This window comes from Proteus sp. PR00208, assembly GCF_016238545.1.
Lineage (GTDB): Bacteria > Pseudomonadota > Gammaproteobacteria > Enterobacterales > Enterobacteriaceae > Proteus.
Genome location: NZ_JAEHQE010000006.1, coordinates 1 through 57,671, shown reverse-complemented (window position 1 = coordinate 57,671; position 57,671 = coordinate 1). Strand labels below are relative to the sequence as shown.

Below are 57,671 nucleotides of genomic sequence, written 5' to 3'. Positions count from 1 at the left end.
ACGTTGAAGCACCTGCAAAATATGTTTATCTATCTTATCTAATTTTATTGACATCAAAGATTAACCTTAATTCTATTTATGGAATTTTATTGCCAATTAATTCTTTTTGTTAGCAACAAAGCAACCCGATTTTTTCGAAAACATCATATAATCTTTCCGCTAAATTTCACAGCAAAAACGATATTTCTCTTAAACTATCTCTATCAGGTGAAAAGATGGAATTTAACACTTTATTATTATTCGCATTAACGGTTCTACCGCTTATCTGCACACCTGGGCCCGATATTCTTTTTATCTCATCTCAAGGGCTATCAGGCGGTATGAAATCTGCATGGGTTGCCAACGCTGGCGTTATATCAGGCTATTTAACCCATGCATTACTAAGCGCATTAGGGCTTGCCGCCTTAGTGTCAGCATCACCCATTTTATTTCATTTACTCAAATGGGTTGGTGTGTTTTATATCAGTTATCTTGCAGTCAAAATGTTGATATCCGCCTGCAAAAAAGGTCAATTAGCCCTCGATGCCTCAAAAACCTCACACTTATTTCGTAAAGGTTTTTTAACCAGTTTTCTTAATCCTAAAGGACTATTAGTTTATCTCGCTATTTTACCAAACTTTATTGATAATCATAATGATATCGCAACACAATCATTACTGTTATCTGGGATATTTATCACGACTTGCTTAATTATTTATGGTTTGCTCGGCACCTTTTTTGCTTATATTGGCTTAAAAGGCGGTTTAAGTGAAAAACGTCGCCGCTATAACGATGGCATCGCGGGTGGATTACTCACATTTGCAGCAATTAATCTGGCTTTAAATTAGCCTTAATCCTAAGCACTATTTATTATTCTAATCAGAATTTGACCACAAGAATGCCCTCTATTTAAGTGGTCGAATATCTGCCCATAATAATTGACAGTTTGCGGTTAACGCTCTTATTTCACCTTCTCGAATATCAGGTAACCACCAAGCCCCCTGTCCTTTTGATAAATGCTGGCAAGTCGCGCCAATTAAAGTCCATTCACCTTGAGTGACATAAATTAATCCTGCATGAGAACTAGGTAAAATAAGCGGTTGTGTTATTAAGGTCGTCTCTGCTTTCCAACATGTCTGACGCACCATAATATTTAGACACTTTACGCTGCCTTTAATAAGTTCAGATTTAACAGGAATATCACCTGAAAAATCAAAAGGCTGATAAAAGTCAGTAACGGAATGATTAAGAAAACCAGGGCTATTTAAATTGATGCCATTACCTTCTAATAGCACTATTTGCCGTTCAATGTCAGGAAACTGTCCTAATGAGCTATTCTCTTCGATAGAGGTTAAACACGCTCGCCATGAAAAATCATTATTAACTGGCCAGCACACAATTTCTTGCGTTGTGCCTTTTTGATTATTCCATGATATAAACGGTAACTCTTGTTGATCAAAACAACGTAGCTTCATTGTATCCTCCTTCAATATCTGGCTATCAGTCTGATAATGAGGTTAGGGATCAATCATTGGAGATTACCGTCAATAAATCAATAGTTAACTTTTAAAAATGTGCGCTGGCGTCAGCTATTTACGTCGTAATTTTCTGCACCCTTCTCCAATAATTTCCATTCCTTTTTCAGTACGACTATTCCATTGAAAAGAAGAGTTTAAACGAAATGCATGATTAAATTGAGAGCTGGTGGAAAACATTGAACCTGGCGCAATACTGACACCTCTCTCTAATGCAAAATGATAGAGTTTATTCGCATCAAATGTTGATTCAAATTCTAACCAGAGAAAATATCCTCCTGATGGAATATTCACTTTTACATCTTCTGATAAATGCGTTTGTATCGCTTGTAACATACGATAACGCCTTTGTTCTAATAATAATCTTAATCGGCGAAGATGCGTATCATAGCCACCTTGTGACAAATAATCGGCAATAGCTTGTTGTGTTGGCATACTCGCAGATACTGTACTCATCATTTGCAACTGCTGTATTTTTGTTGCATGTTTTCCAGCTGCAACCCAACCCACACGAAATCCCGGTGCAAGGCATTTAGAAAAAGAAGCGCAATGTAAAACGCTATTTGTTTTATCAAAACCTTTTACTGGCATAGGTGCTTTCTGGCTGTTATAGAGTTCGCCATAGACATCGTCTTCGATTAGCGTTATCTGTTTCTTCGCTAATATATCCACCAGCTTTATTTTATTTTCATCAGGCATTGTTCCACCTAATGGATTTTGACAATGACTCATCAACCAACAGGCTTTAATATCGTATTGCTCAACCACTTTTTCGAGTTCATCTAAACAAATTCCTGTTACTGGATCTGTTCTAATGGCAATCGCTTTTAATCGTAAACGCTCAATGGCTTGTAATGCACCATAAAATGCAGGTGATTCAATCACGACCCAGTCACCCGGTTCGGTAACGGCTTGCAAACTAAAACTGAGTGATTCCATTGCACCAGCAGTAATCACAATTTCATCTGGAGAGACATGAATTCCTTGTAATGCATAGCGTTGCGCAATGTTACGGCGTAACTTTTCATTTCCTGGTGGTAGATTGATCACTGAACTTTGAGGCGCTAAATGCCTTGCAGCAGAAGCCAATGCGCTACTTAATTTAGGCTGAATAAATAGGCTGGGATCGGGGAAAGCGGAACCAAAAGGAATAATTTCAGGATCTTTACACGCTTGAAGTACATTGAAAATAGAGGTGCTAATTTCAACATTTTCACTCATGTGTAGCCCTTTGCTAGCGGTTACTTGACCGAAACGGTTATTACGATGTGCAACGTAATAACCTGATTGTGGTCGCGCTGTTATCCATCCTTGGCTTTCTAATAACTGGTACGATTGTAAAACAGTCATTAAACTTAAACCTGATTGTTTCACCGTATCCCGCAATGAAGGTAAACGGTCGCCAGATTGCCAGATATTATCTTCAATTTGTTGGCGTATTTGCGATGCAAGCTGTTCATATCGAGTCATATAAAACTGTTTACCTCAAAACTGTTATAGTCATTTTTAAACTTATTGTCACTATTATAGCTTACTGTCATATGGTCTACTAATCCACACGTTTTACCTGCAATTTACATTTTTATATCAATAAAACGAGGTTTTTATGCTTGGGTTAAGTGCCTTTGATTTGGCGCGTATCCAGTTTGCGTTCACAGTTTCTTTCCATATTATCTTTCCCGCAATTACGATCGGACTGGCTAGCTTTTTAGCCGTATTGGAAGGTTTATGGTTAAAAACTCGCAATAAGGATTATTTAGCGCTATTCCATTTTTGGTCAAAAATATTCGCTGTTAACTTTGCTATGGGCGTTGTCTCTGGTTTGGTTATGGCCTATCAATTTGGAACCAACTGGAGCTTTTTCTCTGATTTTGCTGGCTCAATTACAGGCCCTCTACTCACTTATGAAGTACTTACCGCTTTCTTCTTAGAAGCTGGTTTCTTAGGTGTGATGCTGTTTGGCTGGAATAAAGTAGGTGAAAAACTTCACTTTTTCGCAACCTGTATGGTGGCATTAGGTACATTAATGTCTACGTTTTGGATCTTGGCTTCAAATAGCTGGATGCAAACACCGCAAGGATTTGAAATTATAAATAATCAAGTCGTTCCAGTAGATTGGATCGCCGTTATTTTTAACCCATCGTTCCCTTATCGCCTTGCTCATATGGGTGTTGCAGCTTTCCTTGCTTCCGCCTTCTTTATTGCTGCATCTGCTTCATGGCATCTGCTCAAAGGCCATAAAACATCTGCAATGAAAAAAATGCTTTCAATGTCTTTATGGATGATTTTAATTTTAACACCAATTCAAGCACTCATTGGAGATGTTCATGGTTTAAACACCTTAAAACATCAACCCGCTAAAATCGCCGCTATTGAAGGTCACTGGGAAAATGAACTAGGAGAAGCAACACCGTTAATTCTCTTTGGTGTGCCTGATATGGATGCTGAAGAAACGAAATATAAGATAGAAATTCCTTATCTTGGCAGCATGATCTTAACTCACAGCTTAGAAAAACAAGTTCCGGCATTAAAAGAGTTTCCTAAAGAAGATCGACCAAACTCACTTATCGTCTTCTGGTCTTTCCGCATTATGGTTGGCCTTGGGATATTAATGATTTTAGTTGGTGTATGGGGAACTTGGCTGCGATATAAAAAGAAACTTTATGAATCTAAAGCTTTCTTACGCTTAACTTTCTTAATGGCGCCTTCGGGTCTTATCGCTATTCTTGCTGGTTGGTTTACAACAGAAGTAGGACGTCAACCTTGGGTTGTTTATGGCGTACAACGAACACGAGATGCCGTATCTGCACATGGCGAAATGCATATGAGTATAAGCCTGCTGATCTTCTTAGTTGTTTATGGGTCTGTATTCGGTATTGGATATGCCTATATGTTAAAACTAATCCGTAAAGGTACACCGGAGGTTCATCATGGGAATTGATTTACCAGTTATTTGGTTCATCATTATCGTATTTAGTACGTTAATGTATATCGTAATGGATGGTTTCGATCTTGGTATCGGTATGCTTTATCCATTTATTAAAAGTGACCAAGATCGTGACTTAATGATGAATACTGTTGCCCCTGTATGGGATGGTAACGAAACATGGTTAGTCCTAGGTGGAGCTTCATTATTTGGTGCCTTCCCATTAGCTTACGCGGTTATTCTTGATGCCTTGGCAATGCCTTTAACCTTAATGCTTGTCGCATTAATTTTCCGTGGTGTCGCTTTTGAATTTCGTTTTAAAGCAGATGACAGTCATAAAGGCTTTTGGAATAAAGCATTTATCTTTGGCTCTATCTTAGCCACCTTTATGCAAGGTGTTGTCGTGGGTAGCGTTGTTCAAGGTTTGCCAGTTGTTAATCGCGCCTTTGCGGGTAGCTATTTTGACTGGTTATCCCCTTTTGCACTCTTTTGTGGATTTGGATTAGTTATCGCCTATTCATTATTAGGATGTGGCTGGCTGATTATGAAAACCGAAGGTCATTTACAACAGAGTCTATATAAGGTCGCTAAACCTCTCACACTCATTATGCTTGCAGTCATTGCAGCCGTCAGTGCATGGACACCATTAGCGCAACCTGCAATTGCTGAACGTTGGTTCACATTACCAAATCTGTTCTTCTTTTTACCTGTTCCTCTTTTAGTGTTGTACAGCACTTGGTTAATTTTACGCTCAGTGAAAAAACAAGGACATTACCTTCCTTTCTTTGGTGCGCTGGCTTTAATTTTCTTAGGCTTTGCAGGATTAGGCATAAGCATTTGGCCTAACATTATTCCACCTGCAATTAGTTTTGTAGAAGCATCTGCACCACCAGAAAGTCAAGGGTTTATGCTAGTTGGCGCATTGTTTATTATTCCAATTATTCTCGTTTACACATTCTGGAGTTATTACGTTTTCAGAGGAAAAACAAATTATGAAGAAGGTTATCACTGATCCACAAATACAAAGTAAACCCTCATTATTAAAAAAATGGGGATGGTTGATTACAATTTGGTTTTGTAGTGTTTTAGCCTTATTTGCTGTGTCTTCCCTCTTCCGTTTCTTAATGACGTTAGCCGGAATGAAAGTCAAGTAAAGGCAAAGTACATACAGCAATATAATTAACTAGCGCCGAATATGGTAAGCTATAAAATAGAAGTGAAGTAAAGAAAGGGCTGAAGTTATCTTCAGCCCTTTTATCTTTATTTAAGATAGTGGGTTACCGTGTAATGTCATTAAAACTTAACCTATTCTTATTAGAATGCTCTTTTAACAGCTAATTTTATATAAATAATTTTTTTATAAAAGAAAATACAAAAACAAATATTTTTATTCTTCCATGATTAACTAAATTTAAATCAAACTCCTTGATAAAATCATTTTAAATACATCATTTTTGATTAACAATAAGAGATAAAATCTTTTTTATGCATGTATTACGATAAATAAAAATATAAATAATCCTATAAAAAGCCTTCTTCTCTAGAAATAAGATAGAATGAATGTTGAATTAGGCTTCCAAAGTAATTATGATATCGGCGCCTAGAGGATCCATATCTGTATTATTCTATAAAGACACGCTGAATGTGTCATTCAGGTATGCTCATATGATTAATTCAAAAATTAAATCCACACCCTATTAAAAGTGTGGATATGGATAATATCTGTTCAAAATACATATTTTGATAATTTAGATTTATCTTAATTGCTAAGAAAGATCTCTTACACTAGGCTTACGTATTGTTGCTACTAAATTAAGGATGAAGTCATGAATTGGTATTTGGAAGTCATTAAAAATAATTACGCTAACTTTTCAGGCCGAGCTCGCAGAAAAGAATATTGGATGTTTACTCTAGTAAATACCATTATTATTACTGTTCTATACGCTATTTTAATTTCATCAGTAGATATGAATACAGGTGAAATGAGTTCACTAGGTTCAATTGCAGGTATTATTATAGGTATTTATTCTTTAGCAATTATCATACCTAGTCTTGCAGTGACTATTCGTCGTTTCCACGATCAAGATAAATCAGGTTGGATGTTCTTACTTGCATTTATTCCTGCTGTTGGTGGATTAATTGTTTTTGTCTTTATGTGCCTTGAGGGTACTAAAGGTGACAACAGATTTGGTCCAGATCCAAAAGCTTAATCTAGTGCTGAATTAATATGACAATACAGTGAGTATACCTACTATTAAGTTTACTCACTGTATTAATTGATTTTCCTTCCTTTGTTACAACCATCTGAAAATATTCCTTCGTTAAAAAAAGAACACCAATTCACCTCCCTCTGTATTGTAATTTAGTATTTTTATTTATCTCTGACTTTTTAATTAATGCCTTAGAGTTATTACATTAAGCTTATTACATTGATTTTTAAGTTTTTTTCTTTATTGTTAATTTGAACCTAATCACTAGACATAAGTAAAAAATACGCATTCGTTTACTAAATCAACGTTAATTTTGATAATGACTATCATTATTAATTGAAAATGATAATATCTACGTCAATAAAACAATTAAATGAGTCAGGTAAAAAAACGTGAGTAACAAAAAAACACCTCAAGAAAAGAGTATTTATAAACCAGCGCCTCCTCGCCTAGTTCAAGTAAAGCGCATTACTGATGTTACACCGGGAATGCGTTGTATCACCTTTACGAGTGATGATTTAAATACTTACCCAACAGATACTGCGGGGGCACATTTAAAAATATTCTTACCTTTAGAAGGCCAAGTTAAACCAACAGTCCCAGGCTTTTCTGAAAAAGGCCCTAAATGGCCTGAAGGTGAACCAAGATCGATTGTACGTACTTATAGTGTTCGCGCTATTCGCCCTGAACAAAAAGAGTTAGATATTGAATTTGCAGTACATAACGATGCAGGCCCCGCTATTCATTTTGCGCTAAATGCTAAGCAAGGCGACTATATTGGGATCACTAATCCAGGTGGCCCTGAGCCTTTATTAGCACCAGCGTCACATTACTATATGGCAGCAGATCCAAGTTCATTACCTGCTTTAATGGCTTTAATTGAAGCCATGCAGCCTAATGTTCAAGGGAAAGTCGTTATACGAGTAGAAGACGAAACGCATCGCCAAGAAATTAAACGTCCTAGTGGCTTAGAGATAATCTGGTTAATCGGTTCTGTTGAAGAACAAACTCAAAACTTAATTAATGAATTTATGTCGTGGGAATTACCTGCTGAAGATGTGGCATTTTGGATTGCAGGTGAAGACAAAATTATTCGTGCATTAAGACGCCATATTCGTCGTGATAATGGTTACGATCGTAGCTTGATTTATGCCGTTCCTTATTGGCGTTTTGGTTATGACGAAGAAGGCTATCATGCTGAACGTCACCATGTTATGGATAACGAAGATGTAAGCTAAGCGATAAATTAAAGGCTAATCGTTGGCTGTACAGGCTGCATATTAATTTCATTAATAATATGCGGCCTTTTTTATTATACAAATATAATTAATGTATATTCTTCTTATCTTGCTGATAGTTTCCATCATCATCGATATAGATAACAGTAATTACTTGGTTCATATCAGTTTGCTTTTGATATTGAATGTGCTGTTTTGCAAAAGGAGCAACCATAATGGCATTTGTTAATAGTGCTTCTTTATCATTAAAATACATCTTCGAAATTGTAAAGTAATAAGCTGTAGGGTTATTTATTTCTAAATATTCTCCATTATGAGTTATCCCTATTTTTTTAAAAACATCCTCGGTGGTTAACTTAAGTTGTGCTGGACGATAAAAAAGTTTAATTCGTGTTTGCAATGCTAATTGTAATGTACTGAGGTTTTCTTTATTTTCTGGTTTAGGTGCAATATCTAATACATTTAAATAAAAAACAGATTCTCTATCTTTGGGTAACCTGTTTTCTAATTGTTGTATTTTTAATTGTAATCCACCATTTGCAGTTATTTTTGCCATAGGTGGAATAACAATAAAAGGTGCTGTTGTCGTTTCTGGTGTGGACGCAATATTCCCTTCATCTACCCAACTCTGTATTAATGTCGGCTGTTCACTTCGATTAAAAACTTGCAACGATATTATCGATTTATCGGCAGAAAGTATTAAACGAGTGCGCTCAAGCACCACACTTGCATAAGTAAAATGTGTTATCAACATGAATAATAGAATTAAAACACCTTTCATTTTCGCTTCCATTTTTTATGGCTTATTAATCGTAAGACATCACAAGTGTTGCCGCACTTGTCATTTTTCCTTGAGTGACTGAATTAATATTATAAGGATAATAATAAGCGCCCATATTTATCGAAAATGCAGAGGATATGGTGCCACCTTGATTAACACTAAAAATACTAGTCGCACTACCTTGTGTATTAATATTGTCAGATAAAATAAGCGGGCTTGCGGTGTTATCACTTTTTACGACACGGAATCCAACACCACCTGCACCTTGTGCTGTTGTGTTGGTTAATACGGTTTTATCCGTTGCCAATAAATTCTGGCTTGATAAAAACATATTAATATTACGTGATGCTTTTGAACCGCTCAAAAAATCTTGGCATGTAAAATTTAATGTAAAAGGGGTATATCCTGCTTTATCTACCGTTTTTGCATTTTTTACGCTAATTAACGGCAATGAAACAATTAAACCTGCATTAGAAAAATTACATGTTGTCATTACAGGATTATATGTAATTTGCATTGGTTGTAAGAAAATATCGTTTTGATCAACCGGCCACTGCCACGTTAATAAAAATTGAACTAATTTAGTGACAATATTCAATAACCATTGAACAAGCCCCAAACTTGATGCATCAGAGGCTAAAATAACGGGTGTAACAATTGCTGTACTGCCACTGACTTCAGTGTAGTTGGTCGAAGGTTTACTACTTAATAACGTAAATTTCAATGTAAAGTTAGTATCTAAATCTGAAGCAGGATGTGTTCCCGCTGGAATATTCGTTACGTTATCTTTTTCTAATGACGTTAACGTAATAGAAACAAACTGCTTACCACCATTAAAACCAATTGTTCCCGTCCGTCCATCATTAAAAGGTGAAGCGATACCTACTGTATTAGGAAATAATAATCCTCTTGCTGTACATTTATATGTACCTGGAAATGTTGTTCTACTCGATTTTGTGATCGTTGTTGAAGTACTATTTAAATCCGCAGATAAATCAAAATTAACGTTGGGTGCAGTAATAGTGCTATCGGGTTTACAGTTAGCGATTGCCTGCTGGCTTATTGTTCCTAATAGCATTAAAAATATAAAGGCAGATGATTTCATAAGACTTTCCTTTATCGACAGATATTACTATTTTTATCCATCGTATTAACTAAATGATTAATCACACACTCTGTTTTTCCTGCCTCATTTAATTTAATCGAGACAGAAGAAGGTAACGCATCACTTTTTAAATAAAGTACACTCGATTGCCCAACATAACCGATACTCTGTTTCTTATTATTTAAAACTTCAGTACCAAAAGGTAAGCTTTCATCATTTTCTAAAGAAGCTCTGATAATGAACGTTTTGCGCTGATCCGTGGTTAATGTGAGATGATTAACAGCACCTAAATAAGGCGTAACATGCGTTATATTTCCTAAAACTTCTGCATTCGATGGGTATTCTGTATTTGTTAATATATAAGTATTCGTTCGATAAGGGATCGTATTCGCGACTAAAACAACACCTTGATTATTGGTTAATGTCGCTTTATTCCCATTAACCATCATATTATTCGCCATAGGCGCTTCAATAATAGTATAAGTTTTTCCAGTATCCCCAGAAAACGCAATATGACTAGGTATAGCAACAATAGTTCCTCGGGTTCCCAGTCCACCTTGACGATAATTATTTGCTTCAGTATAAGAGGCAGATAAAGTGCTATAAGGATGGCGATAGCTCACATTAGCACCGACTAAATTATTCCCACCCGTCTGATTAGAGCCTGTTAAGGTATAATTAACCAAGTCATCTTTACCTGCTGTTCCGCTCATACTCAATGTAGATTGCTGATAGCGTGAATCAGTGGCATAAACCGAAGTATTAATATTTGCTCTTTTATCAAAGAATGAAATGGGCACACTGACGTTTAAATAATAACGAGTTTCTTCTTTATTATCGTAATTTCTTAATTTTGATACCGAAAGATTATAAGCAATATCTTTATAGTTATTTGAATAACCTAATTGATACTCTCGATTACTCTCATCAGTATTCCAATAATTTCGATGCGTTCCTGAAAGGAAAATAACACCTCGCTGGCCGCCTAAATATTGATTAAGGTTTATGGTAAACGTATTTTTTGCTCTAGAGCCGCGTAGTGCATCAAATGTTGTGAGATCTAAATCAGATGCAGCATTATTATTTCCCTGCTGTTGAGCAAGATCATTTTGATAATCTTTCCAAGCTTGGTAATTATCATGAGAGTAAATTGAGTCCACAAAGCTATAATAATCACGGGTAGAGTAACGATAAGCCGCCAGTGTTAAATTAGTTAGTGTGGCATCCATATATTTGCTATATGCAAGACGAAAACTTTGCCCTGTTTTTTTGCCTGTTTGTAGATCTGCACTTGCATGAGTTATATCGGCAGAAATCGCCCCAAATTTGAAATTCCAACCACTACCAATCAATGCCGAATAATAGTCTTCACTGGCAATTCCTCCTGCATAAAGCGTAACAAGGTTATTTAGTCCATAATGAAATTCACCTTGCGCAAATTTAGGTCGGTAATCGGTATTATTAATACGTGATTCCCCCACCATCACGTTATAGCGATATACACCTTCTTTTAGCATATCGGGAACGGCTGAAAATGGCACTGTGAATGACTCTCTTCTGCCATCCGCTTCTTGAATAACCACTAACAGATCACCACCACCAGCTGTTGGCTGAATATCACGAAAAGAAAATTCACCAGGGGGCACATTCTCTTGAAAAACTAAGTTTTCGTTTTGATAAACACTCACTAATGCGTTTGTTTGTGCAACGCCACGAATAATAGGTGCAAACCCTTGACTTGAATTAGGTAGCATTCCCATTTCGGTCGCCAATGAAGCGCCTCTAAATGAAATACTGGTAAAGAGTGCGGCTGGTGTATAAAAATCACCTATCGTTAATCCTGCTGTTATCTGGCTTAATGCTTTATAGATATAGCGAGTATTATTTTTCCATTGGCTTTTACCATGAGAATAATAAGTATAGTTAGACTCGTCTCTAAACTGCCATGCCCCTAAGTTAATTCCTGAATTAATATTGGCAAAAAAGCTCTCGTTATTACTTTTATTTCCTTTTTTTTCTTTGTAATTATAGTAATTTAAGTTGTAAGACAAAATCAGAGCTGAAATACCCTGTTCCCAATAACTGGGATCAACATATCCCACTTCTGATTGTTTAACAGAAATCTGAGGTGCTGTGATATCCAGTCTTAATTTATTAATATCTAATGTTGAAGCAACTCCCGTCGCCAATTCATTAGATAAAATTGTTTTTTGCTGTGCTATTTTTTGCTTTGCCGACAAAGATAGATTTAAACCTAACTTATTTACATCATCCGACTCAAAACTAATCCCTGTATTATTTCCTAGCACATTGACTTCAAATTGCCCTTTCCACACCTGATTGACATACACATCAACAAGTTGCTTTCCTTCAGGTACTTTATCATCAATATAAAATCGTGAAATATCGCCATGCTTTGATTTTCCAACTAATAAAGATGTGTCAAATCCCTCTGCATACAGATTTTGAGTATAATTTTGTATTCCTAAAAAAATAAGAACTGAGAGGTATTTTGAATTATTCACGATGTTATCTCTATTAGAGTTTAATATTCTGTGATTTATAAACACCAAAATCATCAACATAAATAACAACAGCGGAATTACTTTTTAATTTATTAATTAAAGGTAACTCACGAGAAGATAACGGCGGGATCATTTCAGAATCTACAAGCGTAACACGGGGTGTCTCTTGTGTAGAAATCGAGGCTATCGTGAAATGATACTGTGAGTTATTTTTAACTAAAACTTTATCACCATTTAATTGATAAGTTATTTTCTCATTAACAAGTTCTGGCTTATCAGTTAAATCTTTAGGACGATAAAAAACTTTAATTCGTGTTTTCATCGCTAATTGCAAATAGCTTTTTCCTTTTAATGCTTCGGCATTTTCTGGAATATCGAGAATATTTAAATAGTATACCCGTTCAACATTTCCTGATAATTTTTCATTAGAATTTTTTATTCTTAATGTCTGACCTTGCCTACCTGCTATTTTTACAATTGGTGGATATAAATAAAAAGGAGAGTTTGCATCTTCAGGTGTGGAGTTTATATCACCATCATCTATCCAACTTTGCACAAGTGAAGCTAAATCACCATTGTTGGTTAACTGAAGATTAACACTATCGGTTCCTTCATAATAAATAACTCGTGTACCATTAATAATAATATTAGCAAATACACTCGTTGGTAATATCAATGCCATTAAAAAAACGATTAACTTTTTCATTATAAACATCCTAAAAAACCAGACCCAATATTGAGTCTGGTTTTTTTATATTATAAATAAGAAACAGTATAGATAACGTTAGAGTGTACTGGCCCTGTTTTAGCGGCTGTCGCATTTGTTTTATAGTAACTGGCAATTAAACGCAGAGTATCTGAATCTGGCGCTGTTTTATCGCCTTTAATACCTGTATCAAAGGTTGCGTTCAGTGGTATAGCAACTGTTGGAGCCGCAGGTGTTGATAAACTAAAGCCAACATTCTTTGCCACTAATGGATCATTTTCATTAGCGGTATCATTGACTAAATATAATCCACTGGTGGAAATGGTATTTGCAGATGAGAAATGTATCTTTAAATTACTTCCACTTGGCGTAGATGCAGGAGCACAATCAGAGAATGTCAAAGCAAACTCTTTTTGGTTTTTGGCAATAACAGTACTCGCCGTTGTTCCAGCATCCGTTACGGTAATAGGATCTAATAAAATAGAAAAGTCCGCACTATTTCCTCCATTAATTGTACAGGTGGTATCACTAATAGCACCAGAGAAAGAGATTATTCCACCAGCGCTGTTGGTTGCAGCAAATGCCGACGTCGACAATATAGCCACTGATAATAATGACAGTGGGAGTTTATTTTTAAGCATATATAACCCCAAGAATAGACAAATATTTAATTAGCAAAAATAAGCTACTATTATTGCCATCATTAACTAAAGGTGATGAAATTAGACCCTAGTCAATTTGATATTAGCCATAATTTAAAAAACCAACAAATGAATTTATCCGCTTTTTTAAATTTGTGACTTAAGTCAAATTAGATTCATAACCATACTTAGTTAATATGTAAATGTATTAATATTTAGCATTACTATCTAATTAAAAAATCATAAACAAAAGAACAATAACAATTAATTTATTAATAACAAGTCATAAAAAGAATATCTATAAATGAATTGATTTATTTTGGAATTTTTTATTCAAATTAAATATTCCACAATTAATAAAAAAGATAAATCACATCAAGGAAAATCAACAAATAAAAAGGCCACATTAGTATGCAGCCTTTTTAAATGTATACAAAAATTCCCATGCTCTATTTAATCATTATAAGCAGCTAATACATGTTGGCATAATGTAGAGCGTACACAATCTTCTTGCATAAATTTAATCACGCCTACACGATTATTGGCTTCAAATCGAATAAGAGCATCTGCTAATCCTGAATTTACATTTGAGGGTAAATCACACTGGGTAATATCTCCATTGACAATCACGGTAACATTTTCACCCATACGAGTTAGAAATAACTTCATTTGATTTACCGTCACATTTTGCGCTTCATCTAAAATAACAAATGCATTTTCAAAAGTACGGCCTCGCATATAAGCGAAAGGCGCAATTTCGACTTTACCGATTTCAGGTCTTAAACAGTATTGTAAAAATGAAGCGCCTAAACGTTTGACTAATACGTCGTAGACAGGACGAAAATAGGGTGCAAACTTTTCAGCAATATCACCAGGTAAGAAACCAAGATCCTCATCAGCTTGCAACACAGGTCGAGTAACAATGATACGTTCTATTTCTTTATTAATTAAAGCATCGGCAGCCATTGCAGCGCTGAGAAAGGTTTTACCACAGCCCGCTTCCCCTGTGGCAAAAATAAGATTCTGATGTTTAATTGCATTTATATATTGGCGTTGCGCTTCGTTGCGAGGAGATAACACCCTCTCATCACGCTTTTCTCTGGCCATACCAATTGTATTGATATCCCCAAATCCTGGTAAGACCATAACATTATCTCGATGTGCCCCATTACGTTGCTCTTTACGTGAGGTGCGTTTATTTTCTCGGCGTAAACGTGTTGCTGCTTTTTGTCTACTCATAGTGGAATTTATCCTTGTTAGTCTTCAAAAAGTCATCGACATCTCTGTTTATATTCCATTCACTTACCGATGAGTCCCCTTCAGACCCTGTTTAGTCGCAAAAAACAAAAAAACCGGTCACAATCCTGAACATTAAACATCAATGAACGGTTGTTGCCGGTTTTCTGTGAGTAACGAGATATTTCCATTGCTTCTGTCATTCATATTCCCCATCATGGAGTTAGAGTGAAAATTAACGAAGCTTTATGACAGTATAATGACAAAAGAAAAATATTTTCAATACTGAAATGATTTATAACGAGATGGACTTAACATAAAAATAACAATTAAGTGTTATTTTAGGGGGAAGTAAATGAGTTTCTTGCGATTACCTTTTGTTTATTGGTTATTACTTAACCTAATTCCATTTATTGGTTTTGAACTTCACTCTGGCTCTCTCAAAATGGGCTTCTTTTTTTACCTCGGTTTGCTCACCATTACGACTTCAGGGATCTGGCTTTTTTATTGCCTCTCATTTTTTATTAAACAAAAAACCTCTCCTAACCCCAATCACACCCCTCGACAATTAGTAATAAGTGGCCCTTATAAAATAAGTCGCAATCCTATGTATCTCGGTTTCTTAGATATTAGTATTGGGTTATTTTTTATTTTTGGTAATTGGGGATTTTTGGGCGCGGCAATTGCGTTTTACTTTATTACTGATCGCTATACGATAGTGCGTGAAGAGAAAATCTTAAGTGAATTATTTCCACAAGCGTGGCAACAATATTGTCGCCACGTTCGTCGTTGGATGTAATCTAAATAATTACGATTAAGGCTGTTTACAGTTATTAGCTAAACGGTAACCTGCCTTAATCGCCTCACTCTCTGTTTTAAATAAAACCGCATTTTTATCTGACATTGTTTTATAACCTGAGCAATGTGCAAAATGGTAGATCTTGCTATTTACATTACCCTTAATGTCTCCCGATTGTGGTGTACTGGCTTGTTTCGGTGTTTCCACTTTGGCTCTAGTCACTGGCGTACTATTTGTTGCAGATAATCCTGCACCACTATTTTTATGCCCTAATTGCCATTTCATTTCACCCGTTACAAAAGGATTATGATATCCAACAATACGAGCAATACGGCTATCACGCTCTTTTTCCCATGCGGTTGGTGGATAAGCATTATCCCAAGCCATTAATAACTGTTGTTGCTGACGTGACATTGAGAGGTTATAACGGTCGTGTAAATAGAAATAAACTCTTGCCACTTGGCCTTTGACTTCATTACGAGGTTCAAAAGTGCGAGAAGCAAAGTCAACACGACTACGGCATTGCCCATATTGATAAGGTGCTTGAGCGGGTAATTGTCCAAAACTAAAATTGCTACGATCACCGTTAACTTCACCAATAGATGGCGCTAAGTTATGTAAATCGGCTTCGATTTTGCCAAAAACAGGATCGTTTTTCACACAGTTAGTTCGACCTCCATTTTGCCAACATTGACGTTGATGCCCAAAAACCCATGCTGGAACAATATGTTCCCACTCAATACGAGCCGCTCTTGTTTGCTGTGTTCTCACTTGATAACCACAACTGGCTAAATCAACGCGACCTCCCGATTTCCCTACCCATTCCCAATCACAACCACAATAAATCGTTCCTTGCGATTTTTGATTTTGATCATAATAAATACGTTCTTTTGCTATCTCTTTCGCTTTGGTGAAATTTTCAGGGGCTTGTGCTTGAACATTTAGCGCAATAACAAATAAACCCAACACAACCGCGGTATAGTGTAATATTTTTCTCAAAGTGGTATCTGCCTTACTCTTTATTTTATTAAACCCAATAAGAATTATCTTTAATAACCAACTGATAATCTTATTTTTATTTTGCCTAATATTACCTTTTTTTGATTTATTTTGGGCAATCTTTCTTGCTATTTTTTGTATAAAAAATAAAACAATAAGCGTGAAAGGTGATAGAAAAAGCCGTTATTCTCGACATTAACGCAAAAGGGATTTGCTATGGTTTACTCCATCAATGATTTGGAGAAATTTAAAAATGAATGAGAATATGCTGAATTTGATGGACGAATTAGTCGAGATAACAAAAAAGCATGCGAATAACGAAGATGTTAAAGCGCATGCCAGTTTAGAATCTGAGAATAAATTACGAATTCAAATTATTATTTCCGACAAAAATGAGCTAGATATTACATTAAATTCGCTACAACACGCCGTATAAGCTTTTATACACTCGGACGCTTGCGATACAACCATAATCCCGGCAAGGATAGCCCGATAGAGAGCGCACCGACAATAAATGAAGCTTTAAGGAAATTAGTAACTAAAGCTTCAAAAATTTCCGCGCTATAACCAATTTGCGTTAACTTCACCACTGAGATCATCGCTATATATGCATTTATTCCAGGGAACATAGGAATAACCGCTGCAACAGTAAAGACTTTAGGGTGTGCAAGCCACCAGCGTGACCATTGAATACCTATGCACCCCACTAAAATAGCAGCACAAAAACTTGACCACTCAATGTTCATACCACTCATCACTAAAATAGTACGAGAGCCGTGGCCTATTGCACCTAATAATGCGCAATATTTTAATGCCCTTGAAGGTACATTAAATACCATTGCAAAACCGACCGCAGGAATAGCAGCTAAAATCATATCTTCAATCAGGGTAAGAATTATCGTTATTATGCCCAATCTCTTAACCCCCATACTGCCATGGCTAAAATAACACCTAGACAGGTTGCCAATGTTAACATTGTTGCCATTGCCCAACGCGCTAAGCCAGTATTAACATGCCCTTTAAACATATCAGCGACAGCATTAATTAAAGGAAATCCGGGAACCAACAATAAGACGCTGGCAGCCATTGAAATAGTCGCTGTAGTTTGAAAATAAGAGAGCTTTAATAATAGACCTGAAACTGAAGTTGCTACAAATGCCGTAATACAGAAATTAATTAATGGATTCATTTGGCGATGTGTTAATGCTTGGCGTACAAACATACCAAAACCACCACCAATGGCAGAAACTAAAAAGCCATCCCAATTACCACCATTCAATTTAGAGAAACAACCACAAGATAAGGCAACCATAAAAATAATCGCCCAACGAGGATAACGTAATGGTTTTATATGCTCAAAGCGTTTTCTGGCTTCATGAATATCTGCAAGATGATGTTCAACCAAAATAACAATATGCTGAACTTCTGTCACAACATGCATATTAATGCCACGGTCGACTATCTTTCGTGTTGATGTTTGGCAATGCCCGTTAACAATCGTGGTTAATACAACTGCATTAGCAGAAATTGCGCTTTCGACTTGATGTACACCTAAAGCTAAACCTAGACGGGTTGAAAGCTGTTCAACCAGCATACTTTCTGCGCCATGTTGCAATAGCAACAACGCAGTTTGAATACATAACTTGGTAATTTCACGCTGTTTATCTTGTGAAATGGCTGTACACTCCGCCATTATCTCATTATCCATACTATGCCTTAGTTTTAATCAAAAACGAGCCATTGCTAATATAAAGTTTATCAGCATAGCTCATTTCTCGCTCTATTATCTTTCAATACTATTATGAACAAATAAAATATTTTAGGCAGTAAGTAGATCAATTTTATCGATGGATAGCCATAAATATTGGCATAGGAAAGTACAATACAATGATAAATATCCATTCTTGTTTTTAAATCGCATCATCAAATAGCTATCACTATTTTAATAAGCAATCACACGCACAAATCAATTTAAAATGGCAATGCTTAAATGCAAAAATAAAAAACCCCTAAATAAAAAATCTAGGGGTTTTAGGCTATTTTTTAACTTTTATAAAAAATCTTAGCGAACAACTAAAACAGATTGTTTAGCATAAGCGACAATACCTGATGCATTGGAGCCTAATAGGTGTGTCGAAATACTTGGGCGGCGTGAGCCAATCACGATTAAATCAGCATTAATTTTTTCAGCCAGCTCTAAAACTTTATCTCTTGCAGAACCAAATACAGCTGAAAATTCAACTTGTTCATTTGGCAAATCAATACCATTAGCTAATTCTTGCAGTTGTTCTTGTACACGCTCAAGTGCTTTATTTGCAAAAGAACTGAGCATGTCATAATGGTAACTATAACTAATAGAGAAACGTGAAATATCAGGAATAGCATGGAAAAGATGCAGTTTTGCGCCTTCTAATTTAGCAATATAAACAGCGTGTTGTAAGGCTTTAGTCGTTAACTCATCTTCTGAAATATCAACAGGTACTAGAATTGTCTTGTACATAGCAACTCCTCATTATCAGATTATTGTCTGTTTATTATTGTAGCGTTAAACCCACAGCTTGCTTATTTAATCTTCCTCAAGATGCCATTTATGCAATTGTCGATGAATAAAAGGTGTCACTACAAGCCCAATCGATAAAATAAAAACACACTGAAGAAATAAACCATAGATTGCAATAAAAAAGCGCCCTGTTGGGGTTGCAGGTGCTGGCTCTACTGGCTGACCACTTAACATAGAGATTGCATTTAATGAAGATTCCATAAAGGTATGCCCTTCAATTAAATAAAACCCTAATACACCAGGTAATAATCCTAAGAAAAAGAAAATAGAGCCTATTACATAATAGCGTAAGATGCGTAGAATAAAATGATCGAGCCTTAAAAGTTCTTCGGTAAATTTTTCCATTCTTATCCACTTTCTAGACTGTTTATTCAATAAACTGCTTATTGAATAAATAAGATAAGCTACGCAAAAAAACTAAAATATATGCTATGAGGGATGCTCATAGCATATTAGTAATATATTAACGAACAACTAACACTGAAATTTCAGCATAGCGAACAACACCCGCTGCCGTTGAACCTAATAAATGAGTACTAATATTAGGTCTACGTGAACCAATCACAATTAAGTCTGCTTGAATATCTTTTGCTGTGACCAAAATTTCATCACGAGGTGAGCCAAAAGTAACCGTATAAGCGACCTTTTCAGCAGGCAAATCCACCGAATCTACCAACATTTGCATATCATTCTCTGCTTTCACTGTCGCTTTATCTTTAATTTCTGGATAACCCAATGAATAAGCATTAATGATTGCTGAAGAGATAGGAAGAACATGAATTAAATGTAAATTAGCTCCTGTTTCTTTGGCTAAATACACAGCATGTCGTACCGCTTTACTGGTTAACTCTTCTTCCACAATATCAATAGGCACTAAAATCGTTTTATACATAATAACTCCTCTTAACTCTCCATTTGCCTTAATCCTATCGCAATAACCCAAAGATTACTGTGAGTGAATTAACTAAAAACAACCTAATCTTAATATAAACCTACTTTAATTATTAATACGTTAAGCTAAAAAATAAAAGCGATTATTCAAAATAGTTTGCATTATGTTGCTGTGATAATGTCCATATTTGATTGCGAATATTCCGGATAGTATCAATCAATTCTGATGCAGTTAATCCGATTGGTCCAATACCTTTTTTAACTAAAATATCCGCCGACATTCCATGTATCCAAACAGCACTTCTCACCGCATCCGCCATTGTCATTCCTTGTGCTAAAAAACTTCCCATAACGCCTGTTAGCACATCACCACTCCCCGCGGTTGATAATCCACTATTACCAGTTGTATTAATTGTGATTTCCCCTTTCGGAGAAGTCACTACGGTATGTTGACCTTTGATAATTGCCCAGCAATGATAAATCTTCGCAATTTCTTTCGCCGCTTCTTCTCTATTATTTTGAATATCATTTAGCGTGCAATTAAGCAAAATAGACGCTTCTTTAGGGTGTGGTGTTAATACACAGTGCTGATTAAGTGAGAGTTCTGATTTAAGATTAGCCATTAACACTAATGCATCCGCATCAAAAACATAAGGTCTATTTTCATTACGCTGTGCTAAAGCTATTGATAAGATTTCTTCAGAATTTGCAGATAATCCTAATCCACACCCAATCGCCCAAGCAGAAATATCTTGCTGATTTATCAACGCTTGGGCTGTTTTAAGCATAAGCTCTGGTGCACTATCAATAAAAGGGATAGGAAGTTGCGATTGAGCAAAACCAAGAAATACCTTTCCACACCCTGCTTTCAATGCACTTTTGCCTGCTAACACAATAGCACCGCTCATTCCTTCTGAGCTGCCTACAATACCTAATGTGCCGAATGTTCCTTTATGTGTATTTCCTGATTTGCGCTGATAAAGTGCGGGATAATGAGTGATAGCCTGTAATAATTGTTCTTCATTCATATTATTTTCCCTTTTTCTGCATTTTTCTTATTGCTCGCAATGGTTGCTCTACCACATTTTGTTTGTATTAACGTTAAAAGCATAACGTTCAAAGTATAGCCTGATTTCGACTAATAAATGGGATCACTGGCTATTTTGTCTTTTTATCATGCTAACAAATTCAATATGATAAAATGCTTTTATTATCGCTATTCATACCTTGCTGAGACTTTGCTATTCTAATGACCTAGCCTGATATGATTTATAAATTAAAGACAAAGGAACGTAGATAATGAACGAGAAGTTTAAAACACAAGCAGATGTAGAAACATTAGCAGAAGAAGTGGCTTGCTTAAAAACACTAGTCACCTATATGTTAAAAGCATTAGGTCAAGCAGATGCTGGGCGTGTTATTTTAAACATTGAACGTGCTATTGCAGAAGTTGATGATGAAAAACAAGCAGAAACATTCCGTAATACGATTAGCCAAATTAAGACAGCCTATCGTCAATAATACATTTATTTTCGAATTGAGTACTCGCACATATTTTTATTCTATTTTCTAATCTTTTTGTGCTGCACAAATAAACAAATTTTGATTTCAAATTTCCTATATACTCAATCTCGAAATAAACCATTCTTTATTCATTTAGCTACCCCTCTATCTTTATAGAGGGGATTTTTTTCTTTTACCCGCCTCAATATTTCTATTCAAATTCTTTTCATATCATCCAAATGATAATGAGTTTGTTTTCTTTTGGTGTATTTAACCAATAGTCACTATCAAAACTTATTTTTGTTTAAAAATTTTAATGTTATTTGGATTAAATAATAGAATTAGAAATCTTGCCATCATTGCCAACACGAGCATAAATTAACTTATTAAATACAATGTATTAAAATTATCTCAATGATAACTGATAATCACTTAACTTTTTTATTCTGTTTTTTATATTTAAAGCGCACATTTTGTTATTTTTAACACAAATAAAAATTAATCGTATAAAATGTAAATAAAGATAAATCCTAATATTATTGTATTTTGAGTTATTTTATATATTGTAAATTGTAAGTTTTTATTATGTCAAAATTTGCTAGCTTATTGTCCCTAAACACAATTATAGCGAAAGCAACTAAAACCAATAGGATTAAAAATATTAACTATTTATATTTTTACACTTTTTCTGATTTATCGTCACTCCTGTTTATATGTTACACTCAATAAATATGTACTAAAAAATAAACATGAGGCTAAAATGAAACCACTTCTCTTATCTCTGCTATTATTACCTGCTGTTGCTTTTGCAAACCCAACAAAAATGGCTGATGATTACTGCGATACTTTTAAAGATATCTCAATTAAAGCTTATGATACAAAAGAGCCAGCAGAGAAAATTGCTAAAGATGCAATGGCCTCTCTGAGTGCAAAGAAATTTGATTTTGCAAAACTGGAAGCAACTGAAGCACAATTCACTGAAGGTGCTATTGAGGTTGTTAATTCTTTACGTGAAGCCAAATCTGAAATTGGTTCTCGCGCAGAGTTCCAAGATGGTTTAACTCAAATTGTTGCGGCTTGTAAAGTTCAAATGGTTGCAGCATTAGAAGAGCCAAAAAAATAATCTTCTCATTAAAGAATGGGTAAAAATCAATATAAAGAGTAGAAATTATCCTGCTCTTTTTTATTTTCCCCTCACCTATCACTTATTCCTCTCCTCTTTTCTCTTTTCTCTTTTCTCTTTTCTCTTTTCTCTTTTCTCTTTTCTCTTTTCTCTTTTCTCTTTTCTCTTTTCTCTATAATTAACGTTCTATACTCTAAATAATTCAAGATGTAGCTAGGCGACAAGTGAATGAGTCGCTAGGAGCATACATAAGTAGTGACTACGCAGCCAACAACGCTACAGCTTGAAGTATGGCGAGTATGAATTATAGAGTATCTATGTATCAATATTAAGGTTTATAATACCTCGGTAAATACTTGTTAGTACTGGCCATAAAAAGGAGATATTGTGAGCAACGAACAATCCATCCAGCGTTTAAGAAGACTACGCCAGTCAGAAAACCTGCGCGCGCTCTTTCAAGAAACAACTCTGACTAAAAATGATCTCGCTCTGCCTATCTTTGTAGAAGAAGGGCTTGATGATTACCAACCGATTAAAAGCATGCCAGGTGTCGTTCGTATTCCTGAAAAACGCCTTGCTTATGAAATTGAACGCATTGCAAAAGCAGGCATTAAAACTGTTATGACTTTTGGCGTATCACATCACCTTGATGAAACAGGAAGTGATGCTTGGAAAAGTGGCGGTTTAGTTTCTCGCATGTCTCGTATTTGTAAAGATGCCGTACCAGAAATGATTGTCATGTCTGATACCTGTTTTTGTGAATACACATCACATGGTCACTGTGGTGTTTTACATGGTGAACATGTTGATAATGATGAAACTATCTATAATTTAGGGCTTCAAGCTGTTGCTGCCGCACAAGCGGGTGCTGATTTTATCGCGCCATCAGCGGCAATGGACGGCCAAGTTGCTGCTATTCGTGCCGCACTTGATAAAGCAGGATTTAGCGGCACAGGTATTGTTTCTTACTCGACTAAATTTGCTTCTGCCTTATATGGTCCTTTCCGCGATGCAGCAGGCTCTCGCTTAATTGGTGATCGTAAAACTTATCAAATGAATCCAATGAACCGCCGTGAAGCGATCCGTGAATCATTAATTGATGAGCAAGAAGGCGCTGATATGCTGATGGTAAAACCAGCGGGTGCTTATTTAGATATTATTCGCGATGTGCGTGAACGTACTTTATTACCTTTAGCGGCTTATCAAATCAGCGGTGAATATGCGCAAATTAAATTTGCGGCATTAGCGGGTGCAATCGATGAAGATCGTGTGGTAATGGAGACTTTAGGCTCAATTAAACGTGCAGGTGCAGATTTAATTCTATCTTACTTCGCACTTGATTTAGCAGAAAGAAATCTACTTTAATCACCTTATACGCTAAATAATTCAATAAGTTGAAGTATGTAGAATATAGATATGAGGCTACGACTATGGATAACTGTATTTTCTGCCAAATCGTTGCGGGTAAAGCGCCTTGCCATAAAATTTGGGAGGATGATCATCATCTTGCTTTCCTCTCTATTTTTCCCAATACCAAAGGTTTTACCGTTGTTATTCCCAAAAAGCACTACCCGAGTTATGCGTTTGATTTAAACGATGAAGCTTTAGCATTATTGGTTATCGCGACAAAAAAGGTAGCAAAAATCTTAGATAAAACATTCCCCGATGTTTCACGCTCAGGAATGTTTTTTGAAGGGTTTGGGGTTGATCATGTTCATAGTAAACTTAGCCCGATGCACGGCACAGGTGATATGACAAAATGGGCGCCTATTGAAAATAAACAAAAGATTTTCTTTGAGAAATACCCCGGATATCTTTCATCGCATGATTTTGAACGTGCGAGTGATGAAGAACTTGCACAATTAGCAGCGTTGATCAGAAAAAATAGCCGATAATAAAAAGAAAACAGGTATTAAATCTTTATAAAAAAATAACGGATAAGTGATTAATCGACTTATCCGTTTTATCTGTTATTCAAAAATCCAACTTGTTAGATTATTTATAATTAATCGCTGTTGGCTTATCTAACATAATTTCTGTTTTCGCTGGCTCTGTTTGTGCAATCACTTTACCGTGGCGAATTGAATAACGTACAGGTACTTGACGGCGTAAGGCATCAAATCCATTATCTGCGGGCAAAATAATAAAGTTTGCACTATTTCCTATTTCAACACCGTAATCCGTTAAGACCAATGTTTTCGCACTATTATGACTAATTAACTGTAACCCATTATCAATTTGACCATAGCCCATTAATTGGCAAACATGCAGTCCCATATGTAAGACTTGAAGCATATTTGCTGTGCCTAATGGATACCAAGGATCAAAAACATCATCATGACCAAAGCAAACATTAATATTACTTTCTAGCATCTCTTTTACGCGAGTAATACCGCGACGCTTTGGATAAGTATCAAAACGACCTTGCAAGTGAATATTAACTAAAGGATTCGCCACAAAGTTAATACCAGACATTCTTAATAAACGGAATAAACGCGAAGTATAAGCCCCATTATAAGAATGCATTGCGGTTGTATGACTTGCTGTTACTCTTGAGCCCATATTTTCTTTATGTGCTAAAGCGGCAACAGTTTCAACAAAGCGAGATTGTTCATCATCAATTTCATCACAATGAACATCAATTAAGCGATCATATTTTTGTGCTAATGCAAAGGTTTTATGCAGTGATTCAACACCATATTCACGCGTAAATTCAAAGTGAGGAATAGCACCGACAACATCAGCGCCTAATTTTAATGCTTCTTCTAATAAAGCTTCACCATCAGGGTAAGACAAAATACCTTCTTGTGGAAAAGCAACAATTTGCAAATCAATCCAAGGTTTAATTTCTTCTTTCACTTCCAGCATGGCTTTTAATGCTGTCAGCGATGGATCCGAAACATCAACATGGGTTCTAACATGTTGAATACCATTAGCAATTTGCCATTGAAGCGTTTGCCATGCACGTTGTTTAACATCATCATGAGTTAACAGCGCTTTTCTTTCAGCCCAACGCTCGATACCCTCAAATAATGTTCCCGATTGATTCCAATTCGGTTGTCCTGCTGTTTGTGTTGTATCTAAATGAATATGAGGCTCAACAAAAGGAGCATGAACTAAACCACCTTGCGCATCTAATGCTTCAGGATGAAAGTTATTCTCAGGTTGTGGCTCTATCGCTTCAATTTTATTGTTTTTAAGCGTAATGCGCCACAAACCCTCTTTTCCAACGAGACGAGCATGATTAATTTGTTCGATATTCTTACCCAGCATGACTTATCTCCGCTTGTCGAGCTGTACGACGATTTAATATTGGATTTAACACAGCGTAACTAATTGCACCACCTAATACTGCGTTAACAGGTACGATACCTGGTAACCAGTGCCCCGCGGCAATACCAATTGCAACAGCCAGTAATGCGACCCAGTTAACTGATTGCATTTTATCTGCATTGAAGGTGCTATAACGATCTTTATTCATCAGATAATCTGCAATGATAACACCACCTACTGGTGGAATTGCGGCAGATAAAAAGGTTAACCAGCCAACAAAGTTATTATAGAGCCATAATGCACACAGTGTACCGACAATGCCATTTATCACTGAAAGCTTTTTGCTTGATAAACCTGTAATATTGGCAAATCCTAATCCTGAGGCATATAACGCATTATCATTGGTTGTCCAAATATTTAAGCCTAATACGACAATCGCTGGAAGTAATAATCCTTGCGCAATCATCACATCAGAAATATCTGCCATTCCCAATGAAGCGGCACCTGCTGCACCAAAGACAAACATCAATGTATTGCCTAAAAAGAACGCAACAATTGCGACAACCACTGCAACTTTAGGGTTTCGTCCAAAACGGACAAAGTCAGCTGTAAGCGTTCCCGCACTAATAAACGATCCGACAACCATCGCCAGCGCTAAATTGAAATCTAATGGCTGAGTTGGTTTAACACCCATTAACGTTGAAAGCCCGCCCATATCATGTATGGCAAGATAAACAGAGTAACTGCCTAGGATGGCGATTGCTGGAACAGCAATGATAGAGAGAACGGTGAGAGCGGAAATACCGAAGAATACAGTGATGGTCATTAAAATGCCGGAAACGGCGATGAGGAGATTAATATCAATACCAGTGGCTTTTCCTACCGGGATGGCAAACATTGCCACACCCACACCAAACCAACCAACTTGAGTACCACCGAGTAAAAATGAGGGAAGCCAAGAACCTTTAATACCGAAAGAGTAACGCGCGAGGAGATGAGTAGTAAGACCTGTTTTTGAACCAATAAAACCAAGAAATGCGGTGTAGATACCAAGAAGAAGATTACCAATTAGAACTGCGAGGAAGAAATCATTGAAGGAAAGACCAGTACCAAGAGCGCCGCCAGTCCACATACTGGCTGAAAAAAACGTTAATCCCAACATCACAAAGGTTAACGCCAATCCACCCTTTCTTGCGGATATGGGCACAGGGCCCTGACTATAATTGTTGTCCTGAGACACTTTAACCTCCTATTCATTTCACCTAGCCAAAAAAATCTGACGAATTCTATCTACATAAAAATATTATGCAAACGTTTTCGTTGTCTGTTTATTATAATTAATGGAACGCTTCATTTAAGGAGAGTTGATGTTCATCACAAAAATAGGAGAAAAATCGTTATTGTATTTGAAGTTATCTAATTTTATAGAATGGATTTTTAAGAAAGAATTTCTTTAGAGAAATTAATGATAATATTCTTTATCTTTTAAACCATGTTCATTTTTAAATCATAACGTTTATTTTAGTCATATTTTAATTACGCCAAAAGGAAGCAGATAATAAAACAAGTAGCGTATAAATTTCTAATCGACCAAGTAACATAGCAAGACACATTAAATATTTTGCACTGTCGGTAATTTCACCAAAACCAGCAACTGTTTCACCAAATCCCAATCCCATATTATTTAAACATGCTGCCACCGTAGCAAAAGCTGTAATTAAATCGTAGCCCATCATGCTTAAACACCAAATAAAAAAACAAGCGCAGAGTGTATAAAGAAAAAAGAAACTCCAAACGGAATTAAGGAGTCGAGAAGTTATAATACTGTCGCCGACACGAACGGAACTCACTGATTTTGGATGAATTAATTGATGAATTTCTTGGCGACTCTGTTTATAGAGAATTAAAAATCGAATAGCTTTAATTCCACCACACGTCGAACCAACACAACCACCAAAAAAACTAGAAAATAGTAAGAGAACAATAATATGTTGTGGCCATTGAGCATAATCTGCTGTTGCAAGCCCGTTGTCAGTGATCATCGAACTGGTTAGAAAAAAAGAATGAATAAAAGCATCTGGGAATGAATACATATTACTGCGCCATGTTTCAAATGTGATCAAACCGATAACTAGCAATGCCACTGTAATAAAAAAACGAAACTCTGGATTGGTTAATAATGGTCGTAAACTAAATTTAGCTAAGGATGCAAAATAGAGGGTAAAATTGACTGCTGAAAGGAGTGAAAATAGCCCTGCAACAAATTCAATTTTTGCGCTATTAAAATAGCCAATGCTTTCGCTATATGTTGAAAATCCGCCTAAAGACACAGTCGATAAACCATGACAAAGCGCATCAAAAAAAGACATTCCCGCTATTTTAAACGCGATAATACATAAACTACCTAGCAGAATATAAGTAAACCATAAATTACGAGCTGTACTTGCTAAGCGAGGCGTTAACTTTTCTTCTTTAAATGGCCCAGGCATTTCAGATTGATATAATTTCATGCCCCCAATGCCTAATAAGGGAAGAACGGCAACAGCCAGTACAATAACACCTAATCCTCCAACAAAATTTAACTGTGCGCGATAGTAAAGAATAGATTTAGGTAAATCAGTCACATTGTGAAAAACAGAAGCGCCTGTGGTTGTTATCCCTGACACCCCTTCAAAAAGCGCATCAACAAAGCGCATATTAAGTTGCTCATTCAGCCATAAAGGTAATGTGCTAATTAAAGAAAATAACAACCAAAACAAGGCAATAATAATAAATCCATCTCGTGTTTTCAGCTGAATATCTTTTATTTTTGTTTTCAGCCAAATAAATAAACCTCCACAAAAAAAGATAAAAAAACACAATGCAAAAGAAAATAGACTTTGCTCTTTTTCATATAGCGCAACCAACATAGGCGGTATCATTGTTAAGCTATAAAGAACAATGAGAAAGCTACAAAGATGCACAATGATTTTAAAATGATTAGATACACGCATAAATGATGATGCCCATATTCGCGATTTAGTCCGCTACATTAAATGTTCAGAATTGACATAATTCAGTATGGCTTATCATTATCAATAATTTTTCTTTTTATTTTAAATTGATAACTGACAAGTTTACTCCCTACTCATTCTTTTTTTCAATGACAGAACTTTTCCCTAACCCCCAAAAAATGAATTTATAGTCACAAATACAACATAATTATTTACTTCTATCTTTTTTTTAGTAATCTATAAGAACTAATAAAACATAGAATAATTTACTTGGGAAACATAACATGAATCGTCGGTCATTTTTAACTTCATCCAGCTTAGTGATTGGTGGTCTTTCATTAAGTTCATTTGTTAGCTCTGCCTATGCCAATGAAACACTAAAAAATAAATTGGTATTTAATGCAGAAAATCCGTTACTGCTAAATTTTAATGAAAATTCACTTGGTATGTCGCAAAAAGCGAAACAGGCTATTATTGATGCTTTACCTAATGCCTTTAGATATCCAGACGATGCGCGTAGCTCATTAATTAGCGAATTAGGGAAAGAATTTAAACTTTCAGATAAGCACATCACCTTGGGAAATGGCTCATCTGAGACAATTCAAGCAGCCGTACAGTTTGTGGCAAATAAAGCACAAAAAGAAGGTAAAGCGGTTCAACTTATTGTTCCTGATCCAACATTTAACTATGCCGAACTTTATGCAGAACCTTTAGGCGTAAAAATCGTTAAAGTACCCGTTGATAAAACACTGGCGTTTGATTTAGCAACCATGCAGAAAAAAGCGCAAGAGTTTGATGGTATTAGCATGGTATATTTATGCAATCCGAATAACCCAACAGCGATGTTAACGCCGACGGCTTCATTGACGAATTGGATAAAATCAGCCAAAGAAAATGTCTTTTTTATTATTGATGAAGCTTATGCGGAATTCGCTTCAACGCCTGAATTTACCAGTGCGATTACATTAGTTGAAGCGGGTTATAAAAACCTAATTGTTGCACGTACTTTCTCAAAAATTTACGCATTAGCAGGGCTTCGTGTGGGTTATGGTGTTGCTGTACCTGAGGTTATTGCCAATGTTGATGTGTTTGTTTCCATTGATAATACCAACACTGCGGGTGCTGTTGCTGCATTAGCCTCATTAAAAGATAAAGCTTATGTGGAATATAGCCGTAAATCGATTGATGTTTCTCGTCAAATGGTTGTTGATGTCTTAAAAGAGCTGGATATTGAATATGCACCCTCTTATGCAAACTTTATATTCCATAAAGTGAAAGGTGATGTAAAAACCTATCAAAACAGAATGAAAGAAGCGAATATTATGGTTGGTCGTGAGTTTCCACCTGCTTTAGGTTGGAGCCGTTTAACTTTAGGCACACCAGAAGAGATGAGCTATTTTGTTTCTACATTAAAAGCCTTTAGAACTAAAGGTTGGATTTAATCTGATTTGGTGATCTTTCGATCCGTTAATAAATAGAATGCCCTTGAAAATAAAACTTCAAGGGCATTTTTTCTACTTTACTTAATCATTCAATCGCCTTAAAGCGGATCAACTTTTAAGCAAGAGACTGCATGGCGAAAGCTCCCTTCTAATAAAGGGCGTGTTTTGGCACATTCTTCATCTGCCATCGGACAACGTGTACGGAATATACAGCCTGATGGTGGATTAATCGGAGAAGGCAATTCTCCTTCCAATAAATCAATATGCTTATTGCGCTCTTTATCAGGATCAGGAATAGGCACCGCTGACATCAACGCTTTGGTATAAGGGTGTAATGGATGATGATAAACTTCATCATACGTTCCTAACTCCACTGCATGCCCTAAATACATCACCAATACACGATCTGAAATATGTTTTACCACCGCTAGGTCATGGGCAATAAAGATTAAAGATAATCCCATCTCTTTTTGAATATCTTTCAGCAAGTTAACCACTTGAGCCTGAATTGATACGTCTAATGCTGAAACGGGTTCGTCACAAATCACTAATTTAGGTTCTAAAATTAACGCGCGAGCAATACCGATACGTTGGCATTGTCCACCTGAGAATTCATGTGGGTAACGGTTGATTAAGTTTGGCAATAATCCGACTCGCATCATCATTGCTTTCACTTTTTCAACAACTTCAGCCTGTTTCATTTTAGGGTGATAGGTTTTAAGCGGCTCCGCAATAATATCACCAATGGTCATTCTTGGGTTTAAGGAAGCCAGCGGATCTTGGAAAATCATCTGGATATCTTGGCGAATATCGCGCCATTGTTTATTTCCCATTCCCAATAAATCATTGCCTAACCAAGAGACTGTACCACCAGAGGCTTTAACTAAACCAATAATGGCGCGAGCAAAAGTCGATTTACCACAACCAGATTCACCAACAACCCCTAATGTTTCACCTTCATATAAGCGTAGTGTGACACCATCAACGGCTTTTAGGCTTTTTTTCGCTTTCCAAAACCACTGTTTATTATCTTGAACATCGAAATAAACTTTTAAGTCATTCACTTCAAGAATAACTTTTCTATCTTGTAACATGGCTTGAGTCATACCAATTCCTCCACCGCTTTAAAACAGGCACGTAGTCGGCCTTGTGCGAATTGCTCTAATTGAGGTTCACTCGTTAAGCATTGCTCTGTTGCATACTGGCAACGAGGTTGGAATGGGCAGCCTTTTGGTAAACGTAATAAATTAGGCGGATTTCCCGGAATGGTTGCGAGTCGTTCATCTTCACCGTCTAAGCGAGGAACAGCCTGTAACAATCCGATAGAATATGGATGTGATGGTTGATAGAAGATATCACGCGCTTTACCGTACTCCATGGTACGTCCTGCGTACATCACCAACACTTTATCGCAGATACCCGCAACAACCCCCAAGTCATGGGTGATCATAATAATCGCAGTATTTAAATCATTCTTAAGCTCATTGAGTAAGGTCATGATTTGCGCTTGAACCGTCACATCAAGTGCGGTTGTCGGTTCATCAGCAATTAAAAGTTTAGGCTTACACAGCAATGCCATTGCAATCATGACTCGTTGGCGCATACCGCCTGAAAACTCATGAGGATACATACTCATTCGTTTATGAGCTTCTGGCATTTTTACTGCATCTAACATGCGTACTGATTCTGCATAAGCATCATTCTTACTCATGCCTTTATGAAGCATTAATACTTCAATAAGCTGCGAACCAACTTTCATATACGGGTTTAATGAAGTCATTGGATCTTGAAATATCATAGATATTTCTTCAGCGCGCATTTTATTTAATTCACTTTGGCGAAGGTTTAAGATCTCACGACCATTAAAGTTTGCGCTACCCGCTGTGCGACCATTTTTCGCTAATAATCCCATTAATGCGAATGCCGTTTGGGATTTACCTGAGCCAGATTCACCAACGATCCCGAGGGTTTCACCTGCGGATAATTCAAAGTTGAGCTTATTAACTGCGGTAACATCACCATCCGGTGTACCGAAAGTCACACAGAGATCTTTAACACTTAATAACGACTTGTTTGTTGTATTTGTCATTTTGTTCTCCTTAACGATCTTTCGGGTCTAATGCGTCACGTAAGCCATCACCGATAAAGTTAAAGCAAAACAGTGTGACAACTAAGAACGAAGCCGGGAAAAGTAACAACCAAGGAGAAACTTCCATTGAGTTTGCACCATCACTTAATAGTGCTCCCCAACTACTTAATGGTTCTTGTGTTCCTAAACCTAAGAAGCTTAAGAAGGATTCAAATAAAATCATACTAGGGACTAATAAAGAGGCATAAACCACAACGACACCCAGTACGTTAGGTACGATATGTCTTAACACGATATTGCGTGATGACACACCACAAACTAATGCAGCTTCAATAAACTCTTTACGTTTTAAACTTAAGGTTTGTCCTCTTACAATACGTGCCATATCGAGCCAAGATACCATCCCGATAGCAACGAAAATCAGTAAGATATTTTGACCAAAGAATGTCACTAATAAGATAACAAAGAACATAAATGGAAATGAGTTTAGGATTTCCAGTAAACGCATCATCACAGAGTCAACACGTCCACCAATATAGCCCGCCATTGCGCCATACAGTGTACCAACAATAACGGCAACAAAAGCAGCCGCTATACCGACCATTAATGAAATACGTCCACCAATCGCAACACGGACTAATAAGTCACGCCCAGATGAGTCAGTACCAAAATAGTGAGAAGAGGCAAAATCAGGTGCCATTGACATCATCTCCCAATCGGTATCGTCATAGACAAAAGGCGATAACATTGGGGCAAAAATGACAAATAATAAAATAAAGAAAAGTAATATAAGGCTCGTAATTGCCGCTTTATTGTGCATAAAACGACGACGAGCGTCTTGCCATAAACTACGGCCTTCAATATCTAGCTGCTCCGAGAAATTCCCCAGAGCTTCGCTGTTTTCCTTCAGTGATAACATAACGCGCTCCAGTATCTATTAGTAACGAATTTTCGGATCAATAACGGCATATAAAATATCGACAATCGCATTAAAGAAAATTGTTAATGCACCTACGATAATGGTTAAGCTTAATACCAATGAGTAATCTCGGTTTAAAGCACCATTAACGAATAATTGTCCGATACCTGGCAATCCAAAGATGGTTTCAATAACCATTGAGCCCGTAATAATACCGACGAATGCAGGCCCCATATAAGAGATAACAGGTAGCAACGCAGGTTTTAAAGCATGACGCAGCACAATTCTTTTCATCGGCAAGCCTTTCGCTTTTGCCGTTCTGATAAAGTTTGAGTGTAATACTTCAATCATTGAACTACGGGTAATACGCGAGATACTGGCAATATAAGAAAGCGACAGTGCAATCATTGGTAGCAACATATATTGCACCGCACCGCCATTCCAGCCACCAGCTGGTAGCCACCTTAAGGTAATGGCAAAAATAAGTACAAGCAGTGGTGCAACAACGAAACTCGGTATTACAACCCCCGTCATGGCAAAAGTCATGACGGTATAATCCCATTTGGTGTTTTGATTCAGTGCGGCTATCACGCCTGCCCCCACACCTAAAATCACGGCAAAAATAAATGCCGACAGCCCTAATTTAGCTGAAACAGGGAATGCTTTACCGACTAAGGTGTTTACACTGTAGTCTTTATATTTAAAAGAAGGCCCTAAATCCCCTTTCGACAATTGAATTAAATAATCGAAGTATTGTTTATAAATGGGATCATTTAAGTGATATTTCGCTTCAATATTTGCCATGACCTCTGGTGGAAGTTTCCTTTCCCCTGTAAAAGGGCTACCAGGTGCTAAGCGCATCATAAAAAACGAAATTGTTATTAGAATAAATAGAGTCGGTATCGCTTCTAAAAAGCGACGAAAAATAAATTTGAGCATTGCCCGTTCCTATAACACAAACCTATTCAGGCGTGACGATAAAAAGACCTTGCCTTAAAAAAGACAAGGTCTCGCCCGATTACTTAGCAATAATGTACAAGTCTTTAGTATGTAAATTATCTAATGGATCTTTACCTGAATAACCACCCACATAAGGTTTAACTAAACGGGTGTTTACATAGTAGTAAAGTGGAACAATGGCCGAATCTTTATCTAATACGCCTTCAGCTTTTTGATAAATAGCGGCACGTTCGTCATCAGATTTCACACGTAAAGATTCTTTGATCAATGCGTCAAACTCTGTGTTTTTATAGTGAACAGTATTATTACTGCTGTAAGACAGCATCATGTTCAGGAATGAAGAAGGTTCGTTATAATCTGCACACCAGCCCGCACGCGCAACATCATAAGTTCCTTGGTGACGTGTATCTAAGAACGTTTTCCACTCTTGGTTTTCAAGAGACACATCTGCACCTAAGTTTTTCTTCCAAATTGAAGAAGCAGCAATTGCCACTTTTTTATGAAGATCTGAAGTATTGTACAGAAGTTTAAATTTCAGTGGGTTTGCTTTGTTATAGCCCGCCTCTTCTAACAATTGACGTGCTTTTTCATTGCGCTGTTCTTGTGTCCAAGTCGCAAACCATTCTGGTTTACTCTCTTTAATTCCGTCTGTAAATGGCGGAGTAAAACCGTAAGCGGGAATATCACCTTGGTTTTTCACTTTATAAGTGATGATATCTCTGTCCATTGACAGTTTCAGCGCTTCACGAACACGAGGATCATTAAACGGTGCTTTCTCATTATTAATTTCATAATAATAAGTACATAAATATGGGCTTATACGCAATTCATCTGGGATCTCTTTTTTCAGTTTTTGGAAAAGTTCGATCGGTAAATTGCTATATGTCATGTCGATTTCACCCGCACGATAGCGGTTTACGTCAGTGACTTCTGATGAGATAGGTAAGAACGTAACTTTATCAATAACAGTATTTTTGTTATCCCAATAAGTTGGGCTACGTTCTAAAACAATACGTTCGTTGACGGTCCAGTCTTTTAAATTATAAGCGCCGTTGCCGACGAAGTTAGCAGGTTGTGTCCATTTTTCACCAAATTTTTCAATTACTTTTTGGTTAACTGGCGACATGGAGGAGTGAGCTAATAATTTTGGTAAATAAGGCACTGCTTCAGATAAAGTGATTTCTAATGTGTTGTTATCTAATGCCTTAACACCTAATTCTGTGGCTTTTTTCTTACCTGCAATAATATCGTCAATATTCACGATATGCGCATATTGCAGATAGCTTTCATAAGGAGATGCAGTATTAGGATCCGCTAAACGTTGCCAGCTATAAACGAAATCTTGTGCTGTAACAGGTTCACCATTTGACCATTTAGCGCCTTCACGAATTTTGAATGTCCAAACAGTAAAATCTTTATTTTCCCAGCTGGTTGCAGAGCCAGGTAAAATTTCCCCATTTGGACCAACAATAGTCACGCCTTCGAAAAGATCACGCGCTAATGCAGACTCAGGTACACCTTCGATTTTATGAGGATCAAGTGATTGTGGTTCAGAGCCATTATTACGTACGAGCACTTGTTTTTCAGCTAATTTTACCCCGTCTGGAACAACAGCGGCATTAGCCGTTAGCGCTGACAATCCAAAGATTGCGCTTATTGCAATCGCCAACGCACTCTTTTTAGTTAAATTACTCATCTTATAAAATACTCCCAGTTAGTGAGCTGGTTGTTAGACAACCATTCTGTGATGTTCAGTTGTGTTTTAGAACGGTTTACACAACTTATTGTTTTTACAAAAAAATAAATCAATCTTGCTTATTTGCTATCAGTGCTTAATTGCCTGATAGCATTATAATTTTTTATGCCGCTATCTTTTTTGTGTAGCTTTTTATTGGTTAACTACTTTTTAAGTCACTTTTAATAATTCAAATCACACATAACTATAGAATATCGATAATTTACCAGTTTTAGTTATCTGCCTTTATAAAATAGCGCTTTAAGTCCGTATAATCAAAGGGGTCTTTGCCTGTAAATCCACCTACTTTTGGACTAACTAATCTAACACTGACTCGATAATAGACAGGTACTATCGCGGAGTCCTTGTCTAGCAAGGCTTCAGCGCGCTGATAGAGTTGATGGCGAGCCCCTTTATCAACAGCAATTGAGGCATTATTTAATGCATCATCGTAATCATTATTTTCATAAAAAACGGTATTCAGGCTACTTGTGGAAAGAAACGAGTTTAAAAACGAGGTTGGTTCATTGTAATCTGCACACCATGTTGCTCTCGCGACTTGGTAATTTCCTTGGTTACGGTTTTCTAATGCCGTTTTCCACTCTTGGTTTTGCAACGTCACATTGGCACCAATACTTTTTTTCCACATTGATGCGGCCGCTATTGCCTGCTGTTTATTTTGATCTGACGTATTGTAGAGCAAGGTAAAAGTCAGAGGATTTTGACCATCAAACCCCGCTTCTTTTAATAATTCACGCGCCCTTTCATTACGTTGCTGTTGTGTCCAATAAGCCCATTTAGGCGGTTTAAAATTACCATTGCCAATAAAAGAGGGAGTAAAAGAATAAGCCGGTATTTGTCCTTGTCCCATTATTTTTTCAGCAATGACTTCTCTATCAAGAGTCAATTTCACGGCTTCTCGAACACGAGGATCATCAAAAGGGGCTTTTTTATTATTTAATTCATAATAGAAAGTACATAAATATGGTGTGACATGTAAATTCTCTGGCTGCTCTTGCTTCATTTTTCTATAAAGAACAGGAGGAATAGCGCTATTAGTGATATCTATTTCACCGCTACGGTAGCGATTTATATCACTGGTTTCTGAACTAATTGGTAAAAATGTGGCTTGCTCAATAATGGTGTTTTTATTATCCCAATAAAGTGGATTTCGTTTTAAAGTCACCTTTTCATTCACCACCCAATTTTCAATAACATAAGCACCATTACCGACAAAGTTTTCAGGACGAGTCCAATTCACGCCATATTTTTCAACAATCTCTTTTTTAACTGGCTTTAACGGAGTGTGGCTGACCATATCGACTAAATAAGGGATTGGCTTGGTTAAATTGACTTGCAAAGTGTGAGCGTCTATCGCTTTCACACCTAATGTTTCAGGGGATTTTTTGCCACTAAGAATATCTGCAACATTTTCAACATAAGCATATTCGAGATAACTGGCATAAGGCGATCCTGTTTTAGGATCTACTACTCGACGCCAGCTATAAACAAAGTCTTCAGCTGTAACTGGTGTGCCATCACTCCACTTTGCGTCTTCTCGCAAATAGAATGTCCACACCTTGTTATCATTAGTTTCCCAGCGTTGTGCAACGCCAGGCATGCTTTCACCATTAGGTCCAACGTAGGTCAGTCCCTCTAATAAATTTAAAATAATATTAGTTTCTGGTGCGCCTTCTACTTTGTGCGGATCAAGTGATGAAACTTCAGTACCGTTATTAATCACAATATTCTGTTGTTTTGCCAGAATAGTACCTTCAGGAAGAGTGACGGCATGAGAAAAAAAGGAGGTTAATACAAGTGACATAATACTGAGTGGAAACACTATTTTTAACGTAACTTTATTTTTCATGGGTACCTCTCCTAATAAACAATAATTTATAGCGGGGTCGCTCAATTAACGATATGTATCGTTGTTAAATTTTGATTGTAATATTTGTGGCTCTCAAACGTTTAAAGATATTAATAAGATAAAAATGATACCAACACTCTTCTTTTTTACACTTATCGTAAATTTTGTCAATTAATGCGGTATTCTTATCACTTAACTTTATTGAGCCCTCTAGAGTTCTATCCTGAGAAAATAAAAAATATATATCGAGAGAAGCAAAACAACAAATAAACATTAAATTAACATCATGCAAGTTTTATAGATAGAAAACCTACTTAGCTCACAAAATTAATATAATTAGGATGGGTTTTATCCGACTTGCAGAACTTTATGATGCTTTGTTTGTAAAGAGTTTCTCTTTGAAATTAATTAAAAATAACAATAAATTCATCTTTAGACTGAATAACGATTCTAGTCTAAACATATTTATAGATTATTAAATATTCAATTTTATTATTTGTTTTTAATTTTTAATCTAAATGTTTAATTGAAATGTAATTAAACAATTTTTCATTTATATTTCTATGTGTTAGATAAAAAAACCTCTTTAATATACATATCGAATATTAAAGAGGTTTTTAATTTTAAAATGATATCATCAATTCTTTTCAGCTATTTAGCCGATTTGGATTGAAACCATTGTAGCTTCTCATTCAGTGTGACAACCTCCCCCACAATAATCAGTGCAGGGCTTTCCATTGTTTCTGCCATCTCTGCCAGTTGGCGTAATTGACCAACAATCACTTTTTGTGTGGTTAAAGTGCCCTTTTCAATAATCGCAATCGGCATGGTTGCGCGCATATTTTGGCTAAGTAGCATTTGCTGAATATAACGGGCTTTACTTAATCCCATATAAAAGACTAACGTTTGGTTTTCTTGTGCAATACATTGCCATTCAGCCTCGTTTAATCCTTTGCCATGCCCAGTAATAAAGCGGACACTTTGTGCATAATCTCGATGCGTTAAAGGAATACCCGCATATGTTGTACAGCCTGAAGCCGCGGTAATACCGGGGATCACTGAAAAGGGAATATGATGTTCAATCAAGGCTTCTAGCTCTTCGCTACCTCGACCAAAAATAAAGGGATCACCTCCTTTTAATCTCACCACCCGTTTTCCTGCTACGGCTTCTTTGATTAAAATTTGATTGATTTCATCTTGAGGAACACAATGAAAACCCGCTTGCTTACCAACATAAATACGCTGTGCATCTCTGCGGACTAATGCCATTACCTCATCAGATACTAATCTATCGTAAACCACCACATCAGCTTGTTGATACTGCTGTAACCCTTTAATAGTCATTAGCCCAGCATCACCCGGCCCTGCTCCGACTAAAACAACACTGCCTTGAGGTTGCTGATTTTCAGATAATAGCGCGCTAATACGTTGCTCAATATCGCCGTCTCTTTGTGCTTCAATTTCAGCTTGTAATGATTTATCTGCAAAAAATTGCTCCCAGAAATAACGTCTTGCACTTATGGATGAAAAACGTTGTTTTACTTCTTCTCTTAATTTTCCCGCAAGTTTCGCTAATGCACCGAGATAATTTGGGAGTAGTTGCTCAATTTTTTCTCGCAAAATACGCGCTAGCACAGGGGCTTTTCCGCCCGATGAAATAGCCACCACAATAGGAGAACGATCGATAACAGAAGGCATAATAAAGCTGGCTTGTTCTGGTGAATCAACCACATTACAAAATATCTGTTTCTCTGTCGCGGATTGAAAAACCTGTTGATTCACTTGCTCACTATCTGTTGCCGCAATAACAAGCCACTTACTTGATAGATGATCCGCAGTAAATACACCAGTGATGCAGTTTAATTTTTGCTCAGAATGCCACTGTATAAACTGCTCTGTAAACGAAGGTGCGATAACAGAAATAATAGCACCCGCCTCCATAAGCAATCGGGCTTTACGTTCAGCTATCTCACCCCCTCCCACTAATAAACAAGGTTTATCTTTAAGCTGACAGAATATTGGAAAGTAATCCATATTCATTCCCCTATTTATTGAGATGATTCATTACGGCTACGTACGCTGACAGTATTGCCTTCAACCTTGACGTCAAAATGGGTGATCGAGAAACTCTCATCTTCAAGGCAAAAACCATCCGTTAAACGAAAATGCTGTTTTTTCAGCGGACTGACGATATACAACTCATTTTCATGTTCAGCGATCAGCCCTCGAGATAAAACACTCGAATGTGCAAAGGGATCTATATTGCTTAACGCATATAAACGTGCATCAGAATAAGGGCGAAATATGGCAACGTGATCTTGTTCCACCAGCGCACAAACACCTGTTCCTGGCGTAATGTCATCTAATTGGCAAACAGCTATCCATTGGCTCATGATTGCGCCTCCTCAGTGATCATTTTGATATCAATACGTTCATGTAAACGTGCGGGACGGTGTTGAAAACGTTCTTTTACCGTTTGTACAGTCGGATCAGGCATTGGATTATTAATAAAGTGGGCAAAACGTTTTAATGCTTTTGGAGAATCAACTGTTTCTTTCCATTCACAAGCGACACGTTCTTGTAAGGCTTTCAGTTCTTTTTCTAACTGTGCATTTAAGCCTAATTTGTCGTTAATAATGACATCACGTAAATATTCAATACCGCCTTCTAAATTATCTAGCCACACTGAAGTGCGTTGCAGTTTATCGGCGGTGCGAATATAAAACATCATAAAACGGTCGATATAATGTACTAAAGTTTCTTCATCGAGATCAGATGCAAAGAGATCACCATGGCGTGGTTTCATACCGCCATTTCCACCAAAATAGAGGTTCCAACCTTTATCTGTGGCGATAATCCCCACATCTTTTCCTTGCGCTTCAGAACATTCACGGGTGCAACCTGAGACACCAAATTTCATCTTATGAGGTGTTCTAATGCCTTTATAGCGATGCTCTAACGCAACCCCCAAACCGACACTATCACCGACGCCAAAACGACACCAACTGCTACCCACACACGTTTTTACCATGCGCAGTGCTTTCGCATAGGCATGACCTGTTTCAAAACCCGCAGCAATCAGTTTTTCCCAAATAGCGGGTAAATCCTGTTTATGCGCACCGAACATCGCCATGCGTTGCGAGCCAGTAATTTTGGTATATAGATTATATTCTTGAGCAATTTGCCCAATAGCAATAATGCCTGCGGGTGTAATTTCACCACCTGGAGAGCGAGGAATAATGGAATAAGTCCCATCTTTTTGCATATTCGCAAGGAAGTTATCATTAGTATCTTGCAGAGCAACTAAATCATCACGCAAGATATAATCGTTCCAACATGAAGCAAGCAATGAACCCACTGTTGGTTTACATATTTCACAGCCATAACCTTGACCATGTTTTTTCAACAATTCATCAAAACTTTTCAGCCCTTCTACGCGAATAAGATGATAAAGCTCTTGGCGAGAATAGTGAAAATGCTCACAAAGATGGTGATTAACTTCGATACCTTGTTTTGCTAATTCTGCATTTAAAACTTGAGTCACCAATGGAATACAGCCACCACACCCTGTGCCCGCTTTGGTTTCTGCCTTAATAGCAGCGACTGTATGACATCCTCGTTCAATTGCTTGAATAATGTCGCCTTTTGTCACATCAAAACAAGAGCAGATTTGTGCAGTTTCAGGCAAGGAATCAACACCAATTGCTGGCTTACTTCCTGCATGTGCAGGCAAAATTAAGGAGTCTGGATGCTCTGGTAATTCAATAGTGTTCAGTGATAGTTGCAAAAGATTGCCATAATCTTCTGTATCGCCTACTAATACTGCGCCTAGTAGGTATTTGTTATCTTCACTGACAATCAGGCGCTTATAAATTTCTTTGCCTTCATCGAGATAAATATAACTACGACACCCTTCTTGACGACCGTGAGCATCACCGATACCGCCCACATCAACACCAAGAAGTTTTAATTTTGCGCTTAAATCGGCGCCTTGGAATACAGAGTGATGACCTAATAAATTATCAACCGCTACTTGCGCCATTTTGTAGCCCGGTGCAACTAAGCCGAACGTTTTATTTTGCCAAGATGCACATTCACCAATGGCGTAAATATCAGGATCGGTTGTTTGGCAATAATCATTAATAACAATGCCACCTCTTGGTGCGATATCTAAATCACATTGGCGAGCTAATTTATCTTTTGGGCGAATACCTGTGGAGAACACAATAAAGTCAACTTCAAGAGAAGTACCATCTGCAAATTGCAGTGTCTTACGTGCGCTTTCTCCCGTCGATAATATTTCTTGTGTATTTTTAGACGTATGCACTTTTACACCCATACGCTCTATTTTTCGCTTAAGTTGCTCACCACCTAATGCATCAAGCTGTTCTGCCATTAATGTTGGTGCAAACTCGATAACGTGAGTTTCAATACCCAAACTTTTTAGCGCACCAGCGGCTTCTAAACCTAAAAGTCCTCCACCAATCACCGCCCCTTTACGACTAATACGTGCGCAAGATTCGATTGCATTTAAATCTTCAATAGTCCGATAGACAAAGCAATCTGATGAGTTATTTCCCTTAATTGGAGGAACCCATGGATAAGAGCCCGTTGCCATCACTAACTTATCGTAACTAACACAACGCCCCGTATTAGTGTGTACCACTTTTTCGTCACGATTAATGGTAATAACACGCTCACCAATTAATACTTCTATTTGGTGTTTTTCGTAATAGCCTTGTTTAACTAAAGAGAGTTCTTCTGCGGTGTGATGGGAGAAATAAGAGGAGAGATGGACTCTATCATATGCAACGCGAGGTTCTTCACAAAAGACGACAATATTAAATTCTTCATTGCCACCTTTATCAATCAACTCTTCGATATAACGGTGCCCCACCATACCATTACCGATGATTGCGAGTGTTTTCTTGCTCATTTTTGCCTCAGATTTAAAGATTTCTAAGGCTAAAATACGAAACTACTCATAAGGGATATTGATGAATATCAAATACAGCTTAATCAATTCAGCTACTACAACTTAATAGTCAATGGGTTACTACTAAAGGAGTATTTCATCATCCTATTCTTGCGGTTAATTATTCTTCTACCATAATTAATTTTAGCCACTTATAACGAAGAGTTATATGTAAGCGTAATTAAAACTTTGCGCATTGGTCACGTTTTGCCTAAGTTAATTTCACAAAGTAATAACTAATAAGTTATTGACATAACGACTTTAGCTACACCGTTTCAGGGAGCGTCTCATGAAAGCAAAATTATTATCATTATTCGTTGTGGGTGCCCTTTCCGTACCGGCATTTGCAGCAACACCTGCTAATACATTAATTGTGGTACAAGGGCTTGATGATATTGTCAGCCTTGATCCTGCTGAAAGTAATGAGTTATCGAGTATTCAGACTGTACCGAGTTTATACCAACGTATTGTTCAACCTAATCGTGATAATCCAGAAATTAATGAACCCATTTTAGTTGAAAGTTGGCAAGCAAATCCTGAACAAAAAACAATCGTATTTAAAATTAAACCCAACGCAAAATTTGCATCGGGCAACGCTGTGCGTCCTGAAGATATTATCTTCTCTTATCAGCGTGCGATCACCATGAATAAATCACCTGCCTTTATTCTAAATGTCTTGGGTTGGAAAACAGATAACATCAATTCGTTGCTAAAAAAAATCAGTGATAACGAATTGGAAGTACGTTGGACTGCCGATGTCAGCCCTGATGTTGTGCTAAATATCCTTTCAACCCCGATTGCTTCTATTGTTGATGAAAAGCTGGTTTCTGCTCATGTTAAAAATAATGACTTTGGTAATAGCTGGCTAAAAATGAATTCAGCAGGAAGTGGTGCATACAAAATGCGCGCTTATCAACCGCGTCAAGCCATTGTGTTAGAAGCTAACCCACTTTCGCCAACTGGCGCGCCTAAAATGGCAAATATTATTATTAAAAACGTGCCTGATCCCGCATCTCGTCGCTTACTAATTGAAAAAGGCGATGCAGATATTGCACGCGAATTAGGCACAGACCAGACTGCTGCATTAGCAGGCAAAGCAGGGATCAAAATTTTAGATATCCCTTCTGCTGAACAAGTGTATATGGCGTTTAATACTGCCAGTGGAAATCCTGCACTGAGTAACCCTGCTTTTTGGGAAGCTTCGCGCTATTTAATTGACTACAAAGGTATTACTGAAGACTTAATGCGTGGTCAGTATTTTATTCACCAAAGTTTTTTACCTGTAGGTTTACCGGGCGCATTAAAAGATAATCCATTTACGTTTGATCCAGAAAAAGCCAAAGCAATTTTAGCTAAGGCAGGCATTACCAATGCACGCTTTACGTTAGATGTAGAAAATAAAGTCCCTTACATCACTGTGGCGCAATCCATTCAAGCAAGTTTTGCTCAAGCAGGTGTACAAGTTGATTTATTACCTGCTGCGGGTAGCCAAGTGTATAGTCGTGTGCGCGCTAAACAACATCAAGCAGCGATCCGCTTTTGGATCCCTGATTATTTTGATGCTCACTCAAATGCCAGTGCCTTTGCTTATAATGACGGACAATCCAACACTGTTGCTTGGTTAAATGGCTGGAAAATTCCTGAATTAAGTCAGCAAACATTGGCAGCACTTAATGAAGCGGATAAAACAAAACGTCAATCGCTCTATACTGAAATGCAAAAAGAGTTACAACGTAGCTCACCTTATGTGTTTATCGACCAAGGTAAAAACCAAATCGTCATGCGCGATAACGTCAAAGGTTATGCGCAAGGTCTAAATGCAGATATGGTCTATTATGACAAAGTAACTAAGTAATATTTTTTCTGAAACCATCCACAGTCATGTTACTGTGGATGGTCTATTTTTTGTCATTTCACTAGGCTATTGCTGTATGAATACTGCTATGACGTTACCTTTTCGTCTAAAAGGTCAGTTAATTACCTTTGCTCAAGGAATATTGACACTGGTGCTGACTCTTTTAGGGCTTCTTGTCATCACTTTTACGCTTTCTGCACTTTCCCCCGTCGACCCTGTTTTACAAATTGTCGGTGATCACGCAAGCCTCGAAACCTACAACCAAGTAAAACATGAGTTAGGGCTGGATTTACCTATCTACATGCAGTTTTTTCACTATGTGGAAGCACTGCTGCAAGGACATTTAGGTACCGCGACATCAACAGGCCAGCCTGTTCTTGATGATTTGTTAGCGACTTTCCCCGCGACATTGGAATTAGCAACTGTTGCATTACTGATTGGTGCCAGTCTCGGAATTTTATTCGGCGTTTTATGTGCGCGATTTGTGGGAACTCCCCTCGATTTTATTTTGCGAATTCTGACGTTATTAGGTAGTTCAGTCCCTATTTTCTGGCTAGGTTTGATTTTGTTATTGATCTTCTACGCCACATTGCAATGGACTGCTGGTCCCGGACGATTAGACGATATCTATCAATTCACCATTGAACCCATAACGGGTTTTGCATTAATTGATACATTATTAGCTGGCGATAAAGATGCTTTTTTTAATGCGTTATCGCACCTTATTTTACCAGTTTCTCTATTAGCGTATTTTGCCTTAGCTTCTATCACTCGCTTAACTCGCTCAGCCTGCTTAAACGAGATGAATAAAGAGTATGTCACGTTGGCAAGAGCAAAAGGTATTGGCGAGTTGCGTATTCTTTTTTATCACGTACTGCCTAATATTCGTGGTGTTTTAATGACTATTATCGCCCTGTCTTACACTGGCATGTTAGAAGGTGCCGTATTGACAGAAACGGTCTTTTCTTGGCCAGGAATTGGGCGATATCTCACAACAGCGCTTTTTGCGGGTGATACCACAGCCATTATGGGCGGTACTTTAATTATCGGTTTATGCTTTGTCTTTATTAATAATATGACCGATATCGTTATTCGTTTGACTGATCCGAGGCTCCGCTAATGTCATCCTCATTTTTAAGAAAAATAGCGCGTTCGCCTTCCGCATTTATCGGTTTATCGTTGCTCATTTTACTGTTAATTATTGCGATTTTTGCACCTTGGCTAGCCCCTTATGATCCAAATTGGCAACATGCAGCCCAACGTTTATTAGCGCCCAATGCTGAACATTGGTTAGGCACAGATAATTATGGGCGCGATATTCTTTCTCGCCTTATCTATGGTACTCGCCCCATGCTAGGCTTAGTGGGACTGGTGGCGCTTATTACGTTACCTTTAGGATTATTGATTGGGATTTTATCTGGATATTACGGTGGTTGGACTGAACGTATTTTAATGCGCTTCACCGATATTGTGATGTCAATGCCTTCCCTTATTCTCGCTTTCGCTTTTGTCGCAATGTTAGGCCCTGGCCTACTCAATGGTGCATTAGCACTGGCTTTAACTGCATGGCCAGCTTATGCGCGACAATCGCGCAGTGAAATTCAACATTTACGCAATAGTGATTATCTTGCTGCGGCTGAAATGATGGGAATTAAGGGTATCCGACTGTTATGGGGACATATTTTACCCCTGTGTTTACCTTCAGCCATTGTTCGTTTAGCGCTGAACTTAGCGGTGATTATCCTCGCGGCAGCAGGATTGGGTTTTCTGGGATTAGGTGCTCGCCCACCGATGGCGGAATGGGGAGCAATGATCGCAGAAGGCATGCCTGTTATTTTTGATCAATGGTGGGTTGCCGCTATTCCGGGTACAGCAATTTTAATCAGCAGTCTGGCATTTAATTTATTGGGTGATGGATTACGCGATGTATTGGGAGATACCCATGAATAAAACACCATTAATTGAAGTAAATAACCTCTGTATTGATTTCCCAAAGGCAAGAGTGGTCAATAATGTCTCTTTCACTTTAGGGCAAGAGCGTTTGGCAGTTGTTGGCGAATCAGGCTCAGGCAAGTCAATGACCGCTCGTGCATTAATGGGATTAGTTCGTCAGCCGGGAAAAGTCAGCGCAGATAAACTAAGCTTGCAAGGAAGTAATCTATTGGATTTCTCGTCTCGCCAATGGAATAACATTCGAGGTAATACAATTTCAATGGTACTACAAGATCCTCGTTACGCCTTAAATCCTGTAAAAACCATTTATCAACAAGTAGAAGAAACCGTAAAACAGCATCAAAAACTTTCGCGCCAAGATAGACGCCAACTTATCATCGATACACTGCTGTCTGTTGGTTTACCTGAACAGAATATTTATCGCTATCCCGGTGAATTATCAGGTGGTATGGGGCAACGAGCAATGATAGCTATTGCGCTAATTAATAACCCTACTATTTTAATTGCCGATGAACCGACATCGGCACTTGATGCTCAGCTTCGCCATCAAATCCTTGAACTGATCACCACACAGTGTGAACAACGTAATATGGGCTTATTGCTAATTAGCCATGACTTGCCCCTTGTTGCCGAATATTGCGAACGTGTCATGGTGATGTACCAAGGCGAACAAGTCGATGAACTTAGTGCCAAAGACTTACCTACCGCCACGCATCCTTATACACGTACACTTTGGACATGTAGACCCAATGCAAGCACTTATGGCACTCAATTGCCCGTATTAGATAGAATGCTTAATTTCAAGGGAATACATCATGCTAATTGATATTCATGATTTACATGTTCAATTTGAGCAAGGTAAACAAGCCAAGCACGTTGTAAAAGGAATTAATTTACATGTTCAACAAGGTGAAACCTTTAGCTTAATAGGTCGTTCTGGCTGTGGAAAGTCGACTGTTTTACGTGTAATTGCTGGGTTATTGCCCCATTGGCAAGGTAATATATCGCTTTTAGGGCAAACTATTAAACCTCGACAACGTTTTCAAGGGACATTACGCCGTAATATACAAATGGTATTTCAAGATCCCTACGCCTCTTTACACCCTCAACACCGTATTGAACGGGCGTTTTCTGAGCCTTTAAAAATCCATCAAATTCCTTTTGACAAAGATACGATTGAGCAAGCATTAGCCCAAGTTGGTTTGCCTGCGGATGTAACAAGTCGTTATCCTCATCAACTTTCTGGTGGACAGCGCCAACGTGTCGCTATTGCGAGAGCCCTTTTATTACAACCTCAATTATTACTTTTAGACGAGCCAACTTCAGCACTAGATATGTCAGTACAAGCCGAGATCTTAAACCTGCTTAACACACTGAAAAAACAGCATCATATGACATATTTATTAGTAAGCCATGATGCCGATGTGATTGCTCATATGTCTGATAGAGCCGCACTCATGGAAAATGGTGAGTTAACACAACATTATGATCGAGAAGCTTTATCAAAAGGGATACATCGCCTTGATTGAAATAAAAGAAAAACAGATGTGAAGAAAGGAGCAGAGCAGTATTTGAGTGATTCATACTGCTCTTTTAATAGCACTGCGCTGTGTTTACACTAATAAGCCCGGGAAAATAGAACGTAATCCGGTCACAATAAATTCAATACCTAACGACATTAATAATAAGCCCATTATACGAGTAACGACGTTAATGCCTGTTTGCCCTAAATATTTCACTAATAATGTTGCACTACGGAAAAGTAACCAACAACAGAATGCAAAAAAGATACTGGTTGCGGCTAATCCTAAAAAGTTAGTAAAGCCTTCCCAGCGAGAGCTCCACACAATACAAGAACTGATTGCTCCAGGCCCTGCCATTAATGGTAATGCTAAAGGTACAACTGCAACACTATTACGTACTGCGGATTCGTTTCGTTCTTGATTGTTTTGTTTATCTTCCCCTAAACGCCCATTTATCATTGTCATTGCAATAGTAACAATCAGTATTCCCCCTGCTATACGAAACGAGTCGATAGAAATACCAAAAATACTCAGTATAGAATCACCGATTAACAGAGAAGAAACTAAAATAATTGCAACGGAGCCATTCGCAATTAAGTTTGTTTTGTTACGCCCTGCATCAGTTTGATAACTCGTCATACTGATAAAGACAGGCAAAATACCAATTGGGTTTACAATCGCAAAAAGACCGACAAAAAATTTAATATAACCGGATAAATCCAGCAGTGACCCCATGAAAAGCCCCTTCTTGGCTAATAAACATGCGAATTATTCTATAAAAGATAGAGTAACTCCAAAAAATGCGCGTTACTTTAAATCAATAAACCAGTTAATTCTATTAGTTAACAAGTTTTTACCTAAAATATTCTCTTGTAAACTGATCAAAACCTAGTGGTTTAATTTTATATCGAAATAGAGTATACGACAAAAAAATCGTTGAATATTTATTTCATATAAGAATCATTCTCATAAATAGCCTTGCTGAAAGGTGTCAGCTTGCTAATTTTGTGACATACATCACGTTAATTAATTAGAAAGATGGTAAGCTGTTACCATTCGAAGAAAGAGGGTTACTTCGAAAATATATTTACCTTTATTATTGTTTTTTTTAAGTTTTTTAAGCAAATTATGCCCTCTTATAATTATTACTGAAATAAGCACATTATCATCTATCTAAGCTATTCTTATTAGTTATGACGATAACGGCTAATTTGCTTAAAAAATTTAACATTTTATCAGGAGTCTCTTTATGTCCGTAACTAACGTTACTGAACTCAATGATTTGGTTGCTCGTGTAAAAAAAGCTCAACGTGAATTTGCTAACTTCTCTCAAGAACAAGTTGATGCTATTTTCCGTGCTGCTGCATTAGCTGCCGCTGATGCCCGTATTCCTCTTGCAAAATTGGCTGTTAAAGAGTCTGGTATGGGTATCGTTGAAGATAAAGTGATTAAAAACCACTTTGCTTCTGAGTACATCTACAATGCGTATAAAGACGAAAAAACCTGCGGTATCTTATCTGAAGATCTGACTTACGGCACAATAACCATTGCTGAACCTATTGGGATCATCTGTGGTATCGTACCAACAACTAACCCAACTTCTACTGCGATTTTTAAAGCATTAATTAGCTTAAAAACACGTAATGGTATTATCTTCTCTCCACACCCTCGTGCAAAAGAAGCGACAAACCGTGCAGCTGAAATCGTCTTAAATGCAGCTATCGCTACTGGCGCACCAAAAGATATTATCGGTTGGATTGATGAGCCTTCTGTTGCCCTATCTAACGCGTTAATGCACCATGATGATATTAACCTGATCTTAGCGACAGGTGGTCCAGGCATGGTTAAAGCAGCGTATAGTTCTGGTAAACCAGCTATCGGTGTTGGTGCAGGTAATACACCAGTGGTTATTGATGATTCTGCTGATATCAAACGTGCAGTGGCTTCAATCTTAATGTCTAAAACTTTCGATAACGGCGTAATTTGTGCATCAGAGCAATCTGTTATCGTTGTTGACAGCATTTACAAACAAGTTCGTGAGCGTTTCTCAACTCATGGCGGTTACATGCTGACAGGTAAAGAATTAAAAGCTGTTCAAGACATCATCTTAAAAGACGGTAACTTAAACGCAGCTATCGTGGGTCAACCTGCAACAAAAATTGCTGAAATGGCTGGCATTGAAGTACCTGTAAATACCAAAATTTTAATTGGTGAAGTCAAAGAAACAACAGAAGCAGAACCATTTGCTCACGAGAAATTATCTCCACTATTAGCCATGTATCATGCTCAATCGTTTGAAGATGCGGTGCTAAAAGCTGAAAAATTAGTTGAGATGGGTGGTATCGGTCACACTTCTTGCTTATATACAGACCAAGATAACTGTCCTGAACATGTTGCCTACTTCGGCGACAAAATGAAAACATCTCGTATTTTAATCAATACTCCAGCATCTCAAGGTGGTATTGGTGACTTATACAACTTTAAGCTTGCTCCTTCTCTAACATTAGGTTGCGGTTCATGGGGTGGTAACTCCATTTCTGAAAACGTAGGGCCAAAACACCTTATCAACACTAAAACCGTGGCGAAAAGAGCAGAAAATATGTTGTGGCATAAACTTCCAAAATCTATTTACTTCCGCCGTGGCTGTTTACCTATCGCTCTAGAAGAGATTGCGACTGACGGTAAAAAACGTGCCTTTATCGTGACCGACAGTTTCTTATTCAACAATGGTTATGTTGATGAAGTCACTCGCGTACTGAAAAAATTTGGCGTTGAAACAGAAGTATTCTTTGAAGTTGAAGCCGATCCTACATTAAGTATTGTGCGTAAAGGCGCAGAACAAATGAACAGCTTTAAACCTGACGTGATCATCGCATTAGGTGGTGGTTCACCAATGGATGCGGCGAAAATCATGTGGGTTATGTATGAACACCCTGAAACTCATTTCGAAGAATTAGCATTACGCTTTATGGATATCCGTAAACGTATTTACAAATTCCCGAAAATGGGTGTGAAAGCACAAATGGTTGCTATCACAACAACATCAGGTACTGGCTCTGAAGTAACGCCATTTGCGGTAGTAACTGATGACGAAACAGGCCAAAAATATCCATTAGCAGACTATGCATTAACCCCAGATATGGCTATCGTTGATGCAAACCTTGTTATGAATATGCCTAAATCTCTGTGTGCATTTGGTGGTTTAGACGCTGTAACTCACGCATTAGAAGCCTATGTTTCTGTATTAGCGAACGAATATTCTGATGGGCAAGCACTGCAAGCATTAAAATTACTGAAAGAATATCTGCCTGCAAGTTATCATGAAGGCGCAAAAAACCCTGTTGCTCGTGAGCGTGTTCATAATGCGGCAACTATTGCAGGTATTGCTTTTGCTAACGCATTCTTGGGTGTTTGTCACTCAATGGCGCATAAATTAGGCTCTGAGTTCCATATTCCTCACGGTTTAGCTAATGCGTTATTAATTTCAAACGTTATTCGTTATAACGCTAATGACAACCCAACAAAACAAACTGCATTTAGCCAATACGACCGTCCTCAAGCACGTCGTCGTTATGCAGAAATTGCTGATCACTTAGAACTTTCAGCACCAGGTGACCGCACTGCTGCTAAAATTGAAAAATTGTTAGCTTGGTTAGAAGAAATGAAATCTTCATTAGGCATTCCATCTTCTATTCGTGAAGCTGGTGTTCAAGAAAGTGATTTCTTAGCAAGAGTTGATAAATTATCTGAAGATGCGTTTGATGATCAATGTACTGGTGCTAACCCACGTTACCCACTGATCTCTGAACTGAAACAACTGTTATTAGATTCTTACTACGGTCGTGAATTTAATGAGCATCCCGTTGTTGAAGTAAAAGAAGAAGCAAAACCAGCTAAAAAAAGCAGTAAAAAATAATCGAAACACACTGTGTTAATGTGATCCTCGATATTTCGGTTATTTGTTCTTAAATAGAAACCCAGTCCTATGGCTGGGTTTTTTTATGGCTGATCATTTGTTTATATGCATTTTGCTACTGATTTCTGAGATTGAGGAATAAGGCGGGATAAGTCACTATTCAGTCATAAATTATAGGTATTTACACCTAGTTAAAAAGTTTGGTTTTTACTATAAAAATAGTGTCTTCCTTTATACGTTCATAATTAGCTCTAAAAAAGACGCTGAACAACTTATCATTCAAGTCATACCATCGCATTACCATATTATAAAAAATGCCTTAGAGATGATTACAAGGCGCATCAAACTCTTTTCCTCTTTCATTAGTTGGTATAATTATTTCATTCTTACCTTATTTTCTTCATAAAATGACTATAACGATATGTGAAGCTATTGTGTTCGCTTTACGATTTACAATCGTGCTTTTCTTCTTATCCGATAAAAATAAATAGACTTCATCATTTTGATTATTAATTAGTAATCAAAATATAGAAATATAAATATTTTATATCCCTAGCTACATTGGATTTATAAAAAACATAATTTTAATAAAATATTATCGAAATGAGGCTTGCTAGCTGGCGAACGTAATAAAGGTCGCTATTTGTGCTTTCCACATAGAAATTACTCCTTTAGGAGTATAAAAGGAGCCTGTTTATCCGTATTGACAGGCATAAAGTGAAGTGCTTTATTTATTCAATAACAAATTAAGCATCCTATAATCAGCATCTATAAGACCCGATATAAATGTTTCATTATACAAACCATAGATAAAAGAAATATTTTTTCAGTATTTCATGACTATCTTTATTCAATTTTATTAAACTATGAATAATATAAATGCATCAAATGTCTATCTCTCTTATCATTTGTAAAAAACAATATCGACATCACAAAACAAACACCTTACGTATATTTGATTATGTCTTTTTTGATTAATGATAATGAAATAAATAAATTTCCCCATCAAAAAATAACATCTCGTCACAGACGAAAATCAAACTCACCGCAATTTGATATAAAAAAAGCCAATAAATTGGCTAAAAATTAAAAATATATAAGTATTTTTTAGTATTACGTAATATAACACTTTATTTGAATTCTTATTTCATCCCCCTCTTTCACTCTGACAAATTAGTAAAAGAGGGAAATTGAAAAGGTTACTCTTGTTCAATACACCCTTTTAGCGTTGCCTGCGTATAATGCTTACGGCAGACTGAAACATATTTTTCATTTCCACCTATTTCAACTTGAGCACCATCACTCAGTACATTTCCTTTATCATCTAAACGTAATACTTTATTTGCCTTTCTACCGCAGTAACATACTGTTTTAAGTTCTACCAGTTTATCAGCCCATGCTAATAAATAAGCACTACCTGTAAATAACTCACCTCTAAAATCCGTTCTTAATCCATAAGTGAGAACGGGAATATCATAGGTATCCGTTATTTCGCAAAGTTGTTCGACATGTGCCTTACTTAAAAATTGGCATTCATCAATCAATACACAGTGAATAGGCTGTTTGTTATGCTCAGCAACAATAACGTCGCGAATATTCATATCATCACTAAAGAGTAATGCATCCGCACTTAATCCTATTCTTGAGCTAATCTTCCCCTTTGCAAAGCGTGTATCAATAGCCGCAGTGAAAATCAATGTACGCATTCCTCGTTCATTATAGTTATAAGAGGATTGCAATAAAGATGTTGATTTTCCAGCATTCATGGCTGAATAATAAAAATAAAGTTGAGCCATCAGCTCACTCCTTAAATAGTGTTTATTTTCACGAGCGACAGTCTAACATAAACATTCTACAAGTTATCCATAACAAGTATTTATTACCTTTATTTCTATTCTAGATATACTACCGAAAGATGAACTTCGTTGTTAATGCTAATTTTTGCTTAAAAAATAAATAGCTTTAATAAGTACTTAACATATTAAAACACACCTTGATATACCTTTATTAAAGTATGAAAGTTAGTCCGATTCCATTTTTAGAAAAAAGTCCGTTATTATAAAAAAATGAACAAAGCTTTCTATTCTTTAGCATTAGCGCTATCATCAGTTAAAAGATGCATTTCCTTACTAATATTTCCTTTATTGACTAAAGATGCCTCAACTTTTATTATTTTTTTCGTTGAGATATTAGTTTAAAAAAAAGAAATTTTACGTAAGGTTTGTATTTAGGTATTGCAGAAATTTAAATAGCAATCTATTATTAGTATTACATCAGCCAACAACATTTATTTGAGACCAGGAAAATGAGCGAATCTTTAAAAATATTAAATAACATCCGTACTCTCCGTGCACAAGCAAGAGAAACTTCTTTAGAAACTTTAGAAGAAATGCTGGAGAAACTCGAAGTTGTCGTTAATGAGCGTCGTGAAGAATTCTCATTAGAAAAAGCAGCTGAAGAAGAACGTGTTCAAAAATTACAAAAATACCGTGAAATGTTAGAAGAAGCCGGTATTGATCCAACAGACTTACTTGAAGCAAGTGCTGTTAATAAAACAGGCCGTGCTAAACGTGCAGCTCGCCCTGCTAAATACTCTTACGTTGATGAAAATGGTGAAACTAAAACTTGGACAGGCCAAGGTCGTACACCAGCAGTAATCAAACGTGCTATTGATGAAGAAGGCAAATCATTAGACGATTTCCTGCTGTAATTTAAGTCAATACTCTATTTGAAATACCCTTTTAAATAATTAAAAGGGTATTTTCTTGTTTACCTCATTTAATTAAACAAGCGTTTAATTTTAATATGTGCTGATGTTGTTTGTATTAAATGTGGGTAAGCGAAAATAAAAAATGTAATAACTGCGTTATTTATTTTTATTTATAATGAAAAAGGAGCTTTTATAGCTCCTTTTTTCTTTGATCCAATTAAACTAATATTATTAATTTTTATAATAACTTAAATACCAATCAACAAACTGTTTTACGCCATATTCTACTTCGGTATTCGGCGAAAAACCTATTGTCTCAAACAAGTCTTGGCAATCAGCACAAGTAGAAAGCACATCACCATCTTGCATTGGCATTAAATTCAATTTAGCTTTAATATTTAGTGACTTTTCTATCGCTTCAATGAATGCCATCAATTTGGTTGGCTGCCCATTACCCACATTATAGATTTTATAAGGAGCAGAACTTGAAGACGTTTCACCTTTCTCTACTGTCCAGTTTTCATCTGCTTCTGGTACAACATTAACTAATCGAACAACAGATCCCACAATATCATCGACATAAGTGAAATCACGCGTCATATTTCCACTGTTATAAACATCAATAGGTTCGCCAGCTAGCATTGCCTTAGTAAATTTAAATAATGCCATATCAGGACGTCCCCAAGGACCATATACCGTAAAGAAACGTAATCCTGTTGTCGGTAATTGATATAAATGTGAATAGCTATGAGACATTAACTCATTGGCTTTCTTTGTTGCCGCATATAATGAAACTGGGTGATCAACACTATCTTCTGTTGAGAAAGGCTGTTTCTGATTTAAACCATAAACCGAGCTTGAAGAGGAATAGATAAGATGTCCGACTTTATTATGGCGACATCCTTCTAATATATTAATATGCCCAACAATATTCGCATCAATATATGCCATTGGGTTTTCAATTGAATAGCGAACACCTGGTTGAGCAGCTAAATGAATAACTCGGTCAAATTGGTGTGATGCAAATAATTGAGCCACTTTTGCTGAGTCAACGATATCAAGTTTCTCAAAATGGAATTTTTCTAGCTGTTGTAATTTAGCTAATCGAGCTTCTTTTAAACGCACATCATAATAATCATTCATGTTATCTATTCCGACAACATGATAACCCATTTCGATTAAACGCTGGCTCATATGATAGCCAATAAAACCCGCAGCACCTGTTACCAATATTTTCATATTATTACTCAATAACCCAATAATTTATTTTTCATGTCAACGCTATCATGCTTAATATCACCTAGATTAAACATCATAACGCTTAACATCGTCATACATTACAGAAATCAACATGGCTCAATACTAAATGCATTGAGCCATACCTTAATCTCTTACAATCACTTTATCTAGCTTTTCTCATAAAATATCAGCTTATTATGCATCATTCATTTATAAGAATTATACAATGAGATTAACCATATAAATGATTATTAATGGGCTTTATTTCACTGTATCTTTAATGATTTTAGCCATTGTGCAAAGTCTTCACCGAACTCTTCGTGCTGTATTCCGTACTCTACGAAGGCTTTCATATACCCTAATTTATTACCACAATCGTGGCTTTTCCCTTGCAGGTGATAAGCTTCAACAGCTTCTTTTTCAATCAGCATTGCAATCGCATCCGTTAACTGAATTTCATCTCCGGCACCAGGTGCTGTTCTCGCTAATAGTGGCCAAATACTTTCAGATAACACATAACGCCCTACGATAGATAAATTCGAAGGTGCTTCTTCTTTCTTAGGTTTTTCAACAACACGAGTAATTGGTTTGCTATCACCTGGGAATAAGTTTTCACCCATGCAATCAACAATACCATAATTAGAGACTTCATCTTCAGGAACAGGCTCAACAAGGATTTGACTTGCGCCTGAACGCTCAAAATGAGAAAGCATCTCTTTTAAGTTAACTTTCGTTAAATCAGCACTGTATCTGTCTAAAATAACATCAGGCAGGATAACAGCGAAAGGTTCATCACCAATTAATGGCTTAGCACATAAAATGGCATGGCCTAATCCTTTCGCTATTCCCTGACGAGTTTGCATAATAGTGACATGGCTTGGGCAAATGCCTTGTACTTCTTCTAATAACTGGCGTTTTACTCGTTTTTCTAAAATTGCTTCTAATTCAAAACTTGTATCAAAATGGTTTTCAATTGAATTTTTAGATGAATGTGTAACAAGTACAATTTCATTAATACCTGCGGCAATACATTCATTCACCACATATTGAATAAGAGGCTTATCAACCACTGGCAACATTTCTTTTGGAATTGCCTTGGTTGCAGGTAGCATTCGTGTTCCTAATCCAGCAACAGGGATCACCGCTTTTCTAACTTTACGCACTGCTGATGACATTATACTTCTCCTGCAATTCGTACCGTTCTACTTTCAGATGTGAATGGGTACAATTAAAAATAATCGCCAGAGTATACCAGCTAATATCTAAGGATAAACAGAGTCCTACCCGTTAATTGAGATAGTTCTTCATTTATGTTTAATATATGCACGATATTCTGTTTTTATTTAATCTAAATTTAACTTTTATAGATAGGGGAAAACATTAATTTAATCTGGTTTGTGTTATCCCAAATTTTACATTGCCAATTTGTTCCCTCACATTTTACTTGATTAATATATAAAAG

Annotated in this window: 52 protein-coding genes (1 of these 52 running past the window's edge); 20 read left to right on the top strand and 32 right to left on the bottom strand. The window is 37.0% G+C overall.

The features are described 5' to 3' along the window. Positions 1-54, bottom strand: partial view of an Lrp/AsnC family transcriptional regulator gene (locus tag JEP36_RS06305; protein WP_023582027.1) — the 5' end (the start) only. It extends 411 nt beyond the left edge of the window; only the first 54 of its 465 coding nucleotides appear in the window; the start codon lies at positions 52-54; the stop codon falls past the left edge of the window. A 161-nt stretch (positions 55-215) separates the two neighbouring features. On the opposite strand from JEP36_RS06305, the gene JEP36_RS06300 reads away from it, so the two are divergent. Then, on the top strand, positions 216-827 hold the full coding sequence (locus JEP36_RS06300) for a LysE family translocator (protein WP_100160242.1): 612 nt from the start codon (positions 216-218) through the stop codon (positions 825-827). A gap of 57 nt (positions 828-884) precedes the next feature. On the opposite strand, the gene JEP36_RS06295 is transcribed toward JEP36_RS06300, so the two are convergent. Together JEP36_RS06295 and JEP36_RS06290 are read right to left on the bottom strand one after the other, a co-directional pair. Next, on the bottom strand, positions 885-1,454 hold the full coding sequence (locus tag JEP36_RS06295; protein WP_198629989.1) for a HutD/Ves family protein: 570 nt from the start codon (positions 1,452-1,454) through the stop codon (positions 885-887). A gap of 114 nt (positions 1,455-1,568) precedes the next feature. After that, positions 1,569-2,984: an aminotransferase-like domain-containing protein gene (locus JEP36_RS06290; protein ID WP_198619958.1), complete on the bottom strand. Its 1,416-nt coding sequence runs from the start codon at positions 2,982-2,984 to the stop codon at positions 1,569-1,571. A gap of 136 nt (positions 2,985-3,120) precedes the next feature. On the opposite strand from JEP36_RS06290, the gene JEP36_RS06285 reads away from it, so the two are divergent. The 5 genes from JEP36_RS06285 to JEP36_RS06265 all read left to right on the top strand — a co-directional run bounded on the left by JEP36_RS06285 (position 3,121) and on the right by JEP36_RS06265 (position 7,888). Beyond that, positions 3,121-4,455, top strand: coding sequence for a cytochrome ubiquinol oxidase subunit I (locus tag JEP36_RS06285; RefSeq protein ID WP_198629988.1), 1,335 nt, complete (start codon positions 3,121-3,123; stop codon positions 4,453-4,455). After that, positions 4,445-5,452 carry a cytochrome d ubiquinol oxidase subunit II gene (gene cydB / locus JEP36_RS06280; protein WP_198619956.1) on the top strand — a complete coding sequence of 336 codons (1,008 nt, stop codon included), beginning with the start codon at positions 4,445-4,447 and terminating at the stop codon, positions 5,450-5,452. Before JEP36_RS06285 ends, cydB begins: the two co-directional genes overlap by 11 nt. Continuing rightward, positions 5,433-5,594, top strand: a complete 162-nt coding sequence (locus tag JEP36_RS06275; protein ID WP_109372179.1) for a DUF2474 domain-containing protein — start codon at positions 5,433-5,435, stop codon at positions 5,592-5,594. Before cydB ends, JEP36_RS06275 begins: the two co-directional genes overlap by 20 nt. 672 nt (positions 5,595-6,266) lie before the next feature. Continuing rightward, positions 6,267-6,650, top strand: a complete 384-nt coding sequence (locus JEP36_RS06270) for a DUF805 domain-containing protein (RefSeq protein ID WP_198619954.1) — start codon at positions 6,267-6,269, stop codon at positions 6,648-6,650. A gap of 392 nt (positions 6,651-7,042) precedes the next feature. Then, positions 7,043-7,888 carry a siderophore-interacting protein gene (locus tag JEP36_RS06265; protein WP_198619953.1) on the top strand — a complete coding sequence of 282 codons (846 nt, stop codon included), beginning with the start codon at positions 7,043-7,045 and terminating at the stop codon, positions 7,886-7,888. 88 nt (positions 7,889-7,976) lie between these two features. Here JEP36_RS06265 and JEP36_RS06260 read toward each other — a convergent pair whose 3' ends face one another. From JEP36_RS06260 to phoH, 6 genes are all read right to left on the bottom strand, one after another. Next, positions 7,977-8,669: a fimbrial biogenesis chaperone gene (locus tag JEP36_RS06260; RefSeq protein ID WP_232799387.1), complete on the bottom strand. Its 693-nt coding sequence runs from the start codon at positions 8,667-8,669 to the stop codon at positions 7,977-7,979. 25 nt (positions 8,670-8,694) lie between these two features. Then, positions 8,695-9,774, bottom strand: coding sequence for a fimbrial protein (locus JEP36_RS06255; RefSeq protein WP_198629986.1), 1,080 nt, complete (start codon positions 9,772-9,774; stop codon positions 8,695-8,697). Positions 9,775-9,785: 11 nt separating this feature from the next. After that, entirely contained in the window at positions 9,786-12,299 is a 2,514-nt protein-coding gene (locus JEP36_RS06250; RefSeq protein WP_311748446.1) for a fimbria/pilus outer membrane usher protein, read from the bottom strand. 13 nt (positions 12,300-12,312) lie between these two features. Then, positions 12,313-13,005, bottom strand: coding sequence for a fimbrial biogenesis chaperone (locus JEP36_RS06245; protein WP_198619950.1), 693 nt, complete (start codon positions 13,003-13,005; stop codon positions 12,313-12,315). A gap of 50 nt (positions 13,006-13,055) precedes the next feature. Next, positions 13,056-13,646 (bottom strand): fimbrial protein, encoded by a 591-nt coding sequence (locus JEP36_RS06240; RefSeq protein ID WP_100160253.1) that lies wholly within the window; start codon positions 13,644-13,646, stop codon positions 13,056-13,058. A 453-nt stretch (positions 13,647-14,099) separates the two neighbouring features. Then, on the bottom strand, positions 14,100-14,885 hold the full coding sequence (phoH, locus tag JEP36_RS06235) for a phosphate starvation-inducible protein PhoH (protein WP_198619949.1): 786 nt from the start codon (positions 14,883-14,885) through the stop codon (positions 14,100-14,102). Positions 14,886-15,237: 352 nt separating this feature from the next. Here phoH and JEP36_RS06230 point away from each other — a divergent pair, with 352 nt between their 5' ends. Beyond that, on the top strand, positions 15,238-15,681 hold the full coding sequence (locus tag JEP36_RS06230) for a methyltransferase family protein (protein WP_198619948.1): 444 nt from the start codon (positions 15,238-15,240) through the stop codon (positions 15,679-15,681). Positions 15,682-15,696: 15 nt separating this feature from the next. On the opposite strand, the gene JEP36_RS06225 is transcribed toward JEP36_RS06230, so the two are convergent. Continuing rightward, a complete protein-coding gene (locus JEP36_RS06225) occupies positions 15,697-16,680 on the bottom strand; it encodes an endonuclease (RefSeq protein ID WP_232797457.1) in 984 nt (327 codons plus the stop codon). Positions 16,681-16,933: 253 nt separating this feature from the next. Here JEP36_RS06225 and JEP36_RS06220 point away from each other — a divergent pair, with 253 nt between their 5' ends. Beyond that, positions 16,934-17,116 carry a hypothetical protein gene (locus JEP36_RS06220; RefSeq protein WP_064720096.1) on the top strand — a complete coding sequence of 61 codons (183 nt, stop codon included), beginning with the start codon at positions 16,934-16,936 and terminating at the stop codon, positions 17,114-17,116. Between the two features lie 4 nt (positions 17,117-17,120). On the opposite strand, the gene JEP36_RS06215 is transcribed toward JEP36_RS06220, so the two are convergent. The 6 genes from JEP36_RS06215 to JEP36_RS06190 all read right to left on the bottom strand — a co-directional run bounded on the left by JEP36_RS06215 (position 17,121) and on the right by JEP36_RS06190 (position 21,159). Continuing rightward, positions 17,121-17,594, bottom strand: coding sequence for a threonine/serine exporter (locus JEP36_RS06215; protein ID WP_198619947.1), 474 nt, complete (start codon positions 17,592-17,594; stop codon positions 17,121-17,123). Then, on the bottom strand, positions 17,585-18,388 hold the full coding sequence (locus tag JEP36_RS06210; RefSeq protein ID WP_198619946.1) for a threonine/serine ThrE exporter family protein: 804 nt from the start codon (positions 18,386-18,388) through the stop codon (positions 17,585-17,587). Before JEP36_RS06210 ends, JEP36_RS06215 begins: the two co-directional genes overlap by 10 nt. A 354-nt stretch (positions 18,389-18,742) precedes the next feature. Next, the gene (locus JEP36_RS06205; RefSeq protein WP_088495397.1) at positions 18,743-19,180 is read right to left on the bottom strand and encodes a universal stress protein; all 438 of its coding nucleotides are present in this window, start codon (positions 19,178-19,180) and stop codon (positions 18,743-18,745) included. A 66-nt stretch (positions 19,181-19,246) separates the two neighbouring features. Beyond that, entirely contained in the window at positions 19,247-19,585 is a 339-nt protein-coding gene (locus JEP36_RS06200; protein ID WP_072064066.1) for a hypothetical protein, read from the bottom strand. Positions 19,586-19,703: 118 nt separating this feature from the next. After that, complete coding sequence (locus JEP36_RS06195; protein ID WP_036912874.1) at positions 19,704-20,132, bottom strand: universal stress protein; 429 nt, start codon at positions 20,130-20,132, stop codon at positions 19,704-19,706. A gap of 142 nt (positions 20,133-20,274) precedes the next feature. Then, a complete protein-coding gene (locus tag JEP36_RS06190; protein WP_196532572.1) occupies positions 20,275-21,159 on the bottom strand; it encodes an NAD(P)H-hydrate dehydratase in 885 nt (294 codons plus the stop codon). 271 nt (positions 21,160-21,430) lie between these two features. Here JEP36_RS06190 and JEP36_RS06185 point away from each other — a divergent pair, with 271 nt between their 5' ends. From JEP36_RS06185 to JEP36_RS06170, 4 genes are all read left to right on the top strand, one after another. Next, positions 21,431-21,652, top strand: coding sequence for a DUF2594 family protein (locus tag JEP36_RS06185; protein WP_006536484.1), 222 nt, complete (start codon positions 21,431-21,433; stop codon positions 21,650-21,652). A 742-nt stretch (positions 21,653-22,394) separates the two neighbouring features. Then, on the top strand, positions 22,395-22,757 hold the full coding sequence (locus tag JEP36_RS06180) for a hypothetical protein (RefSeq protein WP_198619945.1): 363 nt from the start codon (positions 22,395-22,397) through the stop codon (positions 22,755-22,757). 387 nt (positions 22,758-23,144) lie between these two features. Further along, positions 23,145-24,122, top strand: a complete 978-nt coding sequence (hemB, locus tag JEP36_RS06175) for a porphobilinogen synthase (protein ID WP_198629985.1) — start codon at positions 23,145-23,147, stop codon at positions 24,120-24,122. A gap of 65 nt (positions 24,123-24,187) precedes the next feature. Continuing rightward, complete coding sequence (locus JEP36_RS06170; protein WP_198619943.1) at positions 24,188-24,652, top strand: HIT family protein; 465 nt, start codon at positions 24,188-24,190, stop codon at positions 24,650-24,652. A 100-nt stretch (positions 24,653-24,752) separates the two neighbouring features. Here JEP36_RS06170 and JEP36_RS06165 read toward each other — a convergent pair whose 3' ends face one another. The 3 genes from JEP36_RS06165 to JEP36_RS06155 form a co-directional block, all read right to left on the bottom strand. Further along, positions 24,753-26,030, bottom strand: a complete 1,278-nt coding sequence (locus tag JEP36_RS06165) for a cytosine deaminase (protein WP_198629984.1) — start codon at positions 26,028-26,030, stop codon at positions 24,753-24,755. Further along, positions 26,020-27,270, bottom strand: a complete 1,251-nt coding sequence (codB, locus tag JEP36_RS06160; protein ID WP_198619941.1) for a cytosine permease — start codon at positions 27,268-27,270, stop codon at positions 26,020-26,022. Before codB ends, JEP36_RS06165 begins: the two co-directional genes overlap by 11 nt. Positions 27,271-27,562: 292 nt before the next feature. Beyond that, positions 27,563-29,023, bottom strand: a complete 1,461-nt coding sequence (locus tag JEP36_RS06155; protein WP_198619940.1) for a TrkH family potassium uptake protein — start codon at positions 29,021-29,023, stop codon at positions 27,563-27,565. 284 nt (positions 29,024-29,307) lie between these two features. On the opposite strand from JEP36_RS06155, the gene JEP36_RS06150 reads away from it, so the two are divergent. Next, positions 29,308-30,465: a pyridoxal phosphate-dependent aminotransferase gene (locus tag JEP36_RS06150; protein WP_198625698.1), complete on the top strand. Its 1,158-nt coding sequence runs from the start codon at positions 29,308-29,310 to the stop codon at positions 30,463-30,465. A gap of 98 nt (positions 30,466-30,563) precedes the next feature. Here the strand turns inward: JEP36_RS06150 and oppF are convergent, their stop codons facing one another. The 9 genes from oppF to nirB all read right to left on the bottom strand — a co-directional run bounded on the left by oppF (position 30,564) and on the right by nirB (position 42,974). After that, on the bottom strand, positions 30,564-31,571 hold the full coding sequence (gene oppF / locus JEP36_RS06145) for a murein tripeptide/oligopeptide ABC transporter ATP binding protein OppF (protein WP_196532564.1): 1,008 nt from the start codon (positions 31,569-31,571) through the stop codon (positions 30,564-30,566). Further along, on the bottom strand, positions 31,568-32,554 hold the full coding sequence (locus tag JEP36_RS06140; RefSeq protein WP_198619937.1) for an ABC transporter ATP-binding protein: 987 nt from the start codon (positions 32,552-32,554) through the stop codon (positions 31,568-31,570). Before JEP36_RS06140 ends, oppF begins: the two co-directional genes overlap by 4 nt. A 10-nt stretch (positions 32,555-32,564) precedes the next feature. Continuing rightward, positions 32,565-33,473 (bottom strand): oligopeptide ABC transporter permease OppC, encoded by a 909-nt coding sequence (gene oppC / locus JEP36_RS06135; RefSeq protein WP_100160272.1) that lies wholly within the window; start codon positions 33,471-33,473, stop codon positions 32,565-32,567. 18 nt (positions 33,474-33,491) lie between these two features. Beyond that, positions 33,492-34,412 carry an oligopeptide ABC transporter permease OppB gene (gene oppB / locus JEP36_RS06130; protein ID WP_023581988.1) on the bottom strand — a complete coding sequence of 307 codons (921 nt, stop codon included), beginning with the start codon at positions 34,410-34,412 and terminating at the stop codon, positions 33,492-33,494. A gap of 79 nt (positions 34,413-34,491) precedes the next feature. After that, positions 34,492-36,129 (bottom strand): oligopeptide ABC transporter substrate-binding protein OppA, encoded by a 1,638-nt coding sequence (gene oppA / locus JEP36_RS06125; protein ID WP_109372137.1) that lies wholly within the window; start codon positions 36,127-36,129, stop codon positions 34,492-34,494. 271 nt (positions 36,130-36,400) lie between these two features. Continuing rightward, positions 36,401-38,038, bottom strand: coding sequence for an ABC transporter substrate-binding protein (locus tag JEP36_RS06120; protein WP_198625699.1), 1,638 nt, complete (start codon positions 38,036-38,038; stop codon positions 36,401-36,403). 651 nt (positions 38,039-38,689) lie between these two features. Then, positions 38,690-40,072 carry a siroheme synthase CysG gene (cysG, locus tag JEP36_RS06115; RefSeq protein ID WP_198629983.1) on the bottom strand — a complete coding sequence of 461 codons (1,383 nt, stop codon included), beginning with the start codon at positions 40,070-40,072 and terminating at the stop codon, positions 38,690-38,692. 14 nt (positions 40,073-40,086) lie between these two features. Beyond that, on the bottom strand, positions 40,087-40,431 hold the full coding sequence (gene nirD, locus JEP36_RS06110) for a nitrite reductase small subunit NirD (RefSeq protein WP_198619934.1): 345 nt from the start codon (positions 40,429-40,431) through the stop codon (positions 40,087-40,089). After that, positions 40,428-42,974, bottom strand: a complete 2,547-nt coding sequence (gene nirB / locus JEP36_RS06105) for a nitrite reductase large subunit NirB (protein WP_198619933.1) — start codon at positions 42,972-42,974, stop codon at positions 40,428-40,430. The genes nirD and nirB overlap by 4 nt, the downstream gene beginning before the upstream one ends. Positions 42,975-43,302: 328 nt before the next feature. Between nirB and JEP36_RS06100 the strand changes: the two genes are divergently transcribed. The 5 genes from JEP36_RS06100 to JEP36_RS06080 all read left to right on the top strand — a co-directional run bounded on the left by JEP36_RS06100 (position 43,303) and on the right by JEP36_RS06080 (position 48,350). Then, positions 43,303-44,868 carry an ABC transporter substrate-binding protein gene (locus JEP36_RS06100; RefSeq protein ID WP_109372126.1) on the top strand — a complete coding sequence of 522 codons (1,566 nt, stop codon included), beginning with the start codon at positions 43,303-43,305 and terminating at the stop codon, positions 44,866-44,868. A 76-nt stretch (positions 44,869-44,944) separates the two neighbouring features. Next, positions 44,945-45,988, top strand: a complete 1,044-nt coding sequence (locus JEP36_RS06095; RefSeq protein WP_196532557.1) for an ABC transporter permease — start codon at positions 44,945-44,947, stop codon at positions 45,986-45,988. Further along, positions 45,988-46,818: an ABC transporter permease gene (locus JEP36_RS06090; RefSeq protein WP_100160281.1), complete on the top strand. Its 831-nt coding sequence runs from the start codon at positions 45,988-45,990 to the stop codon at positions 46,816-46,818. The genes JEP36_RS06095 and JEP36_RS06090 overlap by 1 nt, the downstream gene beginning before the upstream one ends. Beyond that, positions 46,811-47,647: an ABC transporter ATP-binding protein gene (locus JEP36_RS06085; protein WP_198619931.1), complete on the top strand. Its 837-nt coding sequence runs from the start codon at positions 46,811-46,813 to the stop codon at positions 47,645-47,647. The genes JEP36_RS06090 and JEP36_RS06085 overlap by 8 nt, the downstream gene beginning before the upstream one ends. Then, positions 47,634-48,350, top strand: a complete 717-nt coding sequence (locus tag JEP36_RS06080) for an ABC transporter ATP-binding protein (RefSeq protein WP_198625764.1) — start codon at positions 47,634-47,636, stop codon at positions 48,348-48,350. The genes JEP36_RS06085 and JEP36_RS06080 overlap by 14 nt, the downstream gene beginning before the upstream one ends. Before the next feature lie 84 nt (positions 48,351-48,434). Here JEP36_RS06080 and JEP36_RS06075 read toward each other — a convergent pair whose 3' ends face one another. Beyond that, positions 48,435-49,079, bottom strand: coding sequence for a YchE family NAAT transporter (locus JEP36_RS06075; RefSeq protein WP_109372118.1), 645 nt, complete (start codon positions 49,077-49,079; stop codon positions 48,435-48,437). 514 nt (positions 49,080-49,593) lie between these two features. On the opposite strand from JEP36_RS06075, the gene adhE reads away from it, so the two are divergent. Then, positions 49,594-52,260 (top strand): bifunctional acetaldehyde-CoA/alcohol dehydrogenase, encoded by a 2,667-nt coding sequence (gene adhE / locus JEP36_RS06070; protein WP_198629982.1) that lies wholly within the window; start codon positions 49,594-49,596, stop codon positions 52,258-52,260. A gap of 1,199 nt (positions 52,261-53,459) precedes the next feature. Here adhE and JEP36_RS06065 read toward each other — a convergent pair. Beyond that, on the bottom strand, positions 53,460-54,056 hold the full coding sequence (locus JEP36_RS06065; RefSeq protein ID WP_023581977.1) for a thymidine kinase: 597 nt from the start codon (positions 54,054-54,056) through the stop codon (positions 53,460-53,462). 509 nt (positions 54,057-54,565) lie between these two features. Here JEP36_RS06065 and hns point away from each other — a divergent pair. Continuing rightward, positions 54,566-54,970: a histone-like nucleoid-structuring protein H-NS gene (gene hns, locus JEP36_RS06060; RefSeq protein ID WP_088495367.1), complete on the top strand. Its 405-nt coding sequence runs from the start codon at positions 54,566-54,568 to the stop codon at positions 54,968-54,970. Between the two features lie 231 nt (positions 54,971-55,201). Here hns and JEP36_RS06055 read toward each other — a convergent pair whose 3' ends face one another. Further along, complete coding sequence (locus JEP36_RS06055; RefSeq protein WP_198619930.1) at positions 55,202-56,209, bottom strand: NAD-dependent epimerase; 1,008 nt, start codon at positions 56,207-56,209, stop codon at positions 55,202-55,204. Positions 56,210-56,475: 266 nt separating this feature from the next. Further along, positions 56,476-57,384, bottom strand: a complete 909-nt coding sequence (galU, locus tag JEP36_RS06050) for a UTP--glucose-1-phosphate uridylyltransferase GalU (protein WP_198619929.1) — start codon at positions 57,382-57,384, stop codon at positions 56,476-56,478. Positions 57,385-57,671: the final 287 nt, after the last annotated feature.

Coding starts and splice junctions, on each gene's coding strand:
- JEP36_RS06300 (WP_100160242.1), top strand. CDS start 216: ATGGAATTTAACACTTTATTATTATTCGCATTAACGGTTCTACCGCTT.
- JEP36_RS06295 (WP_198629989.1), bottom strand. CDS start 1,454: ATGAAGCTACGTTGTTTTGATCAACAAGAGTTACCGTTTATATCATGG.
- JEP36_RS06290 (WP_198619958.1), bottom strand. CDS start 2,984: ATGACTCGATATGAACAGCTTGCATCGCAAATACGCCAACAAATTGAA.
- JEP36_RS06285 (WP_198629988.1), top strand. CDS start 3,121: ATGCTTGGGTTAAGTGCCTTTGATTTGGCGCGTATCCAGTTTGCGTTC.
- cydB (WP_198619956.1), top strand. CDS start 4,445: ATGGGAATTGATTTACCAGTTATTTGGTTCATCATTATCGTATTTAGT.
- JEP36_RS06275 (WP_109372179.1), top strand. CDS start 5,433: ATGAAGAAGGTTATCACTGATCCACAAATACAAAGTAAACCCTCATTA.
- JEP36_RS06270 (WP_198619954.1), top strand. CDS start 6,267: ATGAATTGGTATTTGGAAGTCATTAAAAATAATTACGCTAACTTTTCA.
- JEP36_RS06260 (WP_232799387.1), bottom strand. CDS start 8,669: ATGAAAGGTGTTTTAATTCTATTATTCATGTTGATAACACATTTTACT.
- JEP36_RS06255 (WP_198629986.1), bottom strand. CDS start 9,774: ATGAAATCATCTGCCTTTATATTTTTAATGCTATTAGGAACAATAAGC.
- JEP36_RS06245 (WP_198619950.1), bottom strand. CDS start 13,005: ATGAAAAAGTTAATCGTTTTTTTAATGGCATTGATATTACCAACGAGT.
- JEP36_RS06240 (WP_100160253.1), bottom strand. CDS start 13,646: ATGCTTAAAAATAAACTCCCACTGTCATTATTATCAGTGGCTATATTG.
- phoH (WP_198619949.1), bottom strand. CDS start 14,885: ATGAGTAGACAAAAAGCAGCAACACGTTTACGCCGAGAAAATAAACGC.
- JEP36_RS06230 (WP_198619948.1), top strand. CDS start 15,238: ATGAGTTTCTTGCGATTACCTTTTGTTTATTGGTTATTACTTAACCTA.
- JEP36_RS06220 (WP_064720096.1), top strand. CDS start 16,934: ATGAATGAGAATATGCTGAATTTGATGGACGAATTAGTCGAGATAACA.
- JEP36_RS06210 (WP_198619946.1), bottom strand. CDS start 18,388: ATGGATAATGAGATAATGGCGGAGTGTACAGCCATTTCACAAGATAAA.
- JEP36_RS06205 (WP_088495397.1), bottom strand. CDS start 19,180: ATGTACAAGACAATTCTAGTACCTGTTGATATTTCAGAAGATGAGTTA.
- JEP36_RS06200 (WP_072064066.1), bottom strand. CDS start 19,585: ATGGAAAAATTTACCGAAGAACTTTTAAGGCTCGATCATTTTATTCTA.
- JEP36_RS06195 (WP_036912874.1), bottom strand. CDS start 20,132: ATGTATAAAACGATTTTAGTGCCTATTGATATTGTGGAAGAAGAGTTA.
- JEP36_RS06190 (WP_196532572.1), bottom strand. CDS start 21,159: ATGAATGAAGAACAATTATTACAGGCTATCACTCATTATCCCGCACTT.
- JEP36_RS06185 (WP_006536484.1), top strand. CDS start 21,431: ATGAACGAGAAGTTTAAAACACAAGCAGATGTAGAAACATTAGCAGAA.
- JEP36_RS06180 (WP_198619945.1), top strand. CDS start 22,395: ATGAAACCACTTCTCTTATCTCTGCTATTATTACCTGCTGTTGCTTTT.
- JEP36_RS06170 (WP_198619943.1), top strand. CDS start 24,188: ATGGATAACTGTATTTTCTGCCAAATCGTTGCGGGTAAAGCGCCTTGC.
- JEP36_RS06165 (WP_198629984.1), bottom strand. CDS start 26,030: ATGCTGGGTAAGAATATCGAACAAATTAATCATGCTCGTCTCGTTGGA.
- JEP36_RS06155 (WP_198619940.1), bottom strand. CDS start 29,023: ATGCGTGTATCTAATCATTTTAAAATCATTGTGCATCTTTGTAGCTTT.
- JEP36_RS06150 (WP_198625698.1), top strand. CDS start 29,308: ATGAATCGTCGGTCATTTTTAACTTCATCCAGCTTAGTGATTGGTGGT.
- oppF (WP_196532564.1), bottom strand. CDS start 31,571: ATGACTCAAGCCATGTTACAAGATAGAAAAGTTATTCTTGAAGTGAAT.
- JEP36_RS06140 (WP_198619937.1), bottom strand. CDS start 32,554: ATGACAAATACAACAAACAAGTCGTTATTAAGTGTTAAAGATCTCTGT.
- oppC (WP_100160272.1), bottom strand. CDS start 33,473: ATGTTATCACTGAAGGAAAACAGCGAAGCTCTGGGGAATTTCTCGGAG.
- oppB (WP_023581988.1), bottom strand. CDS start 34,412: ATGCTCAAATTTATTTTTCGTCGCTTTTTAGAAGCGATACCGACTCTA.
- oppA (WP_109372137.1), bottom strand. CDS start 36,129: ATGAGTAATTTAACTAAAAAGAGTGCGTTGGCGATTGCAATAAGCGCA.
- JEP36_RS06120 (WP_198625699.1), bottom strand. CDS start 38,038: ATGAAAAATAAAGTTACGTTAAAAATAGTGTTTCCACTCAGTATTATG.
- cysG (WP_198629983.1), bottom strand. CDS start 40,072: ATGGATTACTTTCCAATATTCTGTCAGCTTAAAGATAAACCTTGTTTA.
- nirD (WP_198619934.1), bottom strand. CDS start 40,431: ATGAGCCAATGGATAGCTGTTTGCCAATTAGATGACATTACGCCAGGA.
- nirB (WP_198619933.1), bottom strand. CDS start 42,974: ATGAGCAAGAAAACACTCGCAATCATCGGTAATGGTATGGTGGGGCAC.
- JEP36_RS06100 (WP_109372126.1), top strand. CDS start 43,303: ATGAAAGCAAAATTATTATCATTATTCGTTGTGGGTGCCCTTTCCGTA.
- JEP36_RS06095 (WP_196532557.1), top strand. CDS start 44,945: ATGAATACTGCTATGACGTTACCTTTTCGTCTAAAAGGTCAGTTAATT.
- JEP36_RS06090 (WP_100160281.1), top strand. CDS start 45,988: ATGTCATCCTCATTTTTAAGAAAAATAGCGCGTTCGCCTTCCGCATTT.
- JEP36_RS06085 (WP_198619931.1), top strand. CDS start 46,811: ATGAATAAAACACCATTAATTGAAGTAAATAACCTCTGTATTGATTTC.
- JEP36_RS06075 (WP_109372118.1), bottom strand. CDS start 49,079: ATGGGGTCACTGCTGGATTTATCCGGTTATATTAAATTTTTTGTCGGT.
- adhE (WP_198629982.1), top strand. CDS start 49,594: ATGTCCGTAACTAACGTTACTGAACTCAATGATTTGGTTGCTCGTGTA.
- JEP36_RS06065 (WP_023581977.1), bottom strand. CDS start 54,056: ATGGCTCAACTTTATTTTTATTATTCAGCCATGAATGCTGGAAAATCA.
- hns (WP_088495367.1), top strand. CDS start 54,566: ATGAGCGAATCTTTAAAAATATTAAATAACATCCGTACTCTCCGTGCA.
- JEP36_RS06055 (WP_198619930.1), bottom strand. CDS start 56,209: ATGAAAATATTGGTAACAGGTGCTGCGGGTTTTATTGGCTATCATATG.
- galU (WP_198619929.1), bottom strand. CDS start 57,384: ATGTCATCAGCAGTGCGTAAAGTTAGAAAAGCGGTGATCCCTGTTGCT.